The following is a 57671-nucleotide window of genomic DNA, read 5'->3' on the forward strand; positions in this document are numbered from 1 at the left end:
GGCATCCCCGTCGCCACGGCGGCGCCCGCTTGCGGATCGGCGAGCCTGCTCGGTTCTCTCGTCAGAATCAGCATCAGAGCTGCGCACGCAACGACGATTCCGACGGTCAGAAATAAAGAAGGCAGCGCGACGCCCGTTTGCCTGAAACGCTTGCGCAAGCGGAACACGAACACAGGTGTCTTCACATCGAATTCCCGTTTCGCACCATTCCAGCCTATGGCGTCATGCTATCGCCAAGCATCTCCGGCAATGTCGTGCGCAAGTGCGAAGAAACGTCAACCGGCGCGACATGCCCGGGCGCAAATTTGCGCCCGCTCGCGCGAAAGACGGTTCATGCTCGCACTTGCGTCAAAGGCAGGCTATTATTCGCAGTCGCAAGATGTTTCCTTCTGGAGTTGACGATGAAGATCGTGATGGTCGGATCAGGTTATGTCGGACTGGTGTCCGGAGCCTGTTTCGCTGATTTCGGCCACGAGGTGGTCTGCGTCGACAAGCAGGAAAGCAAGATCGCGGCGTTGAAGAGCGGTGATATCCCGATCTTCGAACCCGGCCTCGCCGATCTCGTTCGCAGCAATGCCGCCGCCGGACGATTGTCCTTCACGACCGACCTTGCCGGCCCGGTCGGCAGCGCCGATGCGGTTTTCATCGCGGTCGGCACCCCCTCTCGCCGCGGCGATGGCTTCGCCGACCTGTCCTATGTCTACGCGGCCTCCCGCGAGATCGCGCAGGCGCTCGGCAGTTATACGGTGATCGTCACCAAATCGACCGTGCCCGTCGGCACCGGCGACGAGGTCGAGCGAATCGTGCGCGAGCTCCGGCCGGATGCCGAGTTCGCGGTGGTGTCCAATCCGGAGTTCCTGCGCGAAGGTGCGGCGATCGAGGATTTCAAGCGGCCCGACCGCATCGTCATCGGCACCGAGGACGAGCGCGCCCGCACCGTGATGGCCGATATCTACCGGCCGCTCTACCTCAACAGCGCGCCGATATTGAACACCAGCCGCCGCACCGCGGAGCTGACGAAATACGCCGCCAACGCCTTCCTGGCGACCAAGGTCACCTTCATCAACGAGATGGCGGATCTCTGCGAACAGGTCGGTGCCAACGTCCAGGACGTGGCGCGCGGCATGGGTCTCGACAACCGGATCGGCTCCAAGTTCCTCCATGCCGGCCCGGGCTATGGCGGTTCCTGCTTCCCGAAGGATACGCTGGCTCTGATCAAGACCGCTCAGGATTACGGCACGCCCTCGCGCATCGTCGAGGCTGTGGCGGCCGTGAACGACCAGCGCAAGCGCGCCATGGGCCGCAAGGTCGTCACCGCCTGCGGCGGCTCGGTGCGGGGCAAGACGGTCGCGGTCCTCGGCCTCACCTTCAAGCCGAATACCGACGACATGCGCGACTCGCCCGCCATCTCCATCATCACGGCGCTGCAGGACGGCGGAGCGACGATCCGCGCCTTCGATCCGGAAGGCATGGAGCCGGCCAAGGCTGTCCTGCCGGGCGGCGTCACCTATTGCGGCAACGCCTACGAATGTGTCGAAGGCGCCGACGCGACGGTCATCGTCACCGAATGGAATATTTTCCGTGCGCTCGATCTCGATCGGGTCAGGACGCTGATGAAGACCCCCGTGCTGGTCGATCTGCGAAACATCTATCGCGGCGAACAAGTCCGCGAAAAGGGTTTCGTCTATGCCGACATCGGGCGCGGCGTGCTGGAAGCCACCTCCATCGACAATGAAGACGCGGCCTGAGGCCTGTATCCGGGGGGCGAGGTCATGGTCTCATTTCCTCTCCCCGGCTCGGGGAGATCCACTACGGCTGGGCCATTGCTGACGCGGCGTGCTGCCTGCGCCGGCTTGCTGGCGGCCGCCAGCCCCCTCAAGGCCGCCGCGGCGGAGGGCGACAGCCTCGCACAGATAGCCGCGCGCAAGGGCATCCGCTTCGGCTCGATGGTGAATGCCAAGCATCGATGACGCCGCGCTGAAGGCCTTGATCGCGCGCGAATGCGTGATCGTCGTGCCCGAGAACGAGATGAAGTGGCGCTTCGTGCAGCCTACCAAGGGGCATCTCAATTTCGGCCCGGCGAATGCGATCGTCGATTTCGCCGCCGGCAACGGCATGGCGCTGCGTGGCCATACGGCCGCCTGGCACAATGCCGTTCCCAAATGGGCAGCCGAGGAAATGACTGCCTCCGGCCGCTTCGCACCGGCGCTCGCCTATCTCGAAGCGGCGATGACACGCTATCGCGGCCGAATCCTGGAATGGGATGTCGTCAACGAGGCCATCGACCCCCGCAGCGGACGGGCCGACGGCTTGCGCGATTCGGTCCTCCTGCGCACCGGCGGGCCGGGCTTCATCGCCGATTGCTTCAGGGCAGCGCAGGCGGCCGACGGCACCGCGCAGCTTTTCTACAACGATTTCGGCATCGAGTATCACTGGCCCGATATCCTCGCGCGCCGCACGAGCCTGCTCAAGCTGCTCGAAGGCTTGAAGAAGGAAGGCGCCCCGATCCATGGCCTGGGCATTCAGGCGCATCTCAAGGTCGGAAACCGCTTCGTCGAATCGAGCTGACGCTCCTTCCTGAAGGAGGTCGCGGGGCTGGGGCTGCGCCTCTCGATCACCGAGCTCGACGTCGACGATACCCGTCTCCCGGGCGATCCCAGCAAGCGCGATTCCGCCGTATCCGATCATCTCCGGCAGTTTCTCGACGTCACGCTCGACGAGCCGGCAGTCAGGACGCTCCTCACCTGGGGCATGTCCGACCGCTATTTCTGGCTGAGCAGCTTCTTCCCCCGCTCGGACGGCCTGCCGTCCCGCGGCCTGCCCTACGACGCCGAGATCGTACGAGGTCGATGCGCGCAACGCTGGAACAAGCGTTGCTCTCGACGAGAACAAGATCGTGGGAACGTACCAGTGCGGAACATGTCTGTCCCGGTTTTACTACGCCCGTCCCGGAGCATCTCTCGAACTCAGGTTGTCGTCGAGCCATGAACAGTTTGCTGCACTCATTCTCGGCTGCCCACACCGTCCTTCCGCCGTCGCCCCGCAGCGATTATCTGTCAGTCGTCATTCCCTGTTTCAACGAGGAGGAGGGTCTCGGCGAAGCCCTCAAGCGGGTCGACGCCGCCTGCATCGCCGCTGCCGTTCCGGCCTATGAGATCATCCTGATCGACGATGGATCGCAGGATCGCACCTGGGAAATCATCTCGGCAGCCGGCCGAGAGAATCCCCACATCGTCGGCGTCAGGCTCGCCCGCAATTTCGGGCACCAGCTCGCGCTCTCCGCCGGTCTGACCATCGTCACGGGCGACCGTATCTTCGTGCTCGATGCCGATCTTCAGGACCCGCCGGAACTGCTGACCGACATGATGCGGCTGATGGATGAAGGGGCCGATGTCGTTTACGGGCAGCGCCAAGAGCGCGAGGGAGAAACCGCGACCAAGAAGCTCACGGCCAAGCTTTTCTACCGCTTCCTCGCGAAACTCACGGACATCGATATCCCCGTCGATACCGGCGATTTCAGGCTGATGAGCCGCCGCGTCGTCGAGCTGCTGAACAGCATGCCGGAGTCTAACCGCTTCATCCGCGGCATGGTGAGCTGGGTCGGCTTCAAGCAGGTTGGCCTGCCCTATCGGCGGCGCGAGCGCTTCGCCGGGACGACCAAATACCCGCTCAAGAAGATGCTGCGTCTGGCCGTGGATGCCATTACCGGCTTTTCCATCAAGCCCCTGCGCGTCGCCTCCTATTGCGGTGCAGCATTCGGCCTGGCCGGCTTCATTCTGATGATCTACGTGGCCCTGAGCTGGTTCGACAACAGCACGATTCGAGGCTGGACGAGCTTGATCAGCATCGTGCTGCTGCTTGGAAGCGCCCAGATCATCGTGCTCGGCGTGATCGGCGAGTACATCGGGCGCCTGTTCATCCAAGGCAAGGGCCGGCCGAACTTCATCATCAGCGACGTGACTGGCGGTGGCGACAGCGTCCGCGCCCTACCGCGCTAGGCAAGGTATTCGATGTCCCCGCTCGTCCTGACCCTGCTCATCGCCTCGGTCTGCTGCGCTGCTTGCGGCCAATTGCTTTTCAAGGCCGGCGCCAGCGGCGCCTCCACACCGATCGATTTCGTCAACCTGAATGTCATCGTCGGCTTGTTCTGCTACGGCATAAGCACGCTGATCTGGATCTGGGCCTTGTCGAAGGCCAACCTGGTCACGGTCTTCCCCTTCACAGTAATGACCTTCGTCCTCGTCTATGTCGGGGCCGCCGTCATTTACAGGGAGCCGGTCACGACACTCGGCCTGGCCGGAGCAGGCCTGGCAATGCTCGGCTTGTTCATGATCGTCCGCAGTTCAGCCTGATCCCAGGCGACCCGTTTCCGAAGGGGCATGCCGAGGAGGAATGCGTCCGCGCGACCGACGCATTCCTCTGCGTCATGACGCCGCGGAGGACGGCTCAACCGCGTGCATAGATGTCCTCGATCCGGACGATGTCGTCCTCACCGGTGTAGCTGCCGACCTGCACCTCGATGAGATCCAGATCGATGCGACCGGGATTGGCGAGCCTGTGGACGCATCCGATCGGCAGATAGATCGATTCGTTCTCGTGAACGATGCGCACCTGGCTGTCGACCGTCACCTCGGCACTGCCGCGCACGACCACCCAGTGCTCCGAACGGTGAAAATGCTTCTGGAGGCTGAGCTTGCCGCCGGGCTTCACCCGGATGCGCTTCACCTGGAAGCGATCGCCGATATCGATGCGCTGATACCATCCCCAGGGGCGGTAGCCCCGCAGATGCTCGCTCGCCTCGCGGATGCCGTCCTTTTTCATCTGCTCGACCAGCGTCTTGACCTTGCCCGCCTGCGCCTTGTCGGCGACCAGCACCGCATCGCGCGTGGCGATCACCACCATATCCTTCAGCCCGATCGTGGTGAGCAGCATGTCGTCGCTGCGCAGCAGCGATCCTTCGGTTTCCATCGCCACGACCGGCCCTTGCGCGATGTTGCCCCGCTCGTCCTTGACCATCACATCGTGCAGGGCATCCCAACTGCCAATGTCGGACCAGTCGAACCGGGCGGCCAGAACACCGGCATTCGCCGTCTTTTCCATGACCGCGTAGTCGATCGAGATCTTGCGGACGGTGCCGAAGGCGGCCGCATCCAAGCGCAGGAAATCAAGGTCGCGCTGCGCCGCATCGACGGCGGCCCGCGCGCCCTCGATCACCTCCGGCGCGAAACGGGCGAGCTCTTCGAGCATCAGCGCCGCAGGGAAGACGAAGTTGCCGCTGTTCCAGAGCAGCCCGGCTTCCACATATTCGCGCGCCTTCGCGGCATCGGGCTTCTCGACGAAGCGCTTGAGCCGCCATGCATTGGAAGCCGGCAACGGATCGGCCGGCTCGATATAGCCATAGGCGGTGGACGGCGACGTCGGCACGATACCCAACGTCATGATCAGCCCCGTCGCGGACAATTGTCCCGCCACGGCGCAATCGGCCCGGAAGCCCTCGGCATCGACGACGACGTGATCGGCCGCGAGCACGAGCGCCAATGCGTCGGGATCGCGGCGCTGCGCGAGCAGTGCACCCACGGCGACAGCAGCGGCCGAATCCCGCCTCTCGGGCTCCAGCACGATCTCGCCTTGAACGCCGACGGCTTGCATCTGCTCCGCCGCCACGAAGCGAAACTCATGATTGGTCACGACGATCGGTGCCGAGAATCCCTCGAAGCGGACGCGCAGCAATGTGGCCTGAAAGGTGGAGAGGCCGTCATCGAGAAGCGAGATGAACTGCTTGGGCATCGTGTCGCGCGAAAGGGGCCAGAGCCGCGTGCCCGATCCTCCAGCGATGATGATGGGGCAGATCTGCGATGACGGCATTTCACGCTTCTCCAGCGGCACGGGGAATGTCGACAAAGCATTAGGCTCGCAGATTGCCCAGCACAAACCATGCCGTACTGCCGGCACAGGATTTGCTCATGGTTATTACGATCAGCTGGCGGTCCGGCCGGAGGAGGAAGCCGGTCAAAAGGCGTAGTGACGACGCTTGTGGCTTCTTCACTCATGCACAAGGTGACGCACGTTTACCCAGTGTCAGAATTCCTCGCGGCGACAGGCCCCATTTGAGGAGACGGCCAGCATGGTGGCAAGCATTGCCGTCAAGTCGGGGGTCATCGGCTCCGCCCGCCTGCGAACCGCGGGACACTGTAGCTTCCACGAGACTTAACGGCTAAGCGGAACCGGGGGTGGGATCATGCGTCGCCTAGCAGTCGCGTTTGCGCTTCTTGCCGGAACCGGCGAGGTCGCGGCGGAGCCGGCCTTGGCTTTCATGCACGGCACCTGGCGCGATGAGCAGCACGTCCTGCTGATCGATACCGATCGCATGCAGGCAAACACCGATCCGGCAAAACCGTTTCAGCGCGACGCGCTGACCTTTCGCAATCTCGCCGGCCGAATGGTCGTGTTCGATATCGGCTCACGCCGGTATATAGGTTTGTTCGAGGGCAATGAAATGCAGCTCAGCGGCGGCGAGCTCGAAGGCGTCGTCAAGCTGCGGCGCGTCATGGGACCCCGATTGAAAGGCCCTTTTTAACAGATCGACCATCACATCCAGTGAGAGACGGTCACCGGGACGAGGTACGCATGTCTTCCCTGAAATTCGGCACTTCCGGCCTGCGCGGCCTCGTCAGCGAACTGGTCGGACTGCCGGCTTACAGCCATGTCCGCGCCTTCTGCGCCATGCTGCGCGACGATGATGCGGCAGGTCCCGCCGGCGAGGTGCTGATCGGGCAGGATCTGCGCTCGTCGAGCCCTCTCATCGCCGCCCAATGCGCGCAGGCGGTTGCCGATGGCGGCCTCGTTCCCGTCGATTGCGGCGCCTTGCCGACGCCGGCCCTGGCTCTGGCCGCGATGAAGCGCGGCGCGCCCGCCATCATGGTGACCGGCAGCCACATTCCCGACGACCGCAACGGGCTGAAATTCTATCGGGCACAAGGCGAGATCGACAAGACCGACGAGGCGCGCATCCTGGCCTGGCATGCCAAGCTTGCCCTGACAGCCGCTCCCGATGTCTCGGTCGAGCCCGCGCGGAGCGAGGCCATCGCCGACTACCGCGCGCGCTATGTCACCTTCTTCGGCAGCGATGCCCTCGCCGGCCTGAGTGTCGGCGTCTATCAGCATTCCTCGGTCGGGCGCGACGTGATCTGCGATGTGCTCACCGCGCTCGGCGCGGCCCCCGTCGCGCTCGGCCGCAGCGACCGGTTCATTCCCGTCGACACCGAGGCTCTGCGGCCGGAGGATGAGGAGCTGGCGCGGCAATGGGCCCTGCAAAACCGGCTCGACGCGATCGTCTCGACCGACGGCGACGCCGACCGGCCGCTCGTCGCCGATGAGGCCGGCCGCTTTCTGCGCGGGGACCTCGTCGGGGCGCTCACCGCAAAATTCCTGGACGCAGACGCAATCGTGACTCCGGTCACCTCGAACTCCGCCCTCGACCGGCCCGGCTTGTTCGAAAAGGTGCTGCGGACCCGCGTGGGCTCCCCCTATGTCATCGCCGGCATGGCAGAGGCGAAAGTTGACGGCGCACGGGCCGTGGTCGGTTTCGAGGCCAATGGTGGCGTGCTGCTCGGCTCCGACATCAGACGCGACGGCCGGTTGCTTGCCGCCCTGCCGACGCGCGACGCGATGCTGCCCATCCTCGCGACGCTAGCCACGGTCAGGTCATCAGGCAAGAAGCTGAGCGCTATCGCCGCCGAGGCGAATTTCGCGGTGGCCCTGTCGAACAGGCTTCAGGAGATTCCGCAGGACAAGACTGCGGCCCTGATCGCCAGGCTCGATGCGGAGGATTCCGGCTTCCGTGATGCCGCCTTCGGGATGCGCGGTGGCGTCGCCGCGCGCGATCGGCGCGACGGCTTGCGCCTGACGCTCGCGGACGGCGCGACAGTGCACTTCCGCGCCTCGGGCAACGCGCCCGAACTGCGCGTCTATGTCGAGGCGGCCGAGCAGGCGAGTGCCGAAGAACTGCTGGCCGAAAGCCTGGCCTTCGCCGCGACGCAGACGCGCTGAGCGGGTTTCCCGGGACGAAAGCAGCTTAAATCCCGCTGCGTGGCGAGGTCGTGCCTCGATCGACGGCCGGGACCGCAGAAGTGCTTGCCCGCAGCCCGGGCTTGGCTTGCCCGGGCTGTTTCCAGCGGATTACCGCCAGTCGATCAGAAAACCCGTTCGATGAAGAGCTGCGCCGAGCTTTGCCTGCCGGAAAGCCCTGCGGCGAGCGCCAGCCCTGTGATGTCTATCCGTTGCCAGGCAACCGACCCCTCGAGGCCGAGGCGCAGGCCTTTCGCCGGCTTCCAGATGACGTTGGCCGCCAGCCGGTCGATCCGCACCTGGCCGGTTGCATCGCCGACACGCGGCAATGTCAGCATGTACCGGCTGATATAGGCATTGCTCGACCATTCGTCGGTCCACTCCCAGCCGAGCGAGACGACGCCGGACCAGCCGCGCGAGGTCTGATCCCCCGACAGGAATGGCAGGGCCGTGCGCCGGTCGAGCTGAGAGCCGATATAGGGCGCCGCGTTGACCGCTCCGGCGATCTGGCCGGAGAGCGTGAATGACTTGTCCAGCAAATCGCCTTCCCAGGTCGCGCCGATGATCGCGGCGCGGCCGGAGAGGCTCGCGGCACCGATGCGCGGGACCTCGCGCAAGGCCACGGCACCGTGCAGTGTCAGCTCATCGCCCTCATAGACGAGACGAGCCACGCCGTCGGGCACACGGCGCCCCGCGCTCGCCTGCGGAATGCGCTGGTCGGCGGCGACATCCTCGGCGGACAAGGAGAGACTGATCGTGTCCGTGAGCGGGCGCTCGTAGCCGATGAGCGCGACGGTGCGGCTGGGAATTCGCGCGATGAAGGCGAATTCGTCGCCGGCCCAGAAATCGAAGCGCGAGCTTGCCAGCCCGGCGCTGAACGCTCCCAGCGTGACGCTCGCCTCACCGATGGTGATGTCGTTGCCACCTTCGCTGTTCGTGTCGAACGAGAATTCGAAAGCGGCCGCCAGATACTGGCCGTTCGCGAGCGACTGGCCGCTCTCGATCCGGAACGTCGTGCTCAATGGAAAGCTCGTCGCATTCTGCGGCACCAGCCCCGTCGCGCGCGCCGAGGCATTCGCCCGATACTCATCGCGTTGCAGCCCCGCATTCACCGTGCCGGAGATGGCGATGCAACTGCCCAGGCCGGGCGAGACGAAGCCGGAGGGCGGGCGATCCTCCTCGTCCTCCTCCTCCGTGTCGTCTTCCTCGTCGTCATCATCCGCAGCCTGCGCATCCGCGGCTTTGAGAGAGACGGCCGGAGGCTTCGGAAAGACCGGGGCGAGGTCGGGAGCTTCGATCTTGCAGCTTCGCAGCAGCAGCGGAGGTCTGCCGGCGGCCCGTGCCTCTCCGGCAAACGTTCCAAACCAGATCAAGATGCACAATCCCGCCGAACACGAGGCCGGGGCCCACAGGTCCCGGGTGCCCGGCTTGGCAATCATGCGCATCTGGCCCGAGTACCGGACCCGCTTGCTGGCAGCACTTGGTTTCAATCTCTGATCGCTTCCAGGGCTCGGCCTGTTTTGGATCTTTCGCCAAAGGATGGAATGGCGCGACAGGCCTTTCTCAACGACAGGGCAACCATGCTCTGCTCCCCGCGATTGACACCAATGTTGCTGTACACCTTGATCTCAAAACACGCCGAAGGCGACAATAGACTTGCCCGCATCCTCCATAGGGCATCGATCAGAACGAACAGCATTTTTCGATTTGGACGTAGTGCCCCGCGTCGGAGCACATCCGTGACCGGCGACTTCGGCAAGGATGATGATGGTTGCGACGCGGCAGTGTTTCCAACCGCGTGGTGCCGAATTGCCCCTCCGCCCGGCCCGCCGCTGTTTTTCCGTTTGTGGACACGTGGGAGATGACAGATGCAGAGAGGCAAAAGACTGGCCGGCCTGGGAGCTCTCCTTATGGCCCTGCCGTTGCTGAGCAGTGCGGCGCAAGCAATCGATCGGCTGGAGGGAGCCTGGGCGACGAGCGCAGCGAGCTGCGACGAGGCCTTCGTCAAGCGCAAGGGCAAGCTCGCGCTCAAGCGTTCGGCTGAAGGCTGGAGTGCCTTTATCGTACGCGGGAACCGCATCGACGGCGCGAATGCCACCTGCCGGGTGGTGTCCGCCAAGCAGAATGGCGACGTGACGACCGCGCTCCTCAGCTGCGCGGACAAGATCATCTTCGACACCATGAAGGTCTCGCTCCGCTTCAAGGACGACGGCACCTTCGTCCGCTTCGATCCCGAATTCCCGGAGGTGGAAACCAGCTATCACCGCTGCGACCGCTGACAGCGTTCGCTCGACCCAAGGACTAATGGCTAAAGGAGAACGCGGATGCGGAACGCTTTCAGGTTGCACCTCCGGACCACGGTCGCTCTTCTGTCGATCACGTGCATGCTCGTGCCGCCGGCAACGCCGGTTCTGGCCCAGGCCGGGCAGCCCGCGAACGCGCAGACTGCCGGCGCGGCACAGGCCGGGATCGCCTGGCCCCGCGTCATCGACGACGCAGCGCGCAGCATCACCATCTATCAGCCGCAGATCGAGCGCTGGCAGGACGATATGCTGGAGGCCCGTGCCGCCGTCGCGGTCGACAAGCCCGGCACCGACGCGCAGACGCTCGGCGTCGTCTGGCTCAAGGCACATACGGCGATCGATCGTGAGAACGACCTCGTGACGCTCGATAATATCGAGGTCGTGAAGGCGAGTTTCCCTTCCGATCCGGCCAATGCCGATGCCTATGCCGCCGCGCTGCGGCAGCATGCGGGCGGCGGATTGCGTACGATTTCGTTGTCGCGGCTGCAGGCAAGCCTTCAGGTCGCCGAGGCCGAGACGGCGACCAAGGCCCTGCCCGTCAGGAACGATCCGCCGAAGATCATCTTCAGCGAAACGCCCGCAATGCTCGTCCTGGTCGACGGCAAGCCGCAGCTGCGCCAGGTCACAGGCAGCAAGCTGCTGCGCGTCATCAATACCCCGGCCTTGATGCTCTTCGATGAGGGCAGCGCCACTTACTACCTGCGTGCACTCAGGAAGTGGTGGTCGGCCAAGGCGCCCGATGGAAGCTGGGCCGTTGCGGCAAGCCCGCCGGCAACCCTGGCCGCCGCTCTGAAGGCTGCCGGATCCCGCGCCAACCTGATGGACGAGGCCCCGCCCGAGATCGCGGATGCCATTGCGGGCGGCAGCCTGCCAAAGCTGGACGTCAGCCTCGAGCCCGCCGAGCTGATCCATGCGACCGGCCAGCCCGAATATGCGCCGATCCCCGATACGCAGCTGCTCTACGTCAAGAACACGGCTAGCCAGATCATCGTCGATGTCGGCAACCAGGATCATTACGTCCTGATTTCAGGTCGCTGGTTCCGCTCTCTGGCCTGCCCCCATCAGGTGGCCCGGTTCTAATCTAATGCATGGTGGGCTTGTCGGCCACGGTTGAGATGGCCGGCGAAGCGGGTTGGGTTTTCGTAGGCGGCCAGACCACAGCGACCGGTGCTGGCGGCTTGTAGCCGAGCGAGGAGTGCGGGCGCCGGGTATTGTAGTGCTGACGCCAGCCCTCGATGACGATCCGAGCCTCGGCGAGGCTGTAGAACAGCTCGCCGCTCAGGAGTTCGTCGCGCAGCTTGGAGTTGAAGCTCTCGCAGTAGCCGTTCTCCCAAGGACTGCCAGGCTCGATAAAGGCTGTCTTCGCGCCGACCGCTGCGATCCAATCCCGCACTGCTTTGGCGACGAACTCGGGACCGTTGTCCGAACGAACATGCCCGGGCACGCCGCGCAGGATGAAAAGATCGGACAGGACATCGATGACGTCGGTGGCTTTGAGTTTCCGGTCGATCCGGATCGCAATGCATTCCCGGGTGAACTCGTCGATCACGTTCAGCATGCGGAATTTTCGACCGTTGTGGGTGCGATCCTCGACAAAGTCGTAGGACCAGACATGGTTGGGGTGTTCCGGCCGAAGCCGGATGCATGATCCGTCATTCAGCCAGAGACGGCCTTTCTTCGGTTGCCTGGCCGGCACCTTGAGCCCCTCCCGCCGCCAGATCCGCTCAACGCGTTTGACGTTCACCGCCCAACCGGCGGTCTCCAGCATGGCCGCGACCCGGCGGTAGCCGTAGCGGCCATACTGGGTGGCGAGCTCGACAATGTCGGCGGTCAGCGCCGCATCATCGACGCGACCCGTCGGCAGTTTCCTTTGCGTAGATCGATGCTGCCCCAGAACCCGGCACGCCAGCCGCTCCGACACGCCGAACTTTATCATGGCGTGGTCGATGCACCGGCGACGACGGGCGGGGCTCAGATGGGGTATTCGGGGCGCCTCGCGCGGTTGAAGCAGCGGCATAGTGGCGCTCCGATCCAACGCGGGAGTCCCACCATGAACCACCAGCACCATGTCGGCCTCGATGTCTCCGTGAAAGAGACCGCCATCTGCATCGTCGATCCGCACGGTAAGGTCGTGCACCGTACCACCGTCGAGAGCCATCCTGAGGTGATCTGCAAACACCTCATCGGTCTCGGCCACAGCTATGCTCGTATCGGCCTGGAGGCGGGGCCTCTCTCGCCATGGCTCTACGCCGGCCTGGTCGAAGCTGGGTTGCCGGCGATCTGCGTCGAAACCCGTCACATGCACGCCGCCCTTTCGGCGCGCATCAACAAGACCGACCGCAACGACGCGATGGGTATCGCTCAGATGATGCGTGTCGGCCTATTCAAGCCGGTCCACGTCAAGACGCCAGCCAGCCAGCAACGCCGCCTGCTCCTGACCTCGCGCAAATTGCTTCAGCGTAAGGCCTATGACATCGAGAGCGACCTACGAGGTCAGCTGCGCAATTTTGGCCTCAAGGTCGGTGTCGTGGGAGCTGCCGGCTTCGAGCAGCGCGTGCGAGACCTCGTGCTCGATCTGCCCTTCGTCGCGGCTGTGGTCCTACCGTTGCTGGAGGCTCGCTCCGCGTTGCGGACCCAACTCGCCAAGCTGCACAAGATGCTGCTGGACCAGGTCCGCATCGATCCGATCTGCCGACGGCTGATGACCGCACCCGGCGTTGGGCCGGTCGTGGCGCTGACCTACCGCACATGCGTCGACAACCCGGCCCGTTTCGGACGATCGCAATGCGTCGGGGCGCATTTCGGTCTGACGCCGCGGCTTTACCAGTCCGGTGAGACGATGCGGGGCGGGCGGGTCTCGAAGTGCGGGGACACGATGATGCGCGCTGCGCTCTATGAAGCCGCGCTCGTGCTGCTGACCAGCCCGCGCGGCCCGTGGTCCTCCCTGAAGGTCTGGGGGTTGGCCGTGGCCAAACGCCGAGGCATGCAGAAGGCGCTCGTGGCCGTCGCTCGCAAGCTGGCCATCGTGTTGCACCGCATGTGGCGCGACGAGACGGACTTCCGCTGGTCGGCCGCATCCGCCACGGCGGCCTGAGGCCCGCGCTTTAGCATCACGCAATACCGAGCTCCTCCGGCGTGGAGGGGGCCCTGCGGGGACGATGGGAGCGGGCGAGACCGAGGAAACTCGAGCGTCGGTTCTGCCGAGCGCGCGGCTTAGATGGCTCCGCCCACTCCCTCTGATCCCATCATGAGGCGGCACAGGCCGACCTCGGAGAGAAGCAAGAGCTCCGCAGGACCGTTCGCGCGCCGATCCAGGATGCGCACGCAAGGGAGTTGACCTATGAACCCCGAATAGAGAAGTAGTTTCCCGAGGCAGCTTCCTTGAGGATCAGCTTCTCCAACGTCAGATCCGAGACGGCTTTGCGCAGCCGCTCGTTCTCCTTCTCCAGATCCTTCAGACGCTTCACCTGGTCGGACTTCAGCCCGCCAAACTCCTTGCGCCAGCGATAATACGTGAACGCCGTCACGCTGATGGCCCGGATCGCCTCCGCGACCGGGCGCCCCTGGGACAACAGCACGTCGACCTGCCGCAGCTTCGCGACGATCTCTTCAGGCTTGTGCTTCTTCTGCGGCATCGCGGGCATCCTCCAAAGGCTCAAAAAGCCTACTTCAGGGAGGGCCACTTTTCAGGGGGCAGGCCACGCCCATATTCTCTGCCTGGCGAGGCGATAATTAGTATTTTGACGCGATGGAGACACCTGAAAAGCGGGCCGGTGTAACCCGGCTCTTGCTCCGCTGGCCCCACCGCCGCGCGGAGCTTCTACGGGCGGCCAAGCGGCCCGCTTTTGCGAGCCTCTGCGAGAGCTACGCGCTCGCTTGGGAAGCGGCGCTGCACTGGGCCAAGATTCCGGGAAACCGGGCCGCTGAGATAGCCGAGGAGTACCGGCTGATCCTTGTTAAGCTTGAGCAGGATATCGCCTTGCTCTGCTCGACTGCGCAGCGAACGGTCAAATGAATACCCGCTCCGTATCTCGTAAACGGGGAGCTCATCAGCGTCTTCCCGAAGCCCCCTGTAGGAGCCGTGCCGCAGCTTGCCGTCGGCGGTCCATGCGCGAAACTCGATTTCCGCCACCAGAGCCGACGTGAGCTAGCGATAGGCCTGTCGTCTGCCCTTCAGGCTGACCGCGGGTTGTCAGATAACGAGTTCGTCCATCTGCTTGCGGAGCGCGGTCGCGCCGTCGTGGCTGAAGCCGATACCGACGCTTCCGACATAGACCGGTGGTGCCCCCTGGCTCACCGCAAGAAGCAGCCGGCCGACCCCGCCTTCATAAGCACGCGCAAGAGAGCGGGACGATGGGTGAGAGGCTGAGCATCATCAGCACGAAGTGTGAACTGACGGACGGGCTGCGCGTTGTCCGGTAAAAGAGGCCGAGAACAAATGGCCGAGAAGCGGACAGCACCGTGGACCGATGAGCAGGTTGCCGCACTCAACTTGTTTCAGGTCGAAAACTCGGTCCATCTCTTATGCGGCGGTGACCGAACCGACGACGCACATCGGGCTTATCAAGCTGAGCATGGCGGTAAACTCGGGCAGCTTGTCGCGATCAAAGACGGGCTGGTCTGCCCCGTGTGCGGATATCGGCTGCAATGGGCGCACGGTTTCTGGCTTCCCCCGCCGCCTTCGAGCCCTGCAACGCCGAGCGAGGGGCAGATCATTGAGCCCGACGATTACGGAGAATATCTGCGCAAGGAGCGCACGCACAGTCGCTATGGTTACATGCAATGGCAGCTGGCCAAGGCCGCGAACAAGCGCGCCGACCGGGCTGAAGCCCGCGCCCTAGCCGCCGAAGTCGCGCTCGCTGCGGCACGGGAACGGGTCGAGCAAGCTATTCGCGATTGCCTGTCACTCGATGAGAACGGCAATACCTGCGAGAAGGCCGTGGCCATCGCAGCCATCCGCTCTCACGAGCCCCCATGATCCGCGAAACGCCCAAGCGAGACCGGCACGCCTTCAAGCAAAGATGGGGCGACGTGCAGCGGCAGTGCGCCGATGTCGTTGAAAAAGTCGTCGTTGCTGCGGGTGTGAAGTCCTGATTCAGTCGTCTTGGGCGGAGGGCGGCGCGATGATGGGTGAACGGCGGGTGGCGCAGGAGGCGCTGTTCTACGAGTTCAGTCTTGAGCGTCACGTGCCGGACGATCATTGGGTGCGGTCGATAGACCGGTTCGTCGATCTTTCCGAGATCCGCGCACATCTGCGGCCGTTCTACAGCGAGATGGGTCGGCCCTCGATCGATCCGGAGCTGATGATCCGGATGCTGCTCATCGGCTATTGCTTCGGCATCCGTTCCGAGCGGCGCCTGTGCGAGGAGGTGCACCTGAACCTCGCCTATCGCTGGTTCTGCCGGCTCGGGCTTGAGGGCGACGTTCCCGATCACTCGACCTTCTCGAAGAACCGGCATGGCCGCTTCCGCGAGAGCGATCTTCTGCGTGAGCTGTTCGAGACGACCGTCCGGCGTTGCATCGAAGAAGGGCTCGTGGGCGGAGAAGGCTTCGCGGTCGATGCCAGCCTGATCAAGGCCGATGCGAACAAGCAACGTTCCGCGGACGCCTCAGAGCTGGTCGACTGGCACGATCTCGCCCGGACGCGTCGCTCGGTGCGCGAATATCTCGATACGCTCGATGAGGCCGCCTGGGGCGCGGCGAGCGAGGCGAAGCCGAAGTTCGTGTCGCGCGCCGATCCGGCCGCGCAATGGACCGGCGCTTTGAAGGGGCATGCCTTCTTCGCCTACGCCACCAACTACCTGATCGACCTCGACCACGCCGTCATCGTCGATGTCGAGGCCAGCCGCGCCATCCGGCAGGCCGAAGTCGGCTCGGCCCGGACCATGCTCGACCGAACGCAGGAGCGTTTTGGCCTCTGGCCGGCCAGGCTAGCCGCCGACAGCGCCTATGGCTCGGCCGAGAACCTCGCCTGGCTGGTGCATAAGCGCGGGATCGAGCCGCATATCCCGGTCTTCGACAAATCCCAGCGCAGCGACGGCACCTTCAGCCGCTCCGACTTCGCCTATGACCACGCGCGCGATCGCTACACCTGCCCGGGCGGGAAGGAGTTGAGGCCGCGCCAGAAGGCCTATCGAACCGAGCGGCCGCTCGTCGATGACGAGGGCATGATGCGTTACCGCGCCAGCAAGTTCGACTGCGACGCCTGCTCGCTGAAGCCGCAGTGCTCACCCAACATGCCCGCTCGCAAGATCCTGCGCTCGATCCATGAGGGCGCCCGCGACATGGCCAGGGACATCGCCGAGACCGACGCCTATGTCACCTCGCGGCGCGAACGGAAAAAGGTCGAGATGCTGTTTGCTCACCTCAAGCGCATCTTGCGGCTCGACCGGTTGCGACTGCGCGGACCGAATGGCGCCAGAGACGAGTTCCACCTCGCCGCAGCAGCCCAGAACCTCAGGAAGCTCGCCAAACTCAAGCCAAACGGGCCGCAGGTCAGGCCTGCCTGACCAAGCGAAGCCCTACTCTGCTAAATCCGCTCCCCGCCAGCGCCGATCTCAGGGCCGACTTTTTCAACGGTATCCGCCAGTTGCGGATATTGGCTCATCGCCGAAAGCGAACGCTCAAAATTTGAGACGACAGTCTGCGCAAACTGACCACTCGTATCCACCGGGATCAGACCCCGTGCAACGGAGATCGCGAGACACAGTAGCCTTGGCTCACTATTGTTCGGCTTAGCGTACGATTTTGAACAGCTCTCTGAGCCCTACGTTCCGTGACAGGATAAGTGTCAATCGATCGTAGAGAAGCTCCTCGCCTGAAGACCGCGTCCATCCGGGCATCCCCCCGGCAGAGAGAATCTTTGATCGTGGACACGATCGCGGGTCATTGTCCGCCACTTCCCCCTTGAGCACATTTGCGCCGCTCACTGGTCGGGCCGTCCCTTCATCCCCGTTTCGAGAACCGTGATTAGGCTCTGGAGGAGAGCGATCGCGCCCGAAATCGGCCTGAACTAGCTCGTGGTCGAATTGTCGACGAAGAAGGTCGGATCGGATTGGCGGGCCAACGGCTCTCGGCACAGCGGTCAGGACGAGGATGCGCTTACCGCTGAGCTGGGTCGGGCATGATATCGACCAAGGACTGCTATAAGCATGAAATTCATCAAGTGCGGGCTTCTGGCTGATTCTAAAGGGTTTCTCGGCGAAAAAATCGCCGTTTATGGACTACAGCAAGATCAGGGGCATTTCGCCTTTTGCCTACCCGTGGGGAACCGATCATCGATCGAAGTTTCTCTTTGTTGATCTTGCAAATTGGCACCGTGTTTCGGAGACGGGGTCAGCCATCGACTAATGGTCCTTAAGGTCAATATCCGCGCCCAAGCGATAGGGTCAGAGTTTCGGTGCTCATTCCTCGCCCGACACGGAAGCCGAACGTGGAAATTCTCTGGTCAGATAAACCTCGCCTTCAATGGGCAGCAACGATGCTGGTCATTGCTGTCGGACTGGCAGTCTTCGCCTTCCTTGGCTGGCGGCGAGACTCTAACTAGTAGCCGGCGACGAAGGCTGAGCAGATATTCAAACATCCTGACGGCGAGAGCGTGGCAAAGAAAAGCCTGACGATCTGCATCGGCAGGCCTATGTCGCAATCGCTATACTCCAGTTTGTGCGCTCCAAAAGCCGGCAGGCCTGCACGGCATTCCAAGGGCCGCCGCCCGACGTTGCGATGTTTCGTTCATTCAAGGCTTTTTCGATCTTTCTGCGTGTCGAGGCCAAGGTCGGAGCGTTCCTGCCGGAGGGCCGAGACGGGGCAGGCGCAGCGAATTTGCCTTCGGGCATTGCGTTGCACTTTCATCTACGGAGGCACGAGATGTCCGTGCCGTCTGCCATGCGGGCGAAGCCGACTGACCCACCCCGATATCCGACGTCACCGACGTGTGCGATGCCCCTGGTAAGGCTGGCGGCATCGGGAAGCCTCGAGTGCGAATGGGAGCCGGCAGCAATTCTGCATGTACGCTTCACATCACTTTGCGTAGGCTCGGAATGAAGTCGCGTCGCTAAAAGCGGGTTCAAGTATGACGAGAGTGTTGTTGAGGCTAGGGTGAGTCGTGACGCAAACGTCTGATACTGGGCAGAAGGTGCTACAACCCGATGCGGTGCGAGCGCAGCTCTCTCGTGTTCTGGCGAGTCCTGATTTCGAGGTCCCCGAGCGCCTACGGGACTTTCTGCGTTTCGTCGTCGAAGAGTTATTGGCTGGCCGTGGCCAACGGATAAAGGCCTACACCATCGCGACGCACGTATTTGGCCGTGGGCAAGATTTCGATATACTCAATGATCCCGTCGTGCGCATCGAGGCCAGTCGACTACGCCGAGCCTTGGAGCGCTATTATTTATTATCCGGGCGTATTGACCCCATCTGCATCGACATTCCCAAGGGCGCATACATCCCGAACATCACGGTGCGGCATCCAATCACACCACCACAAGAGTTGTTGGGACTGCATCCGAAAGTTGCGAACTCAGAAAACCCTCCTCGAAACCCCCGAAACTGGCTGCGGAAATTGGGCGTGCCGGTGGCGGCGGTTATTAGCATCTTGTTGGTAATCGCCCTAAGCGGCCTGGTCACAGACCCGACCAACTCATCACAATTGGCAACCAGTCCCAACGTTGCGCTCGTCGTTTCACCTTTCGAGAATCTGTCGGGAGCCGAAGGGTCGATCTACGCTGCCGGTATATCTGATGAACTGCTCAATCAACTCGTACGGTTTCGGGAACTAAGATTGTTTGGCCGTGACGCGGGGAGGCAGTCTCGGCACGAGATTCCCGCTGAGCAGCCGTTGGAGGTCCAGTACCTGCTCGAGGGCGGGGTTCGTGTCGCGGGACAACGACTTCGAGTGTCTAGCAGACTGTTGGATGGCCGGACGAAGGAAATTGTCTGGAGCGCCGTTTACGACCGAGACTTGGGCGGAACTCAAAATATCGACGTCGAGTCTGACATCGCAGCGAAGGTAGCGGCGGCTGTAGCCCAGCCTTATGGAGCGATATTTGCCCCGATCTCGGGCGATGCATCGGCGAGAATTCCGGCAGGTGCCAAGCCGCATTTGTGTGTCTTGCAGTTCTATCGCTACCGAAACGAGCCCTCACGGGAAGAGCATCGGCTAGTTCGGGACTGCCTTAAAGAGACGGTAACGCGAAATCCGGACTATTCGACGGGTTGGGCGATGCTGGCCTATCTCTTCCTCGACGAGGATCGGCTTGGGTTCAATTCTCAGGAGGCGGCGCCGGCGGCGAAAATACGAGCTCGTGAGGCGGCCCAGCGTGCCGTGCGCCTCGATCCGAATAATGTTCGTGCCCTTCAGGCGCTTATGGCCGTTCTGTTCTTTAGCAGGGAGCCCGACGCCGCTCTGCAAATTGGCGAACAGGCCCTTGTGCTGAATCCAAATGACACGGAAATTTTGGCAGAATTTGGAAGCCGATTGGCACAAGCTGGCGACAGAAGGCGCGGCGTCGCGATGATTGAAGAGGCGGTCGACAGAAATCCCAATCAAACAAAATATTACATCGCGATACTTGCGCAAAATTATTACCTTATTGGCGACAATACGCGTGCTTTGTACTGGCTCCGCCGCGCTAATATGCAGCGGTTTGCGAATTATCATTTTGTTGCTGCGCTCATATTTGCGCGTGCTCATTTGCAGCAGGAGACAAATGCGAGTGTTCACGAGTTCATGAGGATGCGACCTCGCTTCATCGAAAACATTGAAGCTGAAATCGCCACGAGAAACTATAACGCTCAAGATCGGCTCACTCTGATCGAAGGCGCAAGGCAGGCGGGATTTCCCGTCAGCGCCGCGATCAATTGATCGAAGGCGCAAGCGTACGACGGATGCCCCCGTAGAGGTCGTCGGGTTCAAGCGTCGTGTCGGGCATCCCTTCAAGCTCGGAATGGCCAGGCTACGTCAAAGTCGCCACCCTTCACCGCCATCAATCGTAACAAACGGACCACCGATGGTAGCCACCGGCGATACTGGCCCTAAGGTCAGTAGACAATGGGTTCTTGTCGAAGTCCGTATTGCCTTCTCTCGATCTTCGGACAATGAAGGAAAGAACTATGCGTACCCTGATTTTAGCGACCACAGCCCTCATCGGCTGCTTCATATCGAGTGCCAACGCCCAGGTGGAACTGAAGACCTACGCCGACGCAAACGGCTACATTGACGTACAGAAACTGACATGCGCTCAACTGGCCGGTACTTTTCAAGAAGATGCAAGCCTTTTGATGACGTGGTATAGCGGCTGGTACAACGGCCTTGGCAAGAAGCACTTTATCAACGTCCCTCGCGCCAAGGAAGCCGAGCACGAAATCATCGTTTATTGCAAAGATAACCCGAAAATTACGGTAATCAAGGCGATTGGCTTAGTGTTCGACAAGATGCGCAAGGATCGAGGCATCGTAATCGCCAAATGACGAGGCGTTAACTCGATCTACTCGGCAACTGCATGCAACAAACGCTTGCCGGGGGCACTAAAGAGGCCCTGAACTGGACGCCTCTAGGAAGCCTTTCGATCCCCGCGGAGACTCGCGACGAGGTGCGCCTCTGCCTAGCGCAGACCGGGAGTGACCTGGAGGAGTTGCTGAGAGCCTTCCAGGGCCCCGGATGTTTTGGGCCAAGTATCTGAAAGCCCTTAGTCTCCGCGAGGGCCGCGGCTTCCCCCCGTGAGTGGCCCTGCCTATCAGAGTGGCGATACCCAGCCGAGAAGCGGGTCGAAGAAGGCTGTTGAAGATCGCCGCCGCGGAGAGTGGGCGGGCTCGAACCCGCGACCTCCAGCTTAGCGGGCAAGCGCTTATCCAAATGAGCTATCACTATATTGCCCCTTGCGGGACTGTCCGGTCGCAGTCAGGGCTAGAGTAAGTCTCAGGGTCTTCCTGGAGGCCTCCACTATGCCATCGCAGTACGTTCTCTACCGCCGCGTCTCTACCGAGGAGCAGGGCAAGAGCTGCCTGGGCCTGGAGGCGCAGGACCGGGACATCCGACTGTACCTTGAAACCTACAGCCCTACGCCCTGGGAAGTGCTGCGGAAGTTCACCGAGGTCGAGAGCAGCGCCAACGGTGACCGCCCAGAGTTGGCCAAGGCTATAGAGTTAACCCGGAAGACCAGGGCCACAGTCCTGGTGTCGAAGCTGGACCGCCTGTCGCGCCGGGTGTCTTTGATCGCTTCGCTGATGGAGGACAAGCTGGTCCCCTTTCGGGTCGCTTCGATGCCCCACGCCGACGCTTTGCAGCTTTGCATCTATGCGGCCCTGGCCGAACAGGAGCGGCAGTTCATCACCCTCCGCACCAACGTGGTCTTACAGAAGGCCAACGGCTGTGGCGTCAAGCTAGGTAGCCTCCGGGACGCCACCATGAAGCGAAACGAAAGCGTGAAGGCCCAGGCCAAGGAACGGGCCGAGGCATGGCGAGGCGTCGTGGAGCCGCTCCGTGGAGCCGGCAAGAGCATCAGGGAGATTGCCGAGGCACTGAACGCCGCCGGCATCAAGACTGCTCGCGGCGGAACATGGCACCCGACGACCGTCCAGCGGGTTGTGGATCGCCTTAGGAGGCAGGCGGGGCGGCGCTCAGCTCCTCTTCGTTGCGGATGACGAGGCGAGGCATGCGGGCGCAACGATGCGCTCGATCATACGTCTCCCTCATGCCGGCGCATGAAGCGGCGCCAGCGTTCATATTCCTCGGGCGTGAAGCGGGCCTTCTAGCTCAAGCTAGAGCGACTTGACCTTCGCAATTGCGGCCTCCCGCGTCCACTCCCGCCCGTGATCACTGCTGGTCTGGGGTAGGTCGAAGACGCTGATGCCCCAGGTCCAAGGCGCGCAGCGTTCCGGGGCGTTCGCGTGTCGTCGACAATCACGGCGATCCGCTCGCCCTCGTCGTCAATGACATGCTGGTACGCCTCACCGTCCGGATACGCCCCACCGAGATCGCCGCCGCGTCGAAGTCTTGCCGTCGTGCCTCAGACGGCTCGGGAATGGCCAGACTCGCGGAGATCACGGTCCCGGCCTGTGGACGTCGGCCGCAAACGCCGCTCATGGACGCCCCGAGCGGAGTGCGTTCGGCCGCGAGCGCATCACCGCGCTCATAAGCGGCTCCAGCACATCCGGGGACCGGACTTTCTGCAAACACGACAAAATCGCTTTAACTACAATTCCGCATCAGAGGTATAAATCGTAGATCGCTGACAGAAGTGCATTTGACGCAGTTCGCTATCGTGCCCATTATTCCCTTCGGGAATGCCCGTAGATTTTCCTTGCCTTCTCCTGTCTATACATTCGTCGCCTATGTCTTCCGTGGTCCAGGGAGAGTTTGATGTCGGCTGAAGAACGCGGGCTCGCGCGGTTCATGATTAGGTTCCCCGAGTTCCGGTACCGGTTCGCGCAAATGCAGGACGGACGTTTTCGCGGCATCTGCGAGGAGTACGAGCTTGTCTCAGAGGTGATAACCAAGTGGTCCCAGGCTGACCACTGCGCCATGTTTAGCCTCAATGATTACTGCCTGCTCGCGGCCTCGATCGAGAAGGATGCCATGACAATGGCTAAGGCTGATGTCGCGCGAGCGGCGGTCATAGAAAAGCCGCAAGCACTTTAGTCTATTCACAACTTGTGGACGAACCCGGGAGGCAGGCGTAACCTCGCCCGGCCGTTGAGAAGCGGTCGAAAGCCACCGGCCAGCGCCAGCCGCCCAGCCCGGTGGCGTCTCGCTGCCGGCGCCGTCCGCCTCGCCGACGTTCGGTGATATTCCGATATTCGGACGACCGCTTTTCCAGGCGGTGCGCAAATGAGCGCTTTCGCCCCGCTGCAGACGATGAAGCCCAAATTGCGGGACGCCCGTCGCTCCGCCTAATGCACCGTTGCTGCGGGTCGTAAGCGGGAGCTTACTGCCTCAGTGATCCTGGACGCGAGGCGCGTCTCGAGTTCGAAGGCGCTGTTGGAGTTCAGATCGGCCTCATAGCTGCCGGACCAGACGATTGCGGTCGTTTCACCATCCAGAAGGAGGCTGGTGATCCTGACCTTGCTATCGCTCGTGCGGACCACACCCTCCAGGATGTGCCGCTTGCCCGATGACCGATCGCTCCGGACAGCCGAGAGGGACGGAACCAAAGCAGACAAATCCTCGCTGCGAAATACTGTCAACTCACCACGCGGAGCAAGCTGTGAGAGCAGCTCGTCGGTAAGCTGTGCTGCAAAAGCCTCGGTTTCGGCCGTCCCGGTCAGACTGACGAAAGGCTTCACGACAACCGCTGATCGCAGGAGGCTCGCTTGTTGCGTCGGGGCCGATCGCTTTGCCATCACCATTGTGGCCACCAATGGGATGATCGCGAGCGCCGCAGTGACACCGACTAGCCAATTTCGCCACAGCCACCCGCTCGTTCGCGGGCGGGGTGGCTCGTCAGGCGGAAGTGCGGGGGGTGAAAGCGGCTCGGGCGCCTCCTGATCGTCCAGCCTCCAGCGGAAGCTGGGCACATAGCCCCCTTTTGGAATATCGATCACGAGCGGGTCGGTACTGCCTTCAAGCAGGTAATACCGCTCCAACCCACGCCTGAGCCGCCCCGCCTCGATGCGAACGACGGGATCGCTCATAACGTCGAAATCTGCACTCCGGCCGAAGACTTCGACTGCGATCCCATACGCCTTGATGCGGTCACCGTGGCCCGAGAGCTTTTCTTCGACCACATAGGACAAAACCGGCGCACCCGCTCGGGCGCATCAAAATCGCCACCTCCTAAAATGCGACGCAGTTGGGCGCGGACATCCTCTTGGGACATCACTGGAACGGCGTGGGATACCCAGACGCCGTTGGAACTCGTCGACTGGGTCACGGTCGATTGCTCCGGCCACTCAAACGCTTACGTCTACCGTGATCGGATGAAACGAACGACGCAACCGCAAATCTCAGAATCACGGAAGAACGTGTCCCCAAGGCCAATTGCCGGAGAGTGCCTCAAGGCGCAAAATTGGCCTTCGAAACGAAGTACGGGACCGTTCCAAAGCGGCGCCCTTACCTGGCGAGATCCGCACCATGACCCGGATCCAGGAGCGCGGGCGCGCCCGTCTGAATAGCCTGCTGCCGGTTTCGTGGACACCGAGATTGGGTGTTTCATGAAGCTGGAGGTGGCGTATGAGGCGAAGACAGTTTGGGCGTGAGTTCAAGATCGAGGCGGTGCGACTGATCAAGGATCGCGGGGTTAGTGTGGCGCAGGCGTCTCGGGATTTGGATGTCCATGAGAACCAGCTGCGCAAATGGGTGAAGCTCTTCTCGGCCGATCCTGCGCAGGCCTTTCCCGGCCACGGTCAAATGAAGCCGGAGCAGCTTGAGATCGAGAAGCTGCGGCGAGAGGTGGCCAAGCTCAAGGCGGAGCGCGACATCCTTAAAAAGGCCGCAGCCTACTTCGCGAAGGACGTGACATGAGGTTCACGTTCATTGCGAAGCACCGGGGGATCTGGCCGGTGGCATGGCTTTGCGAAGCGCTGGATGTGTCGCGCTCGGGCTTCCATGCCTGGCTCAACCGATCGCCGAGCCGGCGTGCACGCGACGACGAGGAGATTGGCAACAGGGTCCGGGCAAGCTTCCTTGGTTCGGATCGGATCTATGGTGCCAGGCGTGTCAACCAGGCACTCCAAGCGCTGATGGTGTCTACGCCAGAATCCCGATCCGCGACGAGTTCGGCCGCGACCAGATTCCGATGTTTCGCTCGTGGAACCCGGACCCGGTGGGAAATCACGACGCCAACCTGCGTGCGCTCGACCCGATCCTCGCCAAGATCGTTAGAAGGGCGCAAGCCAGCCTTCCGAACCTGCGCTTTGTCATTGGCTCGGGCCGGCGTGACCAAGATCAACAAGGTCAGGCCGTGGCATGGGGATGGTCGAGGACAAAAAGCTCTTCGCATCGCTCCGGACGGGCTGTGGATCTCTGGCCGCTCGACCGGGAGGGGCGTGTCGTCTTCGATTCGACGCTTCAGAGCCAGATCGCTGCGGCCATGAGAAAGGCCGCCTCGGACACTGGGGTCCGGCTTCGCTGGGGCGGTCACTTTGGTCGCTACAAGGACAATGACCGGTCGCATTTTGAACTGGCGGCGAGGCGTCATCGCAGATGACGGCAACTGACGCGACCTGTCAGGACGCACACAGCCGACTAGAGGCACGGTTTCCAATGACCTAGGTGTTTAGTCCCGGCATTTGGTGGATTGGATCGAGGGTGAATCGTTTCCGGCTCTGAAGTCCAGCGCTTGCAGATGAACTCGTAGGGCGTGAGGCCTTTGAGGGTCTTCAGGCGCCGGCCGAAATTGTAAGCTGAGACGAAGTCCTGGAGGTGACGATCGAGCTGGTCGTGGCTGTCGTAGTGATAGCGTTTGACGGTCGCGTCTTTGATCGTCCGGTTCATTCGCTCGACCTGCCCATTGGTCCAGGGATGGTTGATCTTGGTGAAGCGGTGCTCGATGCCATTCTCGCGGCAGCGCATCGCGAACATGTGGGTGATGTAACGGGCCGTGGGACCGTTGGCGTAGCGCGGCGGGAAGCGGAATTGGATGCCGTTGTCGGTCAGGATCGTATGGACCCTGTAGGGAACGGCTGCGATCAGGGCGACGAGGAAAGCTGAGGCCGTCACCCGGTTGGCGCTCTCCACCGGTTGCACGAAGGCGAATTTGCTCGTCCGATCGATCGCGACAAACAGATAGAGCTTTCCTTCGGCGGTCTGGACCTCGGCGATGTCGATGTGGAAGAAGCCGATCGGGTAGGACTTGAACCGCTTCTTCGGCTCCTTGTCGCCCTCGATCTCCGGTAGCCGGCTGATGCCGTGCCGTTGCAGGCAGCGATGCAACGACGAACGGGTCAGATGCGGGATCGTGGCCTGAAGCGCGTAGAGGCAGTCATCCAAAAGGCAGCAGGGTATGTCGTCGAAAGGCGACGATGATCGCCTCTTCCTCGGCTGACAGAACCGTCGAAGCCGGCTGCTGCGGGCCCGTCGGCAGATCAGCCACCGAGGCCCGCTTCTTCCACTTCGCGACGGTCTTCTGGTTGATGCCGTAGCGCTTTGCCAGAGCCCTCAGGCTCGCTTGACTATGCTGTATCGCTCGACGGATCGCCTCCGTCGTTGTGGCGCTCCCGTGCAGAACCTGGCCCATAGTGCCTCCTTCCATCCGATGGAAAAGATCGCACCATCAAAACCTGGGATCAAACACGGCATCTTCTGGGTGCTTCGGTCGGGTGCGCCCTGGGCGGATGTGCCGGCTCGCTACGGCCCACCGACGACGATCTACAATCGCTTCAACCGCTGGCGCAAAGCTGGCGTCTGGGATCGGCTGATGGACGCGATCACAAAGGCTTACGACGGCGACGTCCAGATGATCGACACCTCGGTCGTGCGGGTCCATCAACAGGGTGCGACCGGAAAAAGGGGGGGCGAGATCGTTGTCTCGGTCGCTCGCGAGGCGGGCTCACCACCAAAATCCATGCCCTCGTCGATGCGCAAGGGCGCCATCCAGCTCAAGCTGACCGCGGGGCAAGCTAGCGTGCCCGCTCACCTCGCCTCTCCCGACATCGAGAAGATCTTCAGCGCCTGCTGGTGGCAGTTCAGCCATAGGCCTTCGCCCGGCTTGGCATCCTGCCCGCCGCGTTGCTCGATGGTGACAAGGTCTCCGTTAGCGAGCTTGCAATGCACGTATAGCGTGCTGCCGAGATATTCGGCGAATTCGACCTGAGCCGGCAGCGAATTATCCTGCCTGTCCGTGATCGACCAATGCTCGGGCCGGATTCCGAGCTTGATCGCTTCTTGCGGCGCGGCGGGCATGGGGCGGTTGAGCTCGATCTCCGTTCCCGCGATGTTGACCCGGTTCGCCGTCAGGCAGGTTCCGTCGATGATGTTCATGCGCGGCGAGCCGATGAAGCCGGCGACGAAGAGGTTGGCGGGGTTCTCGTAGACCTCCCGGGGCGAGCCGACCTGCTCGATCCTGCCGTCGCGCAGCACTACGATGCGGTCGGCCAGCGTCATCGCCTCGGTCTGATCGTGGGTGACATAGATCATCGTATTGCCGAGCTCGCGATGGAGCCGCGCGATCTCGACGCGCATGCTGACGCGAAGCTCGGCATCGAGATTGCTCAGGGGTTCGTCGAACAGGAAGACCAGCGGCTTGCGTACGATCGCACGCCCGATCGCGACGCGCTGCCTCTGACCGCCCGAGAGCTGGCCGGGCCGGCGGTGCAGCAATGGTCCGATCTTGAGGATATCGGCCGCCGCCTCGACCTGCCGCCGGATCTCCGCCGCCGGCGTTCGGGCGATCTCCAGGCCGAAAGCGAGGTTCTCGCGCACGCTCATATGCGGGTAGAGCGCATAGGATTGGAAGACCATGGCGATGCCGCGCTTGGCCGGGTCGAGATCGGTGACGTCCCGGCCGGCAATCAGGATGTCCCCGTCCGTTACCTCCTCCAGCCCGGCAATCATGCGCAGTAGGGTCGACTTGCCGCAGCCGGACGGGCCGACGAAGACGACGAACTCGCCGCCTTCGACCTTGAGGTCGAGGTCATGGATGACCTCGACCGAACCGAAGCTCTTGCGCACGCCCTTGAGTTCGATGGTGGCTTTTTCCTGTGCCGGGTTGTGCTGCGCGCTCATCGGCCGCCCCTGATCCAGACCAGCATCTCGCCGGGTTCGCGATTATCCCAGAGGTGATAGGGCACGAGGCGCGCCGTCGTCGCGGCATATTCCGGCGGATGGGCATCGTAGAGCCAGCCGTCCCGTCGCGGCCACTGCTCGCGCCGCACCGGGAGATCGATCGCCATCGCCCCGCCGAGATTCGGCATCGGAACTGTCCTGGCGCCGGAGAGATCCCCCGGCGCGATCAGGGCGTTGAGGTCGGCGGCATTGTCGACCTCTTCGACGCAATAGATGAGCGGCCCGCGCGCGATCGCGACACGGCCGAGATCGGCCTTCACCGCCGGGTGGGCATGGAGCGCGCGCACAGGCATCGGCAGGTCGAGCGCCAAGCTGTCGCCATCCTTCCATTCGCGGGCGAGATGCACATAGCCGTCGCCGTTCTCCACCATCGGCACCGCCTCGCCGTTCAGCGCGACGGCGGCCTGGCCGCACCAGCCCGGCATTCGCAGCGACAGGGTGAAGCGCGCCGGCCGATCCAGCCCGATGGTGATCGCGACCCGCCCGTCAACCGGATAGTTCGTTTCCTGCGTCAGCGTTACGGCCGTCGCGCCGACGCTGAGCCGGGCCGTGCTGGCGCCGTAGAGATGCACGGCGATGCCGTCCGCCGAGACGCCGTACATATAGCTGCCGATCGCCGTCACGGTGCGGGCGATGTTCGGCGGGCAGCACGGGCAGCGATGCCAGGTCCAGCGGTGATGGCCGCCGCGGCTCTCCAGCGGATTGTCGTAGAAGAAACGCGAGCCGTCGATCGAGAGGCCGGACAGGGCGCCGTTGTAGAGGGCCTGCTCCATGATGTCGGCATAGCGCCGGTCCGGCCCGCGCCCGAGCATGCGGCTCGCCCACATCATCAGTGCCACCGCCGCGCAAGTCTCGGCATAGGCGCTCTCATTGGGCAGGTCGTAATAGTCGGTGAAGCCCTCATTGCTGGCTGCCGGCCCGATGCCTCCGGTGACATACATCTGCTTGGAGGTCAGATCCGCCCAGAGCCCCTTCAGCGCGTCCGTCAGGCTGTCGTCGCCGAACTCGGTCGCGACATCGGCCATGCCGGAATAGAGGTACATCGCCCGCACTGCATGGCCGACGACCTTGTCCTGCTCGCGCACCGGCAAATGCGACTGGTTGTAGAGATAGGTCTTGTGGCGCCACTGCGTCGGATCGACGCCACGCTCGGCAGCCTCGATGTCGAAATAATGCGGCTGCTGCCCGCGCTGCTGGACGAAGTAGCGCGCGAGGTCGAGATAGCGCTGTTCGCCGGTGGCGCGGCCGAGCCGGATCAGAGCCAGTTCGATCTCCTCATGGCCGCAATAGCCGGGCTTCTGGCCGGGCCTGGGGCCGAAGGTTGCGTCGATATGGTCTGCATAACGGCACATCACGTCGAGCAGCTTGCGCTTGCCGGTGGCGTGGAAATAGGCCACCGCCGCCTCCATCAGATGCCCGGCGCAATAGAGCTCGTGGCAGTCGCGCAGATTGGTCCAGCGCTGGCCCGGCTGCATCCGGACGAACCAGGAGTTCATGTAGCCGTCCGGCTGCTGGAGCCCCGCGAACATCTCGATGATCGCGTCCATCTTCGCTTCGAGATCGGCATTGGGCTTGCGATAGAGTGCATAGGCCGCGGTCTCGATCACCTTGGCGACGTCCGAATCCCAGAACATCTGGACATTCACTGTGTCGGGCGTGCCGTCCGCACGCATGTGCCAGGGCATATTCACCGGCGGCACCGGCCGGGCCGGGTCGATCTGCTCGAACATGCCGGCCGCGACGCAGCGCTCGTAGAGGATCATCGCCGTCCTGTCGGCGACGGCGTCGATACGCTCGCCCCAGAAGCCGCGCATCTCGACATCGGGCACGGCGGGGGGCCGGAAGCCGCTGGCCCTGAGCTGATCATGGGAAGTCATGGCGTCACCGCTTCTGTTGATGTCGTCGGAGAGGTTCACTTGACGGCGCCCGCGGTGAGCCCGCGGATGTAGTAGCGCTGCAGTAGCAGGAAGAGGGCGAGGCACGGCGCCATCATCAGCATCACGCCGGACTGCACCGCGCCCCAGTCGATGGTGCCGAACTGGCCGGAGCGGACCGCGGCCATCATCACCGGCAGGGTGTATTTCTTCTGGTCCGTCAGCAGGATCAGCGCCGCCAGGAACTCGTTCCACGAGGCCAGGAAGGCGAAGATCGCGACCGTTGCGACCCCGGGCAGAACCAGCGGCAGCATCACCCGGCGCAGCATCAGGAAGACCGAGGCGCCGTCGACACGCGCCGCGTCCTCGATCTCCTTCGGCACGGCGTCGAAGGCGTTGCGCATCATGAAGATCGAGAAGGGCAGATGCAGCGTCACATAGATCAACACGATGCCGGGCAGCGTGTTCTGCAGGCCGAGCTTGGTCAGGATCAGGAAGAGCGGCGTCAGGATCGACTGGAACGGGATCATCACCGTCGAGATGATCAGCACAAACAGCACGTTCTTCAGCGGGAACTTGAAGCGCGAGAAGCCGTAGCCCGCCAGCAGGCTGATGATCACGGTGACGGCCACGGTCGCGGCCGCGACGGTCAGGCTGTTGCCGGCATAGGTCCAGATGCCGACGCCGTATTTCGCCAGGTTCTCGTAGCTCTGGGTGCTGAAGCCCTCGACCGGCCAGGGTGGCAATGGCGGCCGCGCGGCCTCGGCCGAGGGCTTGAACGAGACCAGCGCGCTCCAGGCGATCGGCGCGACGAACAGCAGCGAGATGAAGAGGCCGATCGCGTGGTAGCGCGTGGCGGCGAACAGCCTGCGGCGGGCCGTGGCGGCCTTGCGTTCGGACATCACGCACCCTCCGGCGTGCGCAACAGGCGCAGTTGCACGACACTGATCGTCACCAGGATCGCCAGCAGCACCATCGACATCGCCGCGCCATAGCCGAGGCGGAAGGAGACGAAGGACTGACTGAAGATCCAGTAGACGGCGGTGACAGTGCTGTTCTGCGGCCCGCCATCGGCGATGATGTAGAACTGGTCGAAGGCCAGCACCGACCCGGCCACCGAAAGGATCAGTGCCAGGGCGATGGTTCGCCTCATCAGGGGAAGGGTGATGCGCCGGAAGCGCTGCCAGGACGAGGCGCCGTCGATCCGCGCCGCTTCCTGCACTTCCGTGGAGATGCCCTGCAGGCCGGTGAGCAGGATGATCATGTTGAAGCCGGCCGTCTTCCAGACGACCATGACGATGATCGACCAGAACGTGGTGTCGAACGATGCGAGCAGGTTGACCGGCTTCTCCGTCAGCCCGAGCCGGTAGGCCAGCGGCGAGAACAGGCCGACATCGACATTCATCAGCCAGGCCCAGAGCAGGCTGGCCGAGCCGAAGCCGACGACCACGGGCAGGAAGATCGCCGTGCGGTAGACCTTGATCATCGGCCGCGCCTTCTCGGCGAAAAGCGCCAGCGGGAAGGCAACCGCGAAGATCGCGATGGTGACGATCACCGTGTAATAGGCGGTGAAGCCCATCGCATTCCAGAAGCGCTGGTCGTTCATCAGGTTGAGGTAGTTGGCGAGGCCGATGAAGCGCGGCCGGCCGAGTAGCGGCCAGTTGTGCAGCGACATCCAGAACGCCATTCCGAGCGGGACCAGGAAGAACACGATCACCAGCAGCACCGCCGGCGCCACGAACAGCAGCCCGGCCAGCTGCTGTCGGCGCAGGCGCGTGCCGCGTCGCCCACTGGATCTTTGCTTGGCGGGATTTGACTGGGTCATGTCATATGAGCCGGCGAGGTTTGGGGGCTGGTCGCAGTCACCGCGCCGTCATCCCGGACAAAGCGGAGCGGAGATCCGGGAGCCATGCCTGAACCCGTTTCGCGTGCGTTCCGGCATGGATCCCGGGGCAAGGCCCGGGATGACGGCGTGTTTCCGAGTGAAATCAGCGTGGTCGGAACGACCGCGGTGAACGATGGGCGAGGATCACTTCCCCGACTGGTCGATGATCGACTGCATCGTCTTCTCGGCCTTGACGAGGGAGCCCTCGACATCCTTTCCGAAGAAGACCTCGTTGAGCATCTGCTTCCACGGGCCAGTGCTGCTGTTGATGATGTCGTTGTAGACCGGCGAGGACGGCGTCCGGCCGATCTTCATCGCCTCGGTCGCGGTCAGATAGCGCTGGTCGAGCGACTTCACCGCCTCCGCCGCGACATCCGCACGAGTCGGCAGGCTGCCGAGCTTGGCCAGCAGGGTCTGGCCTTCCAGCGAATAGACGAAGCTCAGGAACTCCTTCACCGCCGGCATGTTCTTGCGTCCTGCGGTGACGACGAAATTGTCGCCGCCCGCGAAGGAGGCCTTGCCGCCGGTCTTGCCGGGCAGGAAGGTCACACCGAACTCGACATTCGGATAGTTCTTGACCAGGTTGCCGATCGCGAAGGCGCCGATCGGCGACATGCCGATGCGATCCGTGGCGAAGCCGCCGAAGAAATTGGGGCCGGCATCGGTGCGCGCGCTCTCAGGCACATAGCCCTTGGCGACGAGGCCTCGATAGAGCGCCACCGCATCGCGCATCTGCGGCGTGTTCAGCGTCGCCTTCCTGGCGCCGTCCGCGAGGATCTCGCCGCCCGAAGCCCAGACCAGCGGCATGAAGGTGAAGGCGTTGCAGCCGCCGCAGGCGCCGGAGAAGTAGAAACCACGGATGTCGCCGCCGATGGCGTTGACCTTGCCGGCATATTCCTCGATCTCGGCCCAGTTGGTCGGGCCCTTCTCGGGGTCGAGCCCGGCCTGCTTGAACAGCTTCTTGTTCCAGAGCATCACGGAGGCATCGGCCGACATCGGCGTGCCGAAGATGCGGCCCTCATAGCTGCCGGCTCCAAGGTGAGCCTTCGAGAGCTGGTCGAAGAAGGGAAAGCCCTTGACCAGATCGGTCAGGTCCTCGAGCTGGCCCGAGGCGGCGAAGGCCGGCGTATAGACCAGATCCAGCGAGAGCAGGTCCGGCGCCGAGCCGCCGGCAGCCGAGATCGCGTATTTCTGCACCATCTCGGTATTGGGCACGATCTGCAGCTCAATCTGTGTCTTGTGCGCGGCGTTGAACGCCTTCACCAGCGAGGGCATGAAGGCCTCGCTGCTGGAGCGCGACCACATCGTCAGCTTCTGCTGTGCCAGGGCTGCGCCGGCCGATGCCTGCACGGCAACGAGGGCGAGCAAGGCTGCCTTGAATCCCTTCATCTGCGTTTCCTCCGGTTGTGGCCTTGGTTTTTGTGACCGTTCTTGTTGCGTATGATCTCGCTAAGACGAGCGTACGATCAGGCTGCAGGGCAGCTTCCAGACTCCCGTTTCGACCGCTTCGCCATTGACCAGGCGCACCAGCGCCAGCCCGGCCTGTCGGCCCAGTTCCTTCAGGTTCATGTCGACCGTCGTCAGCGGCGGGCGCGTTTCCTTGGCGACGATCTCCCAATTGTCGAAGCCGACCACGGAGACGTCGCCGGGCACGCTCACCCCGCGCTCGCGCAGCGCGTCCACCACGCCCCGTGCGATCTGGTCATTGCCGCAGAAAATGCCGTCCGGCTTGTCGGCGCCGGACCACAGAGCCTCGACTGCCTGATGGCCCCAATGCTCGGACCAGGAGCCGAACAGGACCTTCGCCTCGGTCGCTGCCCCGGCCTCGGCGAGCGCCTGCGTGCAGGCGCGAGCCCGTTCATGCACGACATCGAATTCGCACGGGCCGGTGACATGGACGATGTGCCGCCGCCCTTGCGCCAGAAGATGGCGCACTGCCGCCCCCGCACCCTGGCGGTCATCCGGGACCAGCGTGACGCCATCGCTCGGGCCGGCAGTGAGCGCATAGACGACGGGCACGGACAGATGGGTGAGATCCACCGGCAGCGGCTTGTCGATGCGCTTCCCGGTTGCGATGATGCCGTCGACCTGTTTGTCGAGCATGGCATCGACATGGATTCTGGCGAGGTCGGGATTGTCCCCGATGGCGCACAGAAAAACCGACACACCGTGGTCGATCAGCCCCTCCGAGATCCCGGCCATCAGCGGTAGCGTGAAGCGCCCATAGGTGTCGTTCGTCAGCAAGCCGACGCTGAAGCTGCGCTTGCGTGTCAGGCTTCGCGCGAGGGAGTTCGGCCGAAAGCCGAGTTCCCTCGCGACCCGCTTGATGCGGTCGCGCGTCTCGAGCGAAACGCGCCCCGTGTCGTTGAGCGCCTTCGAGGCCGTGGCGGTGCTGACGCGCGCGGCCTGCGCCACGTCGTAGATCGTCACCCGCTCGCCCGACACCGCGCTTGACACGCCCCACCTCGATCTGAGAAACCGGTTTCTCAGACGGTTATCAGAGAATAATAATATGAGAAACCGATTTCTCAATCTCTCATGCGGATTTTCTGGCCTTCGTCGGCGCCCTGGGCTTGCGCCCTTTTGGTTCCGTGCCAAAAGGCCTTGGCGAGCTGGGCCGAGCGCATGAAGCCAATCCGTCTCGCCTTGGTTGGGCTCGGCAAGATCGCACGCGACCAGCACCTGCCGGCGATCGCGGCCACGCCTGGAATCGAGCTCGTCGCTGTGGCCAGCCGCAATGCGCGTCTGGACGGCGTCGATTGCGTCGGTACGGTCGAGGAGCTGCTGGCCGATGTCCCCGATGTCGATGCCGTTGTACTATGCACGCCGCCCATGCCCCGCCGCGACCAGGCGCGGGCGGCGCTCGCTGCCGGAAAGCATGTCCTGCTGGAGAAGCCACCCGGTGCTGGCGTGAGTGAGCTCGCCCCCTTGATGGCGCTGGCGGAGAAGCGGGGCCGAACGCTTTTCGCCGCCTGGCATTCGCGCTTTGCTCCGGCCGTTGAGCCGGCGCGTGACTTTCTGGCGCGGCATCGGGCCCGGCGTGTCACGATCCTCTGGAAGGAGGATGCGCGCGTCTGGCATCCGGGGCAGGACTGGATCTTCGAACCTGGCGGCCTCGGCGTGTTCGATCCAGGCATCAATGCGTTCTCGATCCTGACGGCGATCCTGCCTGAGCCGGTCTTCGTGGTCGGCGCTAGACTGGATTTTCCGGCCAACCGGGAAGCGCCCATCGCGGCCGAGCTCAAGCTCGCGACCGCTTCCGGTCTGCCGATCCATACGGCGTTCGATTTTCGCCAGAGCGGCGAGCAGATCTGGCCGATCGCGATCGAGACCGATGCGGGGAGCCTCGTGCTGAGCGCGGGAGGAGCCCGGCTGAACCATGATGGCCAGGTTCTCGTCGACGAGCCGGAGCGGGAATATCGCGGCGTCTATCGCCGCTTCGTCGATCTGGTCCGCTCCAGCAGCAGCGACGTCGACACCGGGCCGCTGGCGCTGGTGGCCGACGCGTTCATGCTCGGCCAGCGATCCTTCGTCGATGATTTCGCATGGTGAGAACGGGGTTGTCCGAGATGTCAGAGCCGGTTTCGCGCGATGTCTTCGGGGTCCTGCCCGACGGGCGCGCGGTCGAGCGCATCACGCTTCGCGGCGAGGCCGGTTTCGCGGTCTCGATCATCACTTGGGGCGGCGCCGTGCAGGCTCTCTGGGCGCCGGACCGCAACGGGCAATGTGACGACGTGGTCCTCGGTCACGACGCGCTGGAGCCCTATCTGGCGCGGCGGGATTTCTTCGGAGCGACGGTCGGGCGTAATGCCAACCGCATCGCCGGCGCGGCCTTCACGCTCGACGGCGTCCGGCATGGGCTCGACGCCAATGACGGCAGGAACACCCTGCATGGCGGCGCGAATGGTTTCGACCGGGTGCTATGGAGCGTCGAGAACATCGATCGCGACCCGGTGCCGTCGCTCACGCTCGGCCATGCGAGCCCGGATGGAGAGGGAGGTTTTCCGGGAGCGCTGGCGGCGCGGGTCCATTTCCGGCTTACGGGGCCGCAGGAACTGACGATCGCGTTCGAGGCGACGACCGATCGCCCGACCATCGTCAGCCTGACGCATCACGGCTATTTCAACCTCGGCGGCGCGGTCGCCGGCGGCGACATCCTGGATCACGAACTGACGCTGTTCGCCGATCGCTATTTGCGGGTCGATGCCGGTCTGATCCCGCTCGGCGCACCAGCCGGCGTCGCCGACACGCCGTTCGACTTCCGCGCGCCGCGGGCGATCGGCGCCGCCATCAGCGCCGACGACGAACAATTGCGGCGCGCGCACGGATACGACCATTGCTTCGTCCTTGGCGACGAGGTCGCCGTCGCGCCGCGGCTCGCCGCTCGCGTCGTCGATCCGGACTCCGGCCGCGCCCTCGACCTCATCACCGACCAGCCTGGCCTACAGTTCTACTCCGGCAACTTTCTCGATGGCAGTTCGGGCGGGAAAGGGGAACGCCTCTATCGCCAGTCCGACGCCTTCTGCCTTGAACCACAGGCCTGGCCAAACGCACCCAACCGGCCGGACTATCCGTCTACGAGACTGGATCCAGGCAAAACCTACCGCCACAGCACGACATTCCGCTTCCATACTGTCTAGGTTTGGCACCAACTGCGTCATTGCCGAACTGGGCCGATACCGTTGAAAAAGTCGGCCCTGAGATCGGCGCTGGCGGGGAGCGGATTTAGCAGAGTAGGGCTTCGCTTGGTCAGGCAGGCCTGACCTGCGGCCCGTTTGGCTTGAGTTTGGCGAGCTTCCTGAGGTTCTGGGCTGCTGCGGCGAGGTGGAACTCGTCTCTGGCGCCATTCGGTCCGCGCAGTCGCAACCGGTCGAGCCGCAAGATGCGCTTGAGGTGAGCAAACAGCATCTCGACCTTTTTCCGTTCGCGCCGCGAGGTGACATAGGCGTCGGTCTCGGCGATGTCCCTGGCCATGTCGCGGGCGCCCTCATGGATCGAGCGCAGGATCTTGCGAGCGGGCATGTTGGGTGAGCACTGCGGCTTCAGCGAGCAGGCGTCGCAGTCGAACTTGCTGGCGCGGTAACGCATCATGCCCTCGTCATCGACGAGCGGCCGCTCGGTTCGATAGGCCTTCTGGCGCGGCCTCAACTCCTTCCCGCCCGGGCAGGTGTAGCGATCGCGCGCGTGGTCATAGGCGAAGTCGGAGCGGCTGAAGGTGCCGTCGCTGCGCTGGGATTTGTCGAAGACCGGGATATGCGGCTCGATCCCGCGCTTATGCACCAGCCAGGCGAGGTTCTCGGCCGAGCCATAGGCGCTGTCGGCGGCTAGCCTGGCCGGCCAGAGGCCAAAACGCTCCTGCGTTCGGTCGAGCATGGTCCGGGCCGAGCCGACTTCGGCCTGCCGGATGGCGCGGCTGGCCTCGACATCGACGATGACGGCGTGGTCGAGGTCGATCAGGTAGTTGGTGGCGTAGGCGAAGAAGGCATGCCCCTTCAAAGCGCCGGTCCATTGCGCGGCCGGATCGGCGCGCGACACGAACTTCGGCTTCGCCTCGCTCGCCGCGCCCCAGGCGGCCTCATCGAGCGTATCGAGATATTCGCGCACCGAGCGACGCGTCCGGGCGAGATCGTGCCAGTCGACCAGCTCTGAGGCGTCCGCGGAACGTTGCTTGTTCGCATCGGCCTTGATCAGGCTGGCATCGACCGCGAAGCCTTCTCCGCCCACGAGCCCTTCTTCGATGCAACGCCGGACGGTCGTCTCGAACAGCTCACGCAGAAGATCGCTCTCGCGGAAGCGGCCATGCCGGTTCTTCGAGAAGGTCGAGTGATCGGGAACGTCGCCCTCAAGCCCGAGCCGGCAGAACCAGCGATAGGCGAGGTTCAGGTGCACCTCCTCGCACAGGCGCCGCTCGGAACGGATGCCGAAGCAATAGCCGATGAGCAGCATCCGGATCATCAGCTCCGGATCGATCGAGGGCCGACCCATCTCGCTGTAGAACGGCCGCAGATGTGCGCGGATCTCGGAAAGATCGACGAACCGGTCTATCGACCGCACCCAATGATCGTCCGGCACGTGACGCTCAAGACTGAACTCGTAGAACAGCGCCTCCTGCGCCACCCGCCGTTCACCCATCATCGCGCCGCCCTCCGCCCAAGACGACTGAATCAGGACTTCACACCCGCAGCAACGACGACTTTTTCAACGACATCCGCCATTTGCCGACATTGAGGGTCTGCTCGGAAGCTGACCTCCGAATCGCAATTGCTTCAGGACCGCATTCGTCGAGAGCGGACGCTTAGCTGGAGGGATCGGCGCGTCCGGTATCCCACCAAACCCGCTCATTTTCCGTGGCAAGGCAGCCTCGAGGCGGCGAGCTTGAGCGCTTGATCGATTTGCTCACTGAGCTCTCGGGTGCCCCACGGTTAGCCATCGTCGTCGCTTCATCCCGTTCCAAGGCCAGTAATCAAAGTCTGGACCAACGCGATCGCTCCCGAAATCGGCCTGAACTGGCTGGTGGCTGAATTGTCGACGAGAAAGGTCAGTTCGGCGTGGCGCGCCAGCGGGCTCTCGGGCACATCCGTCAGGACGAGGATCCGCTTGCCGCTGAGATGGGTGTCGAGCGTGATGTCGACCACCGACTGGGTATAGGGCGTGAACGCGATCGCCACGAGAAGGTCGCTCGACCGCATGGTGGCGATCTGTTCGGCCGCCATCCCGCTGCCGAAATCGAGCAGGCTGCACTGCCGCTCGCAGCGCGTCAGCCCATAGGCGAGATAGGTCGCGATCGGCCGGGATCGCCGCAAGCCCGCAATGTAGACATGCTCGGCCTGCCGCAGCATTTGCGTCCCCTTGTCGAGCGCCTCCGGCGAAACGCTCCGACGCAGGTCCTCGAGCGAAGCGATCAGCGCATCCACGCAGCCATTCAGCAGGGCGCCGTAGTCGTTCGCCCGCTGCGGGGCGGCCTGGCGTGCAAAGACCTCCTCGCGTGCGCGAGGGGCGCCTTCGATCAGGCGTAGCCGGAAGACCCGCTGCATCTCGGAGAAGCCGCGATAGCCGAATTCCTTGGCGAAGCGGATCAGCGTGGATGGCTGGACCTCGAGGTCGCCGGCGATGCCGACCACCGTGTTCAGGGCGAAGTCGCTGGGCTTTTCCAGCGCCGACCGCGCGATGCGCTGCAGATGCGGGCTCAGCTGGTCGAAGCGGTTGCGAAGACGCTGGCGAAGGGCCTCGAAGGTCTCCTGCGTGGCATCGCTCGTGGAAGCGGTTGCCGTCGGCTTATTGAATGAATTTTCGTTCATTCATTCTCCTACCTCACTCTAGAGGCCGGGAAAAGCGTTGAATTTGCACGGCCCGTTGCCATGACAGAAAAAATATTCATGCTCTGTGAAAATTAGTTCTGACTTTCGATCGGGCAAGAGACGGGCACGAGCCCGTCCGTTTCGGGGAGGACATCGATGTCGAAGATTCAGGTTTCGCGACGCGGCCTGTTGGGCGCCGCCGGCGCCGCGTCCACGGTCTCGCTGTTTGCCGGTCCGTGGAAGCACAATCGCGTCTGGGCGCAAGGCGCGGCCAAGCCGATCCGGATCGGCATCACGGCCGATGCCAGCGGCATGTATGCCAACTCCGGCGCCAGCGACAAGCGCGGCATGATGATGGCGATCGCCGAGGCCAATGAGCGCGGCGGCGTGCTCGGCCGCAAGGTCGAGTTCGTCCACATCGACACCGAGACGACCGCCGCCACCGGCAGCCGCGTGGCGGAGCGCATGATCAGCCGCGAGCAGTGCGGCTTCCTTGTCGGCGCGGTCCATTCCGGCGTTGCCAACGCGATCAGCCAGGTCGCCCAGAAATACGGCGTGATCTACATCAACACGAATTCGTCCTCGCCCACCGAGGCCGGCCAAAACTGCCACCGCGTCAAATTCGTCTTCGATGGCAACGGCACCAATTTCGCCAAGGCCGCGGTCAAGAGCGCGATCGAGCGTTTCGGGCCGGACTGGATGCTCCTGACCAATGATTATGTCTGGGGTCACGACACCGCTGCGGCGACCAAGGCCCTGCTGAAGGAATATGGCGGCAAGGTCATGGACGAGGTGCTGATCCCGCAGGGCACGCGTGACTTCACCTCTGCCCTGCTGAAGGTGCAGCAGCGCAAGCCCGGCGTCGTGTCCGCTGCGATCGGTGGCGACGACCAGAAGGCGATGCGCCAGCAGGTGGTCCAACTCAAGATGGGCGACAAGCCGGCCTGGATCAACAGTCAGCAGGACTGGGATGATGTCTACGGCCTGCCGATCGAGAACCTCTTCGGCGTTTTCGGCACGACCTGGTACTACCGCCTCGATCTCCCGGGCGTGGCCGACTTCGTCAAGCGCTACCAGACGATGTATCCCGAGACGGCCATGCGCTCGCCCGGCAACCTCTTCTACAATGGCTACATGTCGATCCGGGAACTCCTCGGAGCCATTGAGCGGGCCGGCACGACCAACAACATTGCCGTGATCAAAGCGCTGGAAGGTCACAAGATTTCGGCCCGCGACCGTATGCAGCATTTCGATGCGACGATCGACGCCCAGACGCATCAGGTCCAGCAGACGATCTACCTCGCCACGGCCAACAAGGCGCCAAAGGAGAAGGACGACATCTTCGACGTCCTGAGCCAGGCCAAGGCGGAGGATGTCCGCGACACGGATTCCGCCAAGCTCTGCAAACTCGAATCCTACGAGCAGACGCCGACCTTCGACGCCTGACCCGTCCCCCCATCCGCGGCCGCACTAGCGGTCGCGGGTACGGCATCGTTGCATCCGGACGGAACACGCATGATCGATCTACTGCCCCACATCATCAACGGCCTGACGCTCGGCCTGCTCTTCGCCCTGATCGCGCTCGGCTTCACCCTGATCGTCGGCGTGATGGAGGTGATCAACCTCGCCCATGGCTCGCTGTTTGCGATCGGCGCCTATTTCGCGCTGACGGTGATCGGCGGCGGCTGGTTCGCGGGCACGCCCTTCGGCGCCTGGTGGCTCAGCCTGCCGCTCGGCCTGCGCTATGTGCTGGCGCTGGCGATCGGGCCGGCACTGGCGGGGCTTGCCGGCATGCTGCTCGAGCTGTGCCTGCGCGCGACCTATGGCAAGCCGCCGCTCTACGGCCTGCTGCTGACCTTCGGCGCCGCGCTCGTCATCGAGGAACTGATCCGGCTGGTCTGGGGCACGGGCGAGCAGAATCTGGCGCTGCCGCAGGCCATCAATGGCGCCTTTCTGCTGAACGACATGATCTTCTCCACCTACCGCTTCTTCGCCGCCGGCTTCAGCATCGCCGCGATCCTTGCCGTCTGGCTGTTCCTCGAACGCACCTCGGCCGGCGCCGTGATCAAGGCGGGCGCGCATGACAGCGAAATGGTCCGCGCGCTCGGCTACGATCTCGCCAGGCTGAGGCTGCTGGTCTTCGGCTTCGGCGCCGCGCTGGCCGGGCTTGCCGGCGTGGTGATGGTGCCGATCTGGGGCCTGCGCCCGCATGTCGGCGTTGATATCGTCATCCCCGCCTTCCTCATCATCGTCATCGGCGGCGTCGGCAGCTTCTGGGGCGCGGTCATCGCGGCGCTTCTGGTCGGCCTCGCCATGGGCATCACCGGCGCCTATGCGGCCGCCTGGGCGACAATGTCGATGTACCTACTCCTCATCGCCGTCCTCGGGTTCCGCAGCCGCGGCCTGCTCGGTCGCAAGAGCGCGCTGGAGAACTGACCCCATGATCTCGCTCTCGGACATTCCTGCGCGCCCGTCGGCCTGGATCACGCTGCCGATGATCGTCCTCGCTATACTGCTGCTGGCGACGCCATGGCTGCTGCCTGCCGTTGGGCTCTATCAGTATCTCGGCATCGAGATCGCGATCTGGGTCGCCTTCGCGCTCGGGTTCAACCTGCTGTTCGGCTATACCGGCCTGCACTCCTTCGGCCACGGCGCCTATCTCGGCATCGGCGCCTATGCCTTCGGGCTGTTCCAGCAGCATGTCGCCGTCAGCCTCTGGGGCGGCCTGCTCGCAGCCGTGCTGGCGGCAGGCATCGCCGGCGCGCTGGTCGGGGCGTTCCTGTCGCATCGCCGCGGCATCTACTACGCGCTGCTGACGATCGGCTTCGGCCAGATCTTCTGGTTCCTCGCCATGAAGCTGCATCGCGTCACCGGCGGCGAGGACGGCCTGCTCGGCATTCCGCGCCCACCGCTGACGCTGGGACCCTGGCAGGTCGCCCTGACCGACAATCGCGCGCTGTTCTATTTCGCCGCGGCACTGCTGATGATCGTTGTCGTGCTGTGCTGGCGGCTGGCGAATTCACCCTTCGGCCGCGTGCTGCAGGCCATCCGCCAGAACGAGACCCGCGCCCGCGTCGTCGGCTACGAGGTCTGGCGCTTCAAATGGGCGGTCTTCACGCTCTCGACGATGCTGGCGGGCCTCGCCGGCAGCCTGCTCGCGATGGCCCAGCAGAGCGCCTATCCGGACGTGATGAGCCTGCACCAATCCGGCCTCGTCGTGATGATGGTGCTGGTCGGCGGCGGCTTGGTCAGCTTCTGGGGGCCGTTGCTGGGCGTGGTGTTCTACTTCGTCGCCCGCGACGTGCTGGGCGGCCTGACCGAGACCTGGCTGCTCTGGTACGGCCTGATCTTCATGGCGATGGTGATGCTGCGGCCCGAGGGGCTGGCGGGCATGCTGCACGGCCTCGCGCGGCGCAACCCGCCGCTCAAGACCACCGCAGCACCGGCCCCCGCGACGGAGGCCGCGTGATGGCTCTTTTCGAAGCCCGCAACATCCACAAGCGCTTCGGCTCGCGCGTCGTGCTGGAGAACATCTCGCTGTCCTTCGAGGCCGGCCAGGTCAGCGGCATCATCGGCCCCAACGGCGCCGGCAAGTCGACCTGCTTCCATGTGCTCACCGGCCAGCATAAGCCCGACCGAGGCGAGGTCATGTTCGACGGCCAGCGCATCTCGGGCCTGCCGCCGCAGCGCATCGCCCGGATGGGCGTCTCGCGCTCCTTCCAGTTGATGAACCTGTTCGACGACACGGTCGTCATCGAGAACGTCATGCTGGCGCTGCCCGCCTTCAGGGCGCGCCGTCTGCACGCGATGGCGGCCGTCTTCTCGGACCGCGCCCTGATCGACCAGGCGCTGGCTGTGCTCGACCAGGTCGGACTTGCGGGACGCGCCTGGGATGCAGCCGCCTCGCTCAGCTATGGAGACCGCCGCGCACTGGAGATCGCGGTGGCGCTCGCCGCCGAGCCCCGCATCCTCTTCCTCGACGAGCCGACCTCGGGGCTCGGCGTGGAGGCGACATGCCGCCTTGCCCAGCTCGTGAAGCGGCTGCGCGACCGCTACACGATCGTGATGATCGAGCATGACATGCGCTTCCTGTTCGAGCTCGCCGACAGGATCTCGGTGATCCACTGGGGCCAGGTCATCGCCGAGGGAACCCCGGAGCATCTTGGCGACAACAAATGGGTGCGGCATGCCGGATCGGGGATTTCGCTGATCCAGCAGCTTCGTCATGAGGAAACCCGTTACTGGCGCTACCATGGCACCAAACCGCGCCTCGACAAGGCAACGCGCCTCGAGGCGCAGACAGCCCGTCTGGAAACCGGACAGTACCTCCTTCCCACTGAAGCGCACTGGTTGTCGGAATTCCGGCGCGAGCTGCTGGCGTTCCCCATGGGCAAGTTCGACGATCAGGTCGACAGCCTGGTCCAGTTCCTCGAATGGTCGGCCTCGCCGCGGGCAAGCGGGTTCCTTGTCGAACGCCATCCGGAAACCGGGCGCCCGTTACGGGTCAATCGACCGCAACGGCGCTACTGAGCGATACCTTCGCGCCGTCATGCAGCTGTCGCGGATCTCATGGATGCTCGTTGCGCGGGGAGGCGTGCGAACGGCGGAAATAGGGCGAATTGCATCGCCCTAACAGCATTCGACGCGCCAACCCAACATTGCGCTCGGCGAGCTCGAATCCGTGTGATGGTGGCCGGAGCTCGGGACTTCGATCGCCATGTGGCCAAGAACACGCCTTACGCCGACTGGGCTTTGGGCTCCAGCAGTCGGGCAAAGAGGATTAGACCAGTGTGCCATCGTCTTGAGCCACAGGAGGACGGCATTCAGAGATCTGGCATCGCCGTGACCACCCCTGTCGACGTCGTGGGGGGACTCTCGATCGACCTCCCGCTCGAACCGCGCATCTTGAACGAGCACCTGTTCGACATTGGGCTATGGCTGATGGAACGCGAGATCCCGCATCAAGGACGCATCTCCATGGAGCCGAAGCACCGGCGCATCCGCGTGAGTGTTTCCAACGCGAAAGACGCAATGGCCTTCAGCGATCGGTTCGTGATGCGCGTTTGATCCGGGATCGCGCGGTCTATGAGCCAAAGCCCAAGGGCGATGTACGTTAACTGGGTCTGAGCGGCGAAATTTAGATGGGCGGGCATGTCTCAGCCCTGCATCCGCTATAAGCGCCATCGATTTCCGCCAGCGATCCGACCCGATCATGAAGAGGCCTTCGCGCCGACTTCGAAGAGAAGCCAGGGTCCTGGTGGGACCTCGCCATCGCGCTGCGCTTTGGAGATGCTTGTCGGCAATCAGCCAAGGCTCTCACCGCGGGTTCTCATCCCCCGGTGAGAGCCTTGGCCTAACTCGCCCCAAAAGAGAAGGCCCGGCTTGCGCCGGGCCTTCCATAGTCTTTGCAGAATGCGACGGTGCGGGGATCAGAAGTCCATGCCGCCCATGCCGCCGCCGCCCATCGGGGGCATGGCTGCGTCTTTCCCCGCGGGGCTTGTGATCTTCGTCGCCGGTGCAGCGGCTTTAACCGATAGCCTGGCTGGCAAGTGCGATGCGGCGCGGGCCGTTAGCCGATCGCGGCGCGAACGGCGCTCGCCCCAGCCCCATCGACGTGGCGCTATCGTGGATTTGCATGCCGCTCTCGATAAGGAAGTTCGTAAAGACGGAATTGTTGGCCGGCGTGTCCGCGCGCAGGAAGCTCCCTGCATGGGCCTCGACGTGAGGGCGCGAGACGGCGATCCCATCGTCCTCGCTAGCCGCGACGATGGGGCCGAGGACATGCCCCCGGCCGAAAGGCCGGCACAGGGCGAAGGCGGCGATCTCGTCGTTCCGAATGAGGACTTGTCCCGATGACCCGGGCAGCAAGGCCTGGAAAACAATGGAGCGATCATGGCCGGTCGCAGCATGGTCGAGCCGCAGAAGGCTGTCGTAATCACTGGCAGCGACAGGGCGAACCAGGCCCTCCGCTTTGGGCGAATGCGTCGCCATTCCGGTAGCCCGTCTCTCTGGCGTCACCTGTCCCTGGTACCGCAGAATCTTCTGCTCGTAACCGTATCCGAGCGAACGGTATAGCCGCTTTGCCTCTCGCGTCGCATTGAGGCCGAAGACGGCCCCCTCGTTCAGCTCATGCGCCTTTTCCATAAGCCAGCGGCCCGCGCCTTGCTCCTGCAGCCGAGGCAGAGTGATGAGCATGCAGACCATGGCGAAATCCGCCTCGTAGCGCAGCCACATCACGGTTCCGACCACCCGCCCGATCTCGTCGACGGCGGCGAGCCCCTGTCCCAGTTCGAGCAGCATCTGCCAGTCGCTGTTCCGATGCGGCCACCCCACCGAAATGGAAAGCGCATGCAGCAACTGGGGATCGACCTGCTTGATATCGAGCAACGTGAGCTCGAACGTGTCGATCTTCAGTCGAGCGATCGTCTCCAAAGCGCGCCCTCCACCGTGTCCACGGCTTTGCCCGGCCGCAGGCTCCGGCCAGGTTACCGATCGGTTGTAAAACCAATCCGGCAACAGGAAGCACCGTTCTTTCACGACATTTCGGCAGGGAAGTGCGTCAGACGGCAACGAAAACGATCCGATCACCGGCGCACAGCCCTTATCGTGTTGCGAGCGCAGCTGGAGCCGGAGCCGTTTGTGACGCCCGAAGAAATCCTGAAGGCATTGATCCAATTCCCCTCCGTGGTGGGGCGGCCCAACGCCGCCATCGCGGGCTGGATTGCGCAATATCTCGACGATCTCGGCATCGAAGCGCAACTTCTCACCGGCCCCGAAGGCGACCGGGTGAACCTGTTCGCCACGATCGGCCCGCGAGATGTCCCCGGCCTCGTCCTGTCCGGCCATATGGACGTCGTCCCGGCGCAGGAGCCGCAATGGAGCGCCGCTCCGTTTCAGTTGCGCATGGAGGGCGACAAGCTGTTCGGCCGCGGCACGAGCGACATGAAGGGCTTTCTCGCAGCGGCGCTCGCGATCGTTCCGACGCTCGTTGCCCTGAAGCCTGCGCGGCCGATCCATCTCGCATTCTCCTATGACGAAGAGGCGGGTTGCCGCGGCGTTCCCCATCTCATCGCCGCGTTGCCTTCGCTGTGTGCCCTCCCTGTGGCAGCCGTCATCGGCGAGCCGAGCGGGCTCAGGCCGATCCTCGCCCATAAGGGCAAGGCCGCCGCGCGCGTGGAGGTTCACGGCCGGGCCGGCCATTCCTCCCGCCCCGATCTCGGCCTCAACGCCATTCATGCGATGGGGCGGGTGATCGCGGCCGCCAACGATGCTGCTACAGGGCTGAGCGGCGGCCCGCTCGATCCCGTATTCGAACCGCCCTACTCCACGATCCAGATCGGCACGATCCGCGGCGGTGACGCGCTCAACATCATCCCGGAAAGCTGCATCATCGAGATCGAGGCGCGCGCCATCGCCGGCGTTTCGCCGGCAACCTTGCTCGAACCGGTGCGCGAGGCGCTTGAAAGCCTGCGGAGCGAAGGATTCGAAACCAGCTGGCAGTCGATCGCCGGCTATCCCGCACTGTCTCTTCCGGCCCAGGCGCCGATCGCCCGGCTGCTGGCGCAAGTCACGGGCAAGGATGCTCTGGCGGCGGTGAGCTACGGCACGGAGGCCGGCCTCTACCAGGCGGCGGGTATCGACGCGATCATCTGTGGCCCGGGCGACATCGTGCGCGCTCACAAGCCCGACGAATATATCACGCGCGACGAACTCGCGGGCTATGTCGACATGCTCGAACGGCTCTGCGCGGAGTTCGCGCAGAAAGCACCCTGATCTCCCGGTCCCAAGGAGCGCGCCTTGACCTTCCTGTTCAATTCGACCGACGAGCGGGCGCGGGTTTTCGCGGCGCGTTTTGCGGAAGACATGCCCGATATCCGCTTCATCAGAAGCAGCGATCCCCACGATCCCGCCGAGATCCGCTATCTGATCACCTGGACGGCTCCGGAAAATCTCCACCACTTCTCAAATCTGGAGATCCTGTTCTCGATTGGGGCCGGGATCGACCAGATGAACACGGACGGATTGCCCACCGAGGTCCTCGTCGTCCGCATGGTCGAGGACGGCATCACCCGCATGATGCAGGAATATGTCACGCTCAGTGTGCTCGCCCTGCATCGGCAATGGCCGCTCTATATCGCCCAGCAGAGGGCCGCGCACTGGGAGCCTTACGATATCGTATCCGCCCCGGACAGGCGGATCGGCGTGCTGGGGCTGGGCATGATGGGATCGGCCGTCATCGAGCGCCTCAAACCCTTCGGCTTCCCGATTACAGGATGGAGCCGCTCGCCACGAGCGATCGAGGGCATTCGTTGCCTCCATGGAAAAGCGGGTCTCTCCACCCTGCTCGCCGAAACCGACATCCTGATCTGCCTGCTGCCGCTCACGCCTGATACCGCCGGAATTCTCGATGCGGAACTTTTCGCGAAGCTGCCCGTCGGCGCCGGCCTCGTGCATGTCGGCCGCGGCCAGCATCTCGACCATGCCGCCCTCATCGATGCGCTCGACAGCAGCCATCTGTCGGCCGCCGTGCTCGATGTCACGGAGCCGGAGCCGCTGCCGGCCGATCATCGCCTGTGGAGCCATCCCAAGGTGATCCTGACGCCGCATATCGCCAGCAAGGTCGAGGCAGCTCCCGCGGCCAGGGCCGTCGTCGAGAACCTCCGCCGTCACCGCTCCGGCCTGCCGCCGATCGGGCTGGTCGACCGCAGCCGTGGCTACTGAATCTCTCCAAACCCGAACGAAAGGAATTCCAATGTCGCTCCTCATCAAGCTCGACCTTGCTCCCACCAGCGAGCCCAAGCATTCCACGGCGGCCGCAGACCGCCTGATTTCCGGGACTCCTACGTTCAACACCTGGGCCCAGGACCAGTCCCGCGGCGAACCCGTGCGCACCGGTGTATGGGAAGCAACGCCCGGCGAAACCCGCTCGATCAAGGGCGAGACGGTGGAGTTCTGCTACATCCTGTCGGGCGTGATCGAACTGGCCGAAGAAGGTCAGCCGCCGCGCACCTTTCGCGCCGGCGACAGCTTCGTCATGAAGCCCGGCTTCGTCGGCATCTGGAAGACGATCGAGACCGTCCGAAAGATCTACGTGATCGTCGGCTGACCTGAGCTTGCCGAAGAATCGGCCGCTCGGGACCCCGCAAACAGGATTTCCGGTCGATCGAGCGGCCCTCACAGGCGCAAACTTCGGGCCGGACCGAACTACGCTCGGGCGACCGTCATCCGGAGATGCACCCTTGTCGCTGAGTTTCGATCCCGCTTCGGTCACGCTCCCGCGCGGCCATTTCATCGCCGGCGAATGGGTCGACGCCAGGGATGGAATCGACCTGCATCGCCCCTCCGACGCGGTCGCCTTTGCCGCCTGTCCCGTCGCCGACGCGGACCTCGTCGACCGCGCGGTGGGCGCCGCGAAGGCCGCGCTGGCGCTGAGCGGTTGGGGGCGCCTGGCGCCGCGCGAGCGTGCCCGCGCGCTGCATCGCTGGGCCGATCTCATCGAGGCGGAAGCGGAAACGCTGGCGCGGCTGGAGGCGATCGCCTCGACCCGGCCGATCTCCGAATTGATGGCGGGCGACATCCCCGTCACAGCGGAGCAGATCCGCTTCTTCGCCGAATTCGCCGACAAGGAAGGCGGCGACCTCGTCCCGACCGGCTCCGACAGCTTCGGCATGATCGCGACCGAACCCTATGGCGTGGTCGGCGCCATCACGCCCTGGAACTTTCCGGTCAACATGGCCGGCTGGAAGCTCGGCCCCGCGCTCGCGGCCGGCAATGCCGTCGTGCTGAAGCCATCCGAGATGACGCCCTTCGCGACGCTTTATCTGGCGGAACTGTCGGTTCGCGCCGGATTGCCGGCAGGGCTCATCAACATCGTGCTCGGCGACGGCCGGACGACCGGCACGGCGATCACCGGCCATCCCGATATCGCCAAGGTCAGCTTCACCGGCTCGACCGCCGCCGGCGCCGCCATCATGGAGAACATCGCCCGCACCGGCATCAAGCCGATGACGCTCGAACTCGGCGGCAAGAGCCCGCAGCTCGTCTTCGCCGACGCCGACCTGCCGCTCGCCGCCGCCGCCATCGCCCGCAGCGTTCTCGGCAATGCCGGCCAGGCCTGCGTTGCCGGCTCTCGCCTGATCGTGGCGGAAAGCGTCGCGGAGGAACTGGTCGGGCTCATCGTCGACCGCATGCGCGCGGTCCGGCTGGGTGCGACCTGGGATGCGGCAAGCGCCTATTCGCCGATAATCTCGGAACGGCAGATCGGCCGCATGGCAAGCATCGTCGATGCGGCGGTCGCGCGCGGCGCCACTTGCCGGCTCGGCGGCGAACGCCTCGACCACGCCGGCTATTTCTATGCGCCGACCGTGCTGGAAGACATCGACGCCACCTCGCCTGCCGTGACCGAGGAAATCTTTGGGCCGGTCCTGACCGTCCAGACCTTCCGGGAGGAAGAGGAAGGGCTCGGGCTCGCCGATCACCCGACCTACGGGCTTTGCGCCGGCCTCTACACCCGCGACCTCTCACGGGCGCTGCGCGCGATCAACAGCCTGCAGGCCGGCACCATCTGGGTCAATCGCTATGGCCGCTCGCGCGACCACATCCTCCCGACCGGCGGGTACAAGCAGTCCGGCCTCGGCAAGGACCTGGGACGCGAGGCCTATCTCGCGAACCGCAAATCGAAAAGCGTCCTGATCGCCCTTTGAGGAGTCTCCCCGTGAAATCCTACAAGATTGCCCTGATCCCCGGCGACGGCATCGGTGTCGCCGTTACCGAGGCCGCCTGGGAGGTGCTCGGACGCGCCGCGCATGGCGCGGGCTTCAAACTCGAAGGGACGACGTTCCCGTGGTCCTGCGACTTCTACGACAAGACTGGCGCGATGATGCCGGCCGACGGCATCGAGACCTTGCGCGGCTCTGACGCCATCCTGCTCGGCGCCGTCGGCTGGCCCAAGCGCGTGGCGGATTCGGTCTCGCTGCACGGGCTCCTGCTGCCGATCCGCAAGGCCTTCGTGCAATACGCGAATATCCGTCCGCACCGCCTGCTGCCGGGCGTCGAGGGGCCGCTGCGCGCGAGCGCCTTCGACATCCTCTGCATCCGCGAGAATACCGAGGGCGAATATGCCGGTGCCGGCGGGCGCGTCCATAACGGCACGCTCGACGAAGTCGCGGTCGAAACCTCGGTCTTCACGCGCAAGGGCGTCGAGCGCATCCTGCGCTTCGGTTTCGAGCAGGCGCGGAAGCGCCGCGGCAAGCTTGCCTCGGTGACGAAATCGAACGCCCAGAAATACTCGATGGTGTTCTGGGACGAGATCACTGCCTTGGTCGCGTCCGACTACCCCGATATCGAGGTCACCAACTACCATATCGACGCCATGGCCGCGCGCATGGTGATGGCGCCGGAAAGCCTCGACGTGGTGGTCGCTTCCAACCTCTTTGGCGACATCCTGACCGACCTTGGCGCCGCGATCCAGGGCGGTCTCGGCTTCGCCGCTTCCGCCAACATCAACCCCGAGCGCAATGCGCCCTCGATGTTCGAGCCCGTGCATGGCTCGGCCCCCGATATCGCCCATCTCGGCATCGCCAATCCGATCGCCGCGATCTGGTCCGGCGCGATGATGCTGGAGCATCTCGGCGAGGCAGGCGCGGCAGGCGCCGTGATGACGGCGATCGAAGCCGCCACGGCCCGTGGTATCGGCTCCGAGCCGGGCAAGCACAAGACCCAGGACATCACCGCCGCCGTGCTCTCGGCGCTCGGCTGACGGAGACTGAACCATGGCAATTCAAACCCTTCGCGACCCCGCCCTTTTACGTGAAGCCTGCCTCGTCGGCGGCAACTGGCGGGCCGCCGCTTCCGGCCGCACGCTCGACGTGATCGACCCGTCGACGCAAGTTGCCATCGGCTCCGTGCCGGATGCCGATGGCACTGACACGCGCGCCGCGGTCGAGGCCGCGTCCGCCGCCTTCGGCGCCTGGCGTGCCAAGCCGAATGCCGAGCGCGCTGCGCTGCTGGAAGCCTGGCACGCGCTGATGTTGGAGCATGTCGAGGACCTCGCCCTGATCCTGACGCGCGAGCAGGGGAAGCCACTGGCGGAGGCGCGCGGCGAAATCCGCTACGGCGCTTCTTTCGTCAAATGGTTCGCCGAGGAAGCGCGGCGCATCGACGGATCGACGATCCCTGCCCCGACCGCTGACCGACGCATCATCGTGATGAAGCAGCCGGTCGGCGTCTGCGGCATCGTCACGCCCTGGAACTTCCCGAACGCGATGATCACCCGAAAGGTAGCGCCGGCATTGGCGGCTGGTTGCACTGTAGTGATCAAGCCTTCGGAGCTGACACCTTTTTCGGCGCTGGCGCTCGGCGTTTTGGCGGAGCGGGCCGGCATCCCGGCCGGCGTCATCAACATCGTCACCGGCATGCCCGCCGCGATCGGCGCCGAGCTCACCGGTAACCCGACTGTCCGCAAGATCTCCTTCACCGGCTCCACGCGGGTCGGCGCGCTACTGATGCGGCAGGCCTCTGACGGCATCAAGCGGCTCAGCCTGGAGCTCGGCGGCAACGCGCCCTTCATCGTCTTCGACGACGCCGATCTCGATCTCGCGATCGAGGGCGTGCTCGTCTCGAAATTTCGCAATGGCGGCCAGACCTGCGTCTGCGCCAACCGCATACTGGTGCAGGATGCCATCTATGATCGCTTCGCCGACAGGCTTTCGGCCCGCGTCGCGGCGATGAAGGTCGGCCCCGGCACGCAGGCCGGCGTCGATATCGGGCCGATGATCAACCGTGCCTCGATCGAGAAGATCGAGCGCCATGTCGACGATGCCCTGTCGAAGGGCGCCACGCGCCTCGCAGCCGCGAGCGAGATGCCGAAGGGCGCGCAATACGCCACGCCGCTCGTCCTCGGCGATGCGACCACCGAGATGCAGCTCGCCGGCGAGGAGACCTTCGGCCCGGTCGCGCCGCTGTTCCGCTTCGGCAGCGAGGAGGAAGCCATCCGCATCGCCAACGACACGCCCTTCGGACTCGCCTCCTATTTCTTCACCCAGGACATTCGGCGTTCCTGGCGCGTCGGCGAGGCGCTCGAGTTCGGAATGGTCGGGCTCAATACCGGCGCGATCTCGATGGAGGTCGCGCCCTTCGGCGGCGTCAAGCAATCGGGCCTCGGGCGCGAAGGCTCGCGGCTGGGCATCGAGGAATATCTCGAGGTCAAGGCCTTCCATATCGGCGGGCTCGGCTGAGCAGGCCGCTCGCTACAACCCAGGCGACGGCAGAGCGTCATTCTCGGGCTTGACCCGAGAATCTCTGGAAAGAGGGGCGCAGGAAACCTCATCCGGCATGAGATGCTCGGGTCAAGCCCGAGCATTGACGGCTTGTTTCCAGCGCCTTACTGGAAGCGATCGAGCGCCTTGTAATAGAGCCCGACCAGCGGCAGGAACCAGGGCTTGCCGAAATGGCCGGGCACCGCCGGCCACGACAAACCCTTCAGCGGATTCCGGTCGGGCCGGCCGAGGATCGCGTCGGCCATGATCATGCCGAGATGCGTCGACATCTGCGCGCCGTGGCCTGAATAGCCCATCGCGTACCAGACGCCGTCCTCGTAGCCGGCACGGGGATAGCGATCCTTGGTCATGTCGACCAGACCGCCCCAGCAATAGTCGATCTCGACATCTCTGAGCTGCGGGAAGATGCCGGCGAGACTCGCACGCAGGATCGCGCCGCTCTTGGCGTCGGACGTCTGGTCCGAGGTCGCGGAAAAACGCGCCCGCCCGCCGAAGATCAGTCGGTTGTCCGGCGCGAGACGAAAGTAGTTGCCGATATTGAGCGAGGTCACGGCCGTGCGGTTGCCCGGCATGGTCGCCGCGACCTCGGCCTCGCTCAGCGGCCGCGTCGCGATCAGGAAGCTGCCGACCGCAATGATCCGGCGCCGGAACCAGGCGAATGGCCCGGAGGTATAGGCTCCCGTCGCGACGAGAACGTCCTTCGCCGAAATGCTTCCGCGCGGCGTCTGGAGAACATGCCGCCCTCCCTCCCGCCGCCGCTCGGTCACGGGCGCATGTTCGTGGATGACGGCGCCGTGCCGGGCGGCTGCGGTGGCCAGGCCAGTCACGAAGCGACCCATATGCATCATGGCGCTCTTCTTCGAGAGCATCGCGCCATGGAAGCTTTCGGAGCCGATCTCACCGGCGAGCTCGGCCCGGCTCAGCATGGCCGTATCGGGATCGGCCTCGCGATGCAGCACCTCGAAATTGCGGGTGAGCGAGGCGACATGCTCCGGCTTCGAGGCGAGCTTGAGCTTGCCCGCGCGCCGAAAGGAGCAGTCGATGTCCTCCTCGGCGACGATCCGCTCGATCGTATCGACGGAATCGTCGAAGGCCTTGTAGAGTGCGACGGCCCGCTCGGTGCCCAGCGCCGCCTTGGCGGCGATGAAGCTATGAGCGAGACCGTTGTTGAGATGGCCGCCATTGCGGCCCGAGGCTCCGTAGCCGACGCTTTCCGCCTCCAGCACGACGACCCTGGCGCCGGCCATGGCGAGCTGACGCGCCGCGGCGAGGCCGGTGAAGCCGCCGCCGACGACGGCAACGTCATAAGAACCTTCGACCGGCCCCTCGGCGGCGCCGGTGAAGGGCGCCGCCATATCATGCCAATAGGATTTGAACTGCATCGGCCGCGGCCTCAGAGCCCGAACACGCCGGGCAGGCCCGAGATGTCCTTGATCTCCGTATAGCCGTAATACGGATTCGCCGGCTCGTGCCCGCGATTGACCCAGACCTTGTTCTTGATGCCGAGGTCGTGGGCCGTCATCAGGTCGTAGCGGAACGATGACGAGACGTGGCAGACGTCGTCCGGACCGCAGCCGAGCATGTCGAACATCAACTCGAAGCCCTTCATGCGCGGCTTGTAGGATCGGGCCTGCTCAGCCGTGTAGACCGCATGGAAGGGCGCGCCGAGCCGCGCGACGTTATGAGGAATCTGGTCGTTATCCGCATTGGAGAGAATGACGAGTGGGATTTCCTTCGCCACGTTGGCAAGGCCCTCCGGCACGTCCGCATGCGGTCCCCAGGTCGGCACCTGCTCATAGATCCAGCGCGCATCCTCGGGACGGAAGGCGATCCCGTTCCGGCGGCAGGTCCGCTCCAGCGAATTGTAGACGACCTCTTCATAGGGCTTCCAGTCGCCGAGGATCTCGTCGAGCCGGTAGGCTGAGAAATTCGTGATGAACGTCCGCATCGCCGGCTCGTCCAGTTTGTCGGCGTAAAGCGCGCGCGCGGCCTTATCCATGGCGAAATAGATCAGCGTGCCATGGCAGTCGAAAGTCACGAATTTGGGCTTGATGACGGTCATCCGCGGAAGTCCCCTGTGGCGAAACGGTTGTGTCCGTTACCGGGATCATAGCTCCCGGCAGAACGGCGCGAGCACCGCATTGCCGGCGGCAGGAAGCACAAACTGCCGTCCGCCCATGAGGCTATGGCAGAGAGTTTCGCCTGCATCGCGGCGGGGGCGGACCTCGCTTGCCGATTGCCGGCGCCTTATCGCCCGCCGTGGCATTCCATGCGGTCGCCGCGCATTCCTACGGCCGAAGATATCGCGTCAGGCCACTCCTCAGAAGCAACTGCGCCGGCGCACCGCCTATCCATGATGCAACGGATACGAAGCGAAGCATCATGGACCAGGAAACGATCGATCTCGTCGCGTTCGACGAATGCCATCTCGATGGCGCCGTTCTGCTCTCGCGCGAGGCGGGCTGGCCCCATCGGCGCGAGGACTGGGCGATGCTGCTGGCCCTCAGCCACGGCTTCGTTGCACTCCAGGGCGATGTCGTGGTCGGCACTGCGATGTTGACGCCCTTCGGAGACGTTCGCGCGACCGTCAACATGGTCATCGTCGCAGCCAGCATGCGCGGACGCGGGCTTGGCCGGAAGCTGATGGATGCCGCCCTGCAAGCCTGTGGTGCGCGCGAATGCCGTCTCACCGCGACCGCTGACGGCCTGCCTCTCTATGAGAAGCTCGGGTTCAATGCGACGCATGAGATCCGCCAGCACCAGGGCATCCCCGCGCCGCTGCCGGCGGACGCCGCGAACGATGCCATCGAGCTGGATTGGGCCGGTCCGGAGAACTTCCCCGCGGTCGTCGCGCTCGACCTGGAGGCGCAGGGGATTGATCGCCGCCCTCTGCTCAGGCTCCTGGCCGAAGCCGGGCGAATGGTCGTGCTGCGGGAAGCCGGCCGGATCGTCGGCTACGCCGCGCTGCGTCCGTTCGGCCGCGGCGAGGTGATCGGACCGGTTGTCGCGAATACCCTGGAACAGGCGCAGAACCTCATGAGCTTCCTGATCGCCAGCCGCCCCGGCGCCTTCCTGCGCGTCGACACGGCCGAATGGCATGAGCTTTCGCCATGGCTTTCCGCACGTGGCCTCGTTGGCGTCGGCGGCGGCATCGCCATGCGCCGCAACGCGGTAAGCCGGCAGCCGCTCGGCCCCGCCAAACCCTTCGCTCTCGCCAGTCAGGCGCTCGGATAAGCAGGAGACCCGCCATGTTGAGCAATTCCCTGATCGAACTCGATCGCGAGCACTGGATTCACCCGGTCGCTTCCTATCGCGGCCATGAGAAGGCAGGCGTGCGCGTGCTGCGCTCTGCGAAGGGCGCCACCATCACGGACGCTTCCGGCAAGCAGCTCATCGATGGTTTCGCCGGGCTGTGGTGCGTGAATGCCGGCTACGGCCATGAGAGCATCGTCGAGGCCGCCGCGAACCAGATGCGCGAACTGGCCTATGCGACGGGCTATTTCGGCCTCGGCTCCGAGCCCGCGATCCGGTTGGCGGCCGAGCTCGCCGAGCGTTCGCCCGGCGACCTGAACCGCGTCTACTTCACGCTCGGCGGTTCCGACGCCGTCGACAGCACGGTCCGCTTCATCCGCTATTACCAGCAGGCGCGCGGCAAGCCGGAGAAGGACCAGTTCATCTCGATGGAGCAGGGCTATCACGGCTCCTCGACCGTCGGCGCCGGCCTGACCGCCCTGCCCGCCTTCCATGCCGGCTTCGGCGTGCCCTATGATTGGCAGCACAAGATTCCGTCGCATTACACCTATCGCAACCCGGTGGGCTCCGCGCCTGAAGCCGTCATCGCGGCCTCGCTGGCAGCGCTTCGGACCAAGGTCGACGCAGTGGGAGGCCCCGATCGCGTCGCGGCCTTCTATTGCGAGCCGATCCAGGGCTCAGGCGGCGTGCTGGTTCCGCCGCCCGGCTGGGTCAAGGCGATCCGCGAGCTCTGCCGCGAGCTCGACATCCTCTTCGTCGCCGACGAGGTCATCACCGGTTTCGGACGTACCGGCCCGCTCTTCGCTTGCGAGGACGAAGATATCGTCCCCGACCTGATGACCGTCGCGAAGGGGCTGACCTCTGGCTATGTGCCGATGGGCGCCGTGCTGATGTCCCAGAAGGTCTACGACGTCATCGCGGACGGCTCGGGCGCGGCCGCGGTGGGCCATGGCTACACCTATTCGGCCCATCCGGTCAGTGCCGCGGTCGGCCTCGAGGTGCTCAGGCTTTACGAGAACGGCCTGCTCGACAACGGTCGCAAGGCCGGCGCGCGCCTCATGGCAGGCCTGGAAAGCCTCGGGGACCATCCCCTCGTCGGCGAAGTGCGCGGCCGCGGCATGCTGGCCGCCGTCGAACTCGTGACCGACAAGGCCAGGAAGACGCCACTTCCCGCCGCTGCCGTGCCGGCCCAACGCATCTTCGACCGGGCCTGGGACAAGGGCCTCGTCATCCGCGCCTTTGGCAACGGCGTACTGGGCTATGCCCCGCCGCTATGCTGCACCGAGGCCGAGATCGACGCGATCGTCGAGCGGACCCGCGCGACGCTCGACGAGACATTGGCCGACCCGGATGTGCGCGCCGCGATGGCGTGAGACGGCCGAACACTCACGACAGCGATCCCTGGGAGAACATTCTTCCCCGGGGAGCCGATATTCCGCCAAGGCTGCGAATTCGGAATTTTGTGCCGCGCGGTTTTCGACATTCAGCGAATCCGGCGAGCCGACAGTGAGAAACTCGAAAGAGGCCGGCGAAGAACGGTCCGGGAACAGAGCACAACCGTTACGACCAGGGGCCAAGCAGCCCGGCGACGACGCGACTGCGCTTGCTGACGACCACGAATTCCCGCCTGCGACCGGCGGGGGAAGCGGAGAGGCGATGGCTAAGAATTTCGGCGACTTCCGCTATATGACGTTCGACGTCGTGGGCACGCTGATCGATTTCGAGGGCGGCCTCGTCGATTGTCTGGCGGAGATCGCCCGCGAGGCCGGAGCGCCCTTCGATGGCGAGCAAGCCCTCAGCCTCTACCGAGCGGCCCGGTACATGCCCGATGTACAGCATTTCCCCGACGATCTCGCCCGCGTCTACGGTTTGATCGCACCGAAGCTCGGCCTGCCGACCGACGAAAGCCATGCCCGGCGCCTGCGCGACTCCGTCAAGGACTGGCGCCCCTTCCCGGACAGTGCCGACGCACTTGCCCGCTTGTCGAAGCGCTACAAGC

Annotated in this window: 49 protein-coding genes and 6 pseudogenes (2 of these 55 cut by a window edge); 36 read left to right on the forward strand and 19 right to left on the reverse strand. The window is 64.2% G+C overall.

The window, feature by feature from the left end; translation table 11 throughout:
- Window positions 1-185: the beginning of a thermonuclease family protein gene (locus tag NWE53_RS11870; RefSeq protein WP_265054490.1), read on the reverse strand. Its footprint begins 523 nt before the window's first position; only the first 185 of its 708 coding nucleotides appear in the window; it begins with the start codon at window positions 183-185; its stop codon lies off the left edge, out of view.
- A 216-nt stretch (window positions 186-401) separates the two neighbouring features.
- Here NWE53_RS11870 and NWE53_RS11875 point away from each other — a divergent pair, with 216 nt between their 5' ends.
- From NWE53_RS11875 to NWE53_RS11895, 5 genes and pseudogenes are all read left to right on the forward strand, one after another.
- A complete protein-coding gene (locus NWE53_RS11875) occupies window positions 402-1748 on the forward strand; it encodes a UDP-glucose dehydrogenase family protein (protein ID WP_265054491.1) in 1347 nt (448 codons plus the stop codon).
- Between the two features lie 75 nt (window positions 1749-1823).
- Complete coding sequence (locus NWE53_RS11880; protein ID WP_265054492.1) at window positions 1824-1970, forward strand: hypothetical protein; 147 nt, start codon at window positions 1824-1826, stop codon at window positions 1968-1970.
- Window positions 1954-2988, forward strand: a pseudogene (locus NWE53_RS11885) (endo-1,4-beta-xylanase). Before NWE53_RS11880 ends, NWE53_RS11885 begins: the two are co-directional and overlap by 17 nt.
- Entirely contained in the window at window positions 2985-3998 is a 1014-nt protein-coding gene (locus tag NWE53_RS11890; RefSeq protein ID WP_265054493.1) for a glycosyltransferase family 2 protein, read from the forward strand. Before NWE53_RS11885 ends, NWE53_RS11890 begins: the two are co-directional and overlap by 4 nt.
- A 12-nt stretch (window positions 3999-4010) precedes the next feature.
- Window positions 4011-4352 (forward strand): DMT family transporter, encoded by a 342-nt coding sequence (locus tag NWE53_RS11895; RefSeq protein WP_265054494.1) that lies wholly within the window; start codon window positions 4011-4013, stop codon window positions 4350-4352.
- A 94-nt stretch (window positions 4353-4446) separates the two neighbouring features.
- On the opposite strand, the gene NWE53_RS11900 is transcribed toward NWE53_RS11895, so the two are convergent.
- Window positions 4447-5865 carry a mannose-1-phosphate guanylyltransferase/mannose-6-phosphate isomerase gene (locus tag NWE53_RS11900; RefSeq protein ID WP_265054495.1) on the reverse strand — a complete coding sequence of 473 codons (1419 nt, stop codon included), beginning with the start codon at window positions 5863-5865 and terminating at the stop codon, window positions 4447-4449.
- On the opposite strand from NWE53_RS11900, the gene NWE53_RS11905 reads away from it, so the two are divergent.
- The 3 genes from NWE53_RS11905 to NWE53_RS11915 all read left to right on the forward strand — a co-directional run bounded on the left by NWE53_RS11905 (window position 5780) and on the right by NWE53_RS11915 (window position 8049).
- Complete coding sequence (locus tag NWE53_RS11905) at window positions 5780-6022, forward strand: hypothetical protein (RefSeq protein WP_265055065.1); 243 nt, start codon at window positions 5780-5782, stop codon at window positions 6020-6022. The genes NWE53_RS11900 and NWE53_RS11905 overlap by 86 nt on opposite strands.
- Before the next feature lie 282 nt (window positions 6023-6304).
- Window positions 6305-6577 (forward strand): hypothetical protein, encoded by a 273-nt coding sequence (locus NWE53_RS11910; RefSeq protein ID WP_265054496.1) that lies wholly within the window; start codon window positions 6305-6307, stop codon window positions 6575-6577.
- Between the two features lie 50 nt (window positions 6578-6627).
- Entirely contained in the window at window positions 6628-8049 is a 1422-nt protein-coding gene (locus NWE53_RS11915) for a phosphomannomutase (protein WP_265054497.1), read from the forward strand.
- 143 nt (window positions 8050-8192) lie between these two features.
- On the opposite strand, the gene NWE53_RS11920 is transcribed toward NWE53_RS11915, so the two are convergent.
- A complete protein-coding gene (locus tag NWE53_RS11920) occupies window positions 8193-9440 on the reverse strand; it encodes a porin (protein WP_265054498.1) in 1248 nt (415 codons plus the stop codon).
- A gap of 537 nt (window positions 9441-9977) precedes the next feature.
- Here NWE53_RS11920 and NWE53_RS11925 point away from each other — a divergent pair.
- Window positions 9978-10346 carry a hypothetical protein gene (locus NWE53_RS11925; RefSeq protein WP_265054499.1) on the forward strand — a complete coding sequence of 123 codons (369 nt, stop codon included), beginning with the start codon at window positions 9978-9980 and terminating at the stop codon, window positions 10344-10346.
- 105 nt (window positions 10347-10451) lie between these two features.
- A complete protein-coding gene (locus NWE53_RS11930) occupies window positions 10452-11450 on the forward strand; it encodes a hypothetical protein (protein WP_265054500.1) in 999 nt (332 codons plus the stop codon).
- A 1-nt stretch (window position 11451) separates the two neighbouring features.
- Here NWE53_RS11930 and NWE53_RS11935 read toward each other — a convergent pair.
- A pseudogene (locus tag NWE53_RS11935) lies at window positions 11452-12390 on the reverse strand (IS3 family transposase); the annotation flags it as partial.
- Window positions 12391-12420: 30 nt separating this feature from the next.
- Here NWE53_RS11935 and NWE53_RS11940 point away from each other — a divergent pair.
- Entirely contained in the window at window positions 12421-13464 is a 1044-nt protein-coding gene (locus tag NWE53_RS11940; RefSeq protein ID WP_265051361.1) for an IS110 family RNA-guided transposase, read from the forward strand.
- 259 nt (window positions 13465-13723) lie between these two features.
- On the opposite strand, the pseudogene NWE53_RS11945 reads toward NWE53_RS11940, so the two are convergent.
- Both NWE53_RS11945 and NWE53_RS29915 read right to left on the reverse strand, forming a co-directional pair.
- Window positions 13724-14005 (reverse strand): annotated as a pseudogene (locus NWE53_RS11945) (transposase); the annotation flags it as partial.
- 185 nt (window positions 14006-14190) lie between these two features.
- Window positions 14191-14502: a hypothetical protein gene (locus tag NWE53_RS29915; RefSeq protein WP_331489877.1), complete on the reverse strand. Its 312-nt coding sequence runs from the start codon at window positions 14500-14502 to the stop codon at window positions 14191-14193.
- Window positions 14503-14808: 306 nt separating this feature from the next.
- On the opposite strand from NWE53_RS29915, the gene NWE53_RS11950 reads away from it, so the two are divergent.
- The 6 genes from NWE53_RS11950 (at window position 14809) to NWE53_RS11975 (ending at window position 23004) form a co-directional block, all read left to right on the forward strand.
- Entirely contained in the window at window positions 14809-15348 is a 540-nt protein-coding gene (locus NWE53_RS11950; protein WP_265054501.1) for a hypothetical protein, read from the forward strand.
- Between the two features lie 145 nt (window positions 15349-15493).
- A complete protein-coding gene (locus tag NWE53_RS11955; RefSeq protein WP_265051783.1) occupies window positions 15494-16879 on the forward strand; it encodes an IS1182 family transposase in 1386 nt (461 codons plus the stop codon).
- Window positions 16880-18474: 1595 nt separating this feature from the next.
- On the forward strand, window positions 18475-20229 hold the full coding sequence (locus NWE53_RS11960; RefSeq protein WP_265054502.1) for an adenylate cyclase: 1755 nt from the start codon (window positions 18475-18477) through the stop codon (window positions 20227-20229).
- A gap of 248 nt (window positions 20230-20477) precedes the next feature.
- On the forward strand, window positions 20478-20834 hold the full coding sequence (locus tag NWE53_RS11965; RefSeq protein WP_265054503.1) for an HdeA/HdeB family chaperone: 357 nt from the start codon (window positions 20478-20480) through the stop codon (window positions 20832-20834).
- A gap of 474 nt (window positions 20835-21308) precedes the next feature.
- Window positions 21309-22007, forward strand: a complete 699-nt coding sequence (locus NWE53_RS11970) for a recombinase family protein (protein ID WP_265054504.1) — start codon at window positions 21309-21311, stop codon at window positions 22005-22007.
- Window positions 22008-22725: 718 nt separating this feature from the next.
- Window positions 22726-23004: a hypothetical protein gene (locus NWE53_RS11975; protein ID WP_265054505.1), complete on the forward strand. Its 279-nt coding sequence runs from the start codon at window positions 22726-22728 to the stop codon at window positions 23002-23004.
- 251 nt (window positions 23005-23255) lie between these two features.
- On the opposite strand, the gene NWE53_RS11980 is transcribed toward NWE53_RS11975, so the two are convergent.
- Window positions 23256-24098 (reverse strand): hypothetical protein, encoded by an 843-nt coding sequence (locus tag NWE53_RS11980; protein WP_265054506.1) that lies wholly within the window; start codon window positions 24096-24098, stop codon window positions 23256-23258.
- Between the two features lie 436 nt (window positions 24099-24534).
- Between NWE53_RS11980 and NWE53_RS11985 the strand changes: the two are divergent.
- Window positions 24535-25022: pseudogene (locus tag NWE53_RS11985) on the forward strand (transposase); the annotation flags it as partial.
- A 77-nt stretch (window positions 25023-25099) separates the two neighbouring features.
- Window positions 25100-25510, forward strand: coding sequence for a M15 family metallopeptidase (locus NWE53_RS11990; protein WP_265054890.1), 411 nt, complete (start codon window positions 25100-25102; stop codon window positions 25508-25510).
- Window positions 25511-25571: 61 nt separating this feature from the next.
- Here the strand turns inward: NWE53_RS11990 and NWE53_RS11995 are convergent.
- Window positions 25572-26539 (reverse strand): annotated as a pseudogene (locus NWE53_RS11995) (IS481 family transposase).
- Window positions 26540-26557: 18 nt separating this feature from the next.
- Between NWE53_RS11995 and NWE53_RS12000 the strand changes: the two are divergent.
- Window positions 26558-26920: pseudogene (locus tag NWE53_RS12000) on the forward strand (IS5 family transposase); the annotation flags it as partial.
- A gap of 14 nt (window positions 26921-26934) precedes the next feature.
- On the opposite strand, the gene NWE53_RS12005 reads toward NWE53_RS12000, so the two are convergent.
- From NWE53_RS12005 to NWE53_RS12030, 6 genes are all read right to left on the reverse strand, one after another.
- The gene (locus tag NWE53_RS12005) at window positions 26935-28026 is read right to left on the reverse strand and encodes an ABC transporter ATP-binding protein (RefSeq protein ID WP_265054507.1); all 1092 of its coding nucleotides are present in this window, start codon (window positions 28024-28026) and stop codon (window positions 26935-26937) included.
- Window positions 28023-29963: a glycoside hydrolase family 127 protein gene (locus tag NWE53_RS12010; RefSeq protein WP_265054508.1), complete on the reverse strand. Its 1941-nt coding sequence runs from the start codon at window positions 29961-29963 to the stop codon at window positions 28023-28025. Before NWE53_RS12010 ends, NWE53_RS12005 begins: the two co-directional genes overlap by 4 nt.
- Before the next feature lie 35 nt (window positions 29964-29998).
- A complete protein-coding gene (locus tag NWE53_RS12015; protein WP_265054509.1) occupies window positions 29999-30862 on the reverse strand; it encodes a carbohydrate ABC transporter permease in 864 nt (287 codons plus the stop codon).
- Window positions 30862-31785, reverse strand: coding sequence for a carbohydrate ABC transporter permease (locus NWE53_RS12020; RefSeq protein WP_265054510.1), 924 nt, complete (start codon window positions 31783-31785; stop codon window positions 30862-30864). The genes NWE53_RS12015 and NWE53_RS12020 overlap by 1 nt, the downstream gene beginning before the upstream one ends.
- A gap of 204 nt (window positions 31786-31989) precedes the next feature.
- Entirely contained in the window at window positions 31990-33234 is a 1245-nt protein-coding gene (locus NWE53_RS12025) for an ABC transporter substrate-binding protein (protein WP_112581041.1), read from the reverse strand.
- A 60-nt stretch (window positions 33235-33294) separates the two neighbouring features.
- A complete protein-coding gene (locus tag NWE53_RS12030) occupies window positions 33295-34302 on the reverse strand; it encodes a LacI family DNA-binding transcriptional regulator (RefSeq protein ID WP_265054511.1) in 1008 nt (335 codons plus the stop codon).
- A 168-nt stretch (window positions 34303-34470) separates the two neighbouring features.
- Between NWE53_RS12030 and NWE53_RS12035 the strand changes: the two genes are divergently transcribed.
- Together NWE53_RS12035 and NWE53_RS12040 are read left to right on the forward strand one after the other, a co-directional pair.
- Window positions 34471-35397, forward strand: a complete 927-nt coding sequence (locus NWE53_RS12035; protein ID WP_265054512.1) for a Gfo/Idh/MocA family protein — start codon at window positions 34471-34473, stop codon at window positions 35395-35397.
- 17 nt (window positions 35398-35414) lie between these two features.
- Window positions 35415-36485 carry an aldose epimerase family protein gene (locus NWE53_RS12040; RefSeq protein WP_265054891.1) on the forward strand — a complete coding sequence of 357 codons (1071 nt, stop codon included), beginning with the start codon at window positions 35415-35417 and terminating at the stop codon, window positions 36483-36485.
- Window positions 36486-36594: 109 nt separating this feature from the next.
- Here NWE53_RS12040 and NWE53_RS12045 read toward each other — a convergent pair whose 3' ends face one another.
- Together NWE53_RS12045 and NWE53_RS12050 are read right to left on the reverse strand one after the other, a co-directional pair.
- On the reverse strand, window positions 36595-37980 hold the full coding sequence (locus NWE53_RS12045; RefSeq protein WP_265051783.1) for an IS1182 family transposase: 1386 nt from the start codon (window positions 37978-37980) through the stop codon (window positions 36595-36597).
- A 305-nt stretch (window positions 37981-38285) separates the two neighbouring features.
- The gene (locus tag NWE53_RS12050; protein WP_265054513.1) at window positions 38286-39143 is read right to left on the reverse strand and encodes a MurR/RpiR family transcriptional regulator; all 858 of its coding nucleotides are present in this window, start codon (window positions 39141-39143) and stop codon (window positions 38286-38288) included.
- A gap of 156 nt (window positions 39144-39299) precedes the next feature.
- Here NWE53_RS12050 and NWE53_RS12055 point away from each other — a divergent pair, with 156 nt between their 5' ends.
- The 5 genes from NWE53_RS12055 to NWE53_RS12075 all read left to right on the forward strand — a co-directional run bounded on the left by NWE53_RS12055 (window position 39300) and on the right by NWE53_RS12075 (window position 44210).
- Complete coding sequence (locus NWE53_RS12055) at window positions 39300-40589, forward strand: ABC transporter substrate-binding protein (protein ID WP_265054514.1); 1290 nt, start codon at window positions 39300-39302, stop codon at window positions 40587-40589.
- A 69-nt stretch (window positions 40590-40658) separates the two neighbouring features.
- The gene (locus NWE53_RS12060; RefSeq protein WP_265054515.1) at window positions 40659-41579 is read left to right on the forward strand and encodes a branched-chain amino acid ABC transporter permease; all 921 of its coding nucleotides are present in this window, start codon (window positions 40659-40661) and stop codon (window positions 41577-41579) included.
- Window positions 41580-41583: 4 nt separating this feature from the next.
- A complete protein-coding gene (locus NWE53_RS12065) occupies window positions 41584-42612 on the forward strand; it encodes a branched-chain amino acid ABC transporter permease (RefSeq protein ID WP_265054516.1) in 1029 nt (342 codons plus the stop codon).
- Window positions 42612-43673 (forward strand): phage terminase large subunit, encoded by a 1062-nt coding sequence (terL, locus tag NWE53_RS12070; RefSeq protein WP_265054517.1) that lies wholly within the window; start codon window positions 42612-42614, stop codon window positions 43671-43673. The genes NWE53_RS12065 and terL overlap by 1 nt, the downstream gene beginning before the upstream one ends.
- A gap of 312 nt (window positions 43674-43985) precedes the next feature.
- A complete protein-coding gene (locus NWE53_RS12075; RefSeq protein ID WP_265054518.1) occupies window positions 43986-44210 on the forward strand; it encodes a hypothetical protein in 225 nt (74 codons plus the stop codon).
- 459 nt (window positions 44211-44669) lie between these two features.
- On the opposite strand, the gene NWE53_RS12080 is transcribed toward NWE53_RS12075, so the two are convergent.
- Entirely contained in the window at window positions 44670-45575 is a 906-nt protein-coding gene (locus NWE53_RS12080; protein WP_265054519.1) for a GNAT family N-acetyltransferase, read from the reverse strand.
- Between the two features lie 207 nt (window positions 45576-45782).
- Here NWE53_RS12080 and argE point away from each other — a divergent pair, with 207 nt between their 5' ends.
- The 6 genes from argE (at window position 45783) to NWE53_RS12110 (ending at window position 52378) form a co-directional block, all read left to right on the forward strand.
- Window positions 45783-46916, forward strand: coding sequence for an acetylornithine deacetylase (gene argE / locus NWE53_RS12085; protein WP_265054520.1), 1134 nt, complete (start codon window positions 45783-45785; stop codon window positions 46914-46916).
- Between the two features lie 24 nt (window positions 46917-46940).
- Window positions 46941-47864 (forward strand): 2-hydroxyacid dehydrogenase, encoded by a 924-nt coding sequence (locus tag NWE53_RS12090; protein ID WP_265054521.1) that lies wholly within the window; start codon window positions 46941-46943, stop codon window positions 47862-47864.
- 31 nt (window positions 47865-47895) lie between these two features.
- Window positions 47896-48249 carry a cupin domain-containing protein gene (locus NWE53_RS12095; protein ID WP_265054522.1) on the forward strand — a complete coding sequence of 118 codons (354 nt, stop codon included), beginning with the start codon at window positions 47896-47898 and terminating at the stop codon, window positions 48247-48249.
- Between the two features lie 133 nt (window positions 48250-48382).
- Window positions 48383-49846, forward strand: coding sequence for an aldehyde dehydrogenase family protein (locus NWE53_RS12100; protein WP_265054523.1), 1464 nt, complete (start codon window positions 48383-48385; stop codon window positions 49844-49846).
- A gap of 11 nt (window positions 49847-49857) precedes the next feature.
- Entirely contained in the window at window positions 49858-50901 is a 1044-nt protein-coding gene (locus NWE53_RS12105) for a tartrate dehydrogenase (protein ID WP_265054524.1), read from the forward strand.
- A gap of 13 nt (window positions 50902-50914) precedes the next feature.
- The gene (locus NWE53_RS12110) at window positions 50915-52378 is read left to right on the forward strand and encodes an NAD-dependent succinate-semialdehyde dehydrogenase (protein WP_442865007.1); all 1464 of its coding nucleotides are present in this window, start codon (window positions 50915-50917) and stop codon (window positions 52376-52378) included.
- Window positions 52379-52524: 146 nt separating this feature from the next.
- On the opposite strand, the gene NWE53_RS12115 is transcribed toward NWE53_RS12110, so the two are convergent.
- Both NWE53_RS12115 and NWE53_RS12120 read right to left on the reverse strand, forming a co-directional pair.
- On the reverse strand, window positions 52525-53802 hold the full coding sequence (locus NWE53_RS12115) for an NAD(P)/FAD-dependent oxidoreductase (protein WP_320109570.1): 1278 nt from the start codon (window positions 53800-53802) through the stop codon (window positions 52525-52527).
- Between the two features lie 11 nt (window positions 53803-53813).
- Complete coding sequence (locus NWE53_RS12120) at window positions 53814-54482, reverse strand: haloacid dehalogenase type II (RefSeq protein WP_265054525.1); 669 nt, start codon at window positions 54480-54482, stop codon at window positions 53814-53816.
- Between the two features lie 320 nt (window positions 54483-54802).
- On the opposite strand from NWE53_RS12120, the gene NWE53_RS12125 reads away from it, so the two are divergent.
- From NWE53_RS12125 to NWE53_RS12135, 3 genes are all read left to right on the forward strand, one after another.
- Window positions 54803-55654: a GNAT family N-acetyltransferase gene (locus NWE53_RS12125; RefSeq protein WP_265054526.1), complete on the forward strand. Its 852-nt coding sequence runs from the start codon at window positions 54803-54805 to the stop codon at window positions 55652-55654.
- A 14-nt stretch (window positions 55655-55668) separates the two neighbouring features.
- Complete coding sequence (locus NWE53_RS12130) at window positions 55669-57045, forward strand: aspartate aminotransferase family protein (protein ID WP_265054527.1); 1377 nt, start codon at window positions 55669-55671, stop codon at window positions 57043-57045.
- A gap of 283 nt (window positions 57046-57328) precedes the next feature.
- Window positions 57329-57671, forward strand: partial view of an HAD-IA family hydrolase gene (locus NWE53_RS12135; protein ID WP_265054528.1) — the beginning only. Its footprint extends 374 nt past the window's final position; 343 of the gene's 717 nt are visible here — the first part of the coding sequence; its start codon is at window positions 57329-57331; its stop codon lies off the right edge, out of view.

It is taken from the genome of Bosea sp. NBC_00550 (assembly GCF_026020075.1).
Classification (GTDB): domain Bacteria; phylum Pseudomonadota; class Alphaproteobacteria; order Rhizobiales; family Beijerinckiaceae; genus Allobosea.

Coding starts and splice junctions, on each gene's coding strand:
- NWE53_RS11875 (WP_265054491.1), top strand. CDS start 402: ATGAAGATCGTGATGGTCGGATCAGGTTATGTCGGACTGGTGTCCGGA.
- NWE53_RS11925 (WP_265054499.1), top strand. CDS start 9,978: ATGGCCCTGCCGTTGCTGAGCAGTGCGGCGCAAGCAATCGATCGGCTG.
- NWE53_RS12020 (WP_265054510.1), bottom strand. CDS start 31,785: ATGACCCAGTCAAATCCCGCCAAGCAAAGATCCAGTGGGCGACGCGGC.
- NWE53_RS11955 (WP_265051783.1), top strand. CDS start 15,494: ATGATGGGTGAACGGCGGGTGGCGCAGGAGGCGCTGTTCTACGAGTTC.
- NWE53_RS12115 (WP_320109570.1), bottom strand. CDS start 53,802: ATGCAGTTCAAATCCTATTGGCATGATATGGCGGCGCCCTTCACCGGC.
- NWE53_RS12060 (WP_265054515.1), top strand. CDS start 40,659: ATGATCGATCTACTGCCCCACATCATCAACGGCCTGACGCTCGGCCTG.
- NWE53_RS12010 (WP_265054508.1), bottom strand. CDS start 29,963: ATGACTTCCCATGATCAGCTCAGGGCCAGCGGCTTCCGGCCCCCCGCC.
- NWE53_RS12045 (WP_265051783.1), bottom strand. CDS start 37,980: ATGATGGGTGAACGGCGGGTGGCGCAGGAGGCGCTGTTCTACGAGTTC.
- NWE53_RS11970 (WP_265054504.1), top strand. CDS start 21,309: ATGCCATCGCAGTACGTTCTCTACCGCCGCGTCTCTACCGAGGAGCAG.
- terL (WP_265054517.1), top strand. CDS start 42,612: ATGGCTCTTTTCGAAGCCCGCAACATCCACAAGCGCTTCGGCTCGCGC.
- NWE53_RS11940 (WP_265051361.1), top strand. CDS start 12,421: ATGAACCACCAGCACCATGTCGGCCTCGATGTCTCCGTGAAAGAGACC.
- NWE53_RS12110 (WP_442865007.1), top strand. CDS start 50,915: ATGGCAATTCAAACCCTTCGCGACCCCGCCCTTTTACGTGAAGCCTGC.
- NWE53_RS11990 (WP_265054890.1), top strand. CDS start 25,100: ATGTTTCGCTCGTGGAACCCGGACCCGGTGGGAAATCACGACGCCAAC.
- NWE53_RS12035 (WP_265054512.1), top strand. CDS start 34,471: ATGAAGCCAATCCGTCTCGCCTTGGTTGGGCTCGGCAAGATCGCACGC.
- NWE53_RS12005 (WP_265054507.1), bottom strand. CDS start 28,026: ATGAGCGCGCAGCACAACCCGGCACAGGAAAAAGCCACCATCGAACTC.
- NWE53_RS11950 (WP_265054501.1), top strand. CDS start 14,809: ATGGCCGAGAAGCGGACAGCACCGTGGACCGATGAGCAGGTTGCCGCA.
- NWE53_RS12095 (WP_265054522.1), top strand. CDS start 47,896: ATGTCGCTCCTCATCAAGCTCGACCTTGCTCCCACCAGCGAGCCCAAG.
- NWE53_RS11915 (WP_265054497.1), top strand. CDS start 6,628: ATGTCTTCCCTGAAATTCGGCACTTCCGGCCTGCGCGGCCTCGTCAGC.
- NWE53_RS12025 (WP_112581041.1), bottom strand. CDS start 33,234: ATGAAGGGATTCAAGGCAGCCTTGCTCGCCCTCGTTGCCGTGCAGGCA.
- NWE53_RS12015 (WP_265054509.1), bottom strand. CDS start 30,862: ATGTCCGAACGCAAGGCCGCCACGGCCCGCCGCAGGCTGTTCGCCGCC.
- NWE53_RS11975 (WP_265054505.1), top strand. CDS start 22,726: ATGTCGGCTGAAGAACGCGGGCTCGCGCGGTTCATGATTAGGTTCCCC.
- NWE53_RS11890 (WP_265054493.1), top strand. CDS start 2,985: ATGAACAGTTTGCTGCACTCATTCTCGGCTGCCCACACCGTCCTTCCG.
- NWE53_RS12055 (WP_265054514.1), top strand. CDS start 39,300: ATGTCGAAGATTCAGGTTTCGCGACGCGGCCTGTTGGGCGCCGCCGGC.
- NWE53_RS11900 (WP_265054495.1), bottom strand. CDS start 5,865: ATGCCGTCATCGCAGATCTGCCCCATCATCATCGCTGGAGGATCGGGC.
- NWE53_RS11930 (WP_265054500.1), top strand. CDS start 10,452: ATGCTCGTGCCGCCGGCAACGCCGGTTCTGGCCCAGGCCGGGCAGCCC.
- NWE53_RS11965 (WP_265054503.1), top strand. CDS start 20,478: ATGCGTACCCTGATTTTAGCGACCACAGCCCTCATCGGCTGCTTCATA.
- NWE53_RS12130 (WP_265054527.1), top strand. CDS start 55,669: ATGTTGAGCAATTCCCTGATCGAACTCGATCGCGAGCACTGGATTCAC.
- NWE53_RS11895 (WP_265054494.1), top strand. CDS start 4,011: ATGTCCCCGCTCGTCCTGACCCTGCTCATCGCCTCGGTCTGCTGCGCT.
- NWE53_RS12065 (WP_265054516.1), top strand. CDS start 41,584: ATGATCTCGCTCTCGGACATTCCTGCGCGCCCGTCGGCCTGGATCACG.
- NWE53_RS12040 (WP_265054891.1), top strand. CDS start 35,415: ATGTCAGAGCCGGTTTCGCGCGATGTCTTCGGGGTCCTGCCCGACGGG.
- NWE53_RS12120 (WP_265054525.1), bottom strand. CDS start 54,482: ATGACCGTCATCAAGCCCAAATTCGTGACTTTCGACTGCCATGGCACG.
- NWE53_RS12050 (WP_265054513.1), bottom strand. CDS start 39,143: ATGAACGAAAATTCATTCAATAAGCCGACGGCAACCGCTTCCACGAGC.
- NWE53_RS12125 (WP_265054526.1), top strand. CDS start 54,803: ATGGACCAGGAAACGATCGATCTCGTCGCGTTCGACGAATGCCATCTC.